The following is a 54,551-nucleotide window of genomic DNA, read 5'->3' as shown; positions in this document are numbered from 1 at the left end:
AGGATTGAGCATCAGCGCCTCTGCCGCGCAACCGCTTGCCGTGACACGAGCCGAGGCGGAAAAAGAGCGCGACATCGCGCAGGCCCAGATCGACCGCGCCAGCCAGCTGCCGGGGATCAGCGCGCAGGGCGCGTTGGGTGAGAACAGTGGTGCCGGGATTACCGCAGGGGGCACGGCCCTAGGTGTTGGTACACCGGCGCGCCTGCGTGCCATCGAGGCCGCGCGCGAGGCTGCCGGCCGCCGTGTGGCCCAAGCCAATGAAGATGCCAACCGCACCTTGCGCAAGCTCGAAGGACAGGTTGCCGCCAAAGCCCGCCAAGCCGGTGAGGCCCGCGGACTGACCGCGCAGGCCAAGGCCAACCTTGATCTGTTCCGCGCCCAATACGAGGCCGGACGCCGCCCGGTGATGGATGTGGTTGGCGTTTACGAGACCTTTGCCGCCCGCCAAACCAGTGAGGTGGCCCTCAAATACGAGGCCCTGCGCCTGCAAATCGAACTGGCGCGCGTACAGGGCGTGCTTGTGGACGGAGATCAGATTTGACCGCCAAGCGCCCCTTTACCCTCACGATCAAGAACGGCAATGGCGCGACGATCAGTGCCGGCCCGGTGACGGCGCCCGAGACCAAGCCAGCCGACAATGCCAACCACTTTGACGACCGCCTGCGCGCGCGCGCGGATGTTTCGGTCGCCTATGCGGGGTTGCTTGGGGTCTCGACTGCGCAGCGGGACGTCTTTGATACCCTGCGCGCCCAGACCCGTCCCGGGGCCAGCGACAACGTCGAGGCCCAGGCCCTTGTCGCCGGATTGCAGGCCGCTGGGCTGGTGGCGCAGGTGCAGCAAGTCACCCGGCTGCGCACGGATCAATGGCCTGCGCTCGCCTATATGACCAGCGGGCAGGTGGTGCTGGTGCTGGGTCTCACGCGCGGCGAGCTGACCATCTACGACAAGACTTGCACCGACAACCGCGCCCATGTGCCGGTCAAGGAATTCCTCCCCTTCTTTGCCGGGTTGCTGGTGCGGGCCGAGGCGCCGCTGTCGCGCGTGGCCGAAACCCATCAGGCCAAGGGGGCCGCGCCGCACTGGTTCTGGGGTGAATTCCACCGCTTTCGCAAAGCCTTGGGCGAGATTGCTCTGGGGTCCTTTGTCGCCAACCTGCTGGCCGTGTCCGTGGCGCTGTTTTCGCTGCAGGTCTATGACCGTGTAATCCCGCACCAGTCCGAGGCGACGCTTTGGGTGCTGGCCGTCGGCGCATGCCTTGCCCTGTTGCTTGAGGCGTTTTTGAAAATCGCACGTGCGCGGTTGATGGATGGCGCAGGGCGTCAGATCGAGTTGAGCGTGCTGACCCTGCTGATGCAGAGGGTGATGGGCATGCGCTCGGATCTGCGCGGGCAATCGCCGTCGATGACATTCTCGGCGATGCGCGAGTTCGGCTCGGTACGCGAATTCTTTACCGCCTCGACCATCGGCACCATCGCTGACATCCCGTTTATCTTTGTCTTTCTTCTGCTTGTCGCGTCCATCGCAGGTCCGGTCGTCTGGGTGCTGATCCTTGGTGGGGCACTCATGGTTATCCCCGGCTTCTTCCTGCAAAAACGGATGCTGCAATTGACGCAGGACACTCAAGGGGCCTCGGCCAAGTCCTCTCGCCTGCTGCACGAGGCGATATTTGAGCGCGACACGGTCAAGACCCAGCGCGCCGAGGACCGTGTGATGCGTCTTTGGCAGGAGCTGACGACGCTGAGCGCAATGAAATCGTCCGAGCAGCGGCGTCTTGCCTCGGTCCTGACCTTCTGGTCGCAAGGTGTGCAGCAAATGACCTATGTGGCGGCCGTGATTGCGGGCACATATCTGGTCTTTGCCGGGCAGTTCACGGTCGGATCGATCATCGCGGTGGGCATTCTCACCTCGCGCACTCTTGCGCCGCTCACCCAACTGGCAGGCACCATGGCGCGCTGGGGCAACGTTAAGGCGGCACTTGATGGGCTTGAGGCCATCGCAGAGGCTCCACAAGACGCACTGCCGGGCCGCACCTACCTGCGCCGCGACGCGCTTGAGGGGCATTTTGAGCTGCGCGATGTGCAGTTCCAATACGAAGACGACGGCGCACCGACGCTGGATATTGGGGCCGTCCAAATCAGGCCGGGCCAGAAGATCGCCGTGATGGGTGCAAACGGGGCGGGCAAATCCTCGCTTCTCAAGCTGCTGTCGGGTGTGTATGCGCCCACCAAGGGCCGCGTGCTGATCGACGGGACCGACATGGCCCAGATCGAGCCGCGCGACCTGCGCCGCCTGATTGGCTATCTGGGACAGGACGTGCGGCTGTTTTCGGGCACGCTGCGCGACAACCTGAACCTCACCCTGCTGGAACGGGACGACAACCGTTTGATGGCCGCACTCGATTTCGCGGGGCTTGGGCCCTTCGTCAAGGAGCACCACAAGGGCCTCGATCTGGAAATTCTCGACGGCGGGCAGGGCCTGTCCATCGGCCAGCGCCAGTCCATCGGCTGGGCGCGGCTGTGGCTGCAGGACCCCAGGATTTGCCTGCTGGATGAACCGACGGCGGCACTGGATCAGACGCTTGAGGCGACATTGGTCAGCCGACTGGAAACCTGGATGGCTGGGCGCACCGCCATCATCGCCACCCACCGTGTGCCGATCCTGCGCCTGACCAACCGCACGCTGATCCTGCAAAACGGACGGATGACCATTGACGGACCCCAGGACAAGGTGCTGGCCCATCTGGGCACGCCCGTCCCGCTGAAGGGCAAGATCGCATGACCATGGCCCCGACCAGTCTGGGTGCGCAGCTTGAGGCCGACATGCATGGCCCGGCCCGCATCATTTACCTGTGCGGCGTGGCTGTGGTGGTGTTTGTCCTCTGGGCCGCCTTTGCCCATGTGGACGAGATCGTGCGCGGGCAGGGCGAAATGATTTCCTCGTCGCGTCCGCAGATCATCCAGAACCTCGAAGGCGGCATTCTGGCCGAGCTGTCCGTGGGTGAGGGCGACATCGTCAACCGCGGCGACGTGCTGGCGCGGCTGCAAAGCACTCAGTTCCAAAGCCAAGCGGATGATCTGAATAACCAGATCACCGCGCTGACCGTGCGCCAACTGCGGCTTGAGGCGGAACTGGCCGGGCAATTCGATTTCAACGTTCCCGAAGGGTTGGGCGCGAATATGCAAGGCCTGCTCGCCAGCGAACGCGCGCTGCTCAATGCCCGTCAGACCGATTTCCTGTCCCGCCGCGAGGGCGCGCAGCGGGTGCTGGATCAGGCGGCCAAGGAACGTGCCCTGCTTGAGGACCTGCTGGAGCGCAACATCGTGGCGCTGATCGAAGTGACCCGCGCCCGCAAGGCCCACGCCGATGCACGCATCAAGCTGGACGAGATCATGACCCAGACCGAGCTTGAACGCGCGCAGGCCTATTCCGATACGCTCAAAGAGTTGAACACACTGCGCCAGAACCAGAAGGCGGCGCAGGACCAGTTGAACCGCACCGTGCTGGTCAGCCCGATGCGCGGCGTGGTGAACAACCTGTCGGTGACCACCATCGGCGGCGTCGTGCGTCCGGGTGAAGAAATCCTGCAAATCATACCGCTGGACGAAGAATTGTTCGTCGAAGCCCGCGTGTCCCCCAAGGACATCGCAGGTGTCCGGGCAGGGCAGGAGGCGACGATCAAGCTGAGCGCCTATGACTATACGATCTACGGCTCACTCAAGGGTGAGGTCCGACTGATCTCGGCAGACACGTTCAAGGACGAACGCAAGGCGGATGGCGATCCGCATTACAAGGTGACACTGCGCGTGGATACGTCTGATTTGTCCGAGCGCCAACGCAGCATCGCGATTCGTCCGGGCATGCAGGCAGAGGTGGAACTGCATACCGGGTCGAAGACGGTGCTGCAGTACCTGTTGAAGCCGCTTTACAAGTCGCGCGAGGCGTTTCGCGAACCCTGAGCAAGCCACCGCTTTGCCAGAGCTCATCGCTGAGGTGACATGCTGTCCAACAGGGGTCAGCCGACGCTCACAGCCATTCAGAATAGCTTTTGATCCAGTCCTGGCGCAGTCGATCTCCGTCGCCCAGGAACGTTTCCGGCAATACGCTATAGGATGAAATCCGGTCGGGCCGAAAATGCCGGAAATCGTTTCTCAACTCGCACCACCCGGCAAGGACGATAGCGTCCGAGTGGTAGGCGATGGCAATTGGCAGAATTGTGCGCTCGCTTTCGGTCTCGTCGGCCCTGCGATAGGTGATCCGCAGCTTTTGCTCCTCGCGGATCGCTCTGCGCACATCGGACAGATCGATGGATTTGGGCTCTTCCGCCCCATAGCTTGACGCGAACAACGTGCTGCTGAGCGGTGTCGCATCCGCCAGTTTTTGCGCAGCACTGCGGGCCGCGCGTTTCAGCCCCTTGTCCCCGGTTCTGGTGATCATGGCCAAACCGACGGTGATCGCCTCGGCCTCTTCCACATCAAAGTTGATTGGCGGAAGGTCAAAGCCGGAGCGCATGATGTACCCGACACCGGCCTCGCCTTCGATTGGGACCCTGAGCGCCTGAAGAGAGGCAATATCGCGGTAAACGGTGCGCTTGGTGACTTCCAAATCCTCGGCGATCTTCTGTGCCGTGCAGGGCCGGTCAGAATTGCGAAGCAACTGGATTATTTCGAACATCCGGACTGAACGACCCATCGAATTCTTCCTTCCCGCTTTCGTGTTTTTGGCACCCTGCTGAAGACTGCTGACACATACATGTCAGCATAGAGATGCTAGTGGTGAGTTGCACTCATCCAGTCAAGTCAGGACAATTCCAGATGTCACAGAGCTTTCGAGAACTACACGCGCGCGGAAATCCATTCGTTTTGGCAAATGCCTGGGACATAGGGACGGCCCGCCTGTTTGCCGGTCTGGGCGCACAGGCCCTTGCTACGTCATCTGGTGCGCATGCGTTTACATTGGGTCGTTCTGACCTTGGGACCGTCACGCGAGACGAGGCGCTTGCCCATGCAGAGGTGATCGTGTCGGCCACCTCGCTTCCGGTATCCGGTGACTTTGAAAACGGCTTTGGCGATGCGCCTGACATTATGGAAGAAACGGTCAGGTTGTCTGCAGAAATTGGACTGGCGGGTATCTCGATCGAGGACATGTCGCTGCCCGACTCTCAGCCTTACGGGTTTGACCTAGCGGTCGAGCGTATCCGGGCGGCCAGCGCTACGGCCAAGGCGCTGCCAAAGGATTTTGTGCTTGTCGCTCGGGCGGATGGGTTCATGCACGGCGCATATGACCTTGATGAGGCGATCAGGCGCATTCAGGCCTTTGAGGCGGCGGGCGCGGATTGCGTCTATGTCCCCTATTTGAAGGATCTGGAGACGGTCACAAAGGTCTGCAACAGCGTTTCGGTCCCGGTGAATGTCGGGATCAGCACGGTGGAACATGTCAGCCTGCAGGATTTCGCAGGTGCGGGTGTTGCGCGGATTTCGCTTGGGATGGCGATGGCAACCGCGGCAAACACTGCTGTCTACAACATATCAACCAGCATCTTCGGGCATGGGGATTTTTCCGGATTGGGCAGCAACCTGTCTTACGAGATAATCGACATCTGTGTGACAAGAGGAGGAGCGAAATAGTGGGCATCCGGACACATAAACTGACCAGCGCGTTCACCGCCTTCATCGAGAAACAAGTCATGTTTTTCGTGGCGACTGCGGCGGCGGATGGGCGCGTCAATCTCTCTCCGAAAGGCATGGATTCGCTGCGGGTTGTCTCGGATCAGAAAATCGTCTGGCTCAGCCTGACAGGAAGCGGAAACGAGACAGCCGCGCACCTGTTGCAGGACCCGCGCATGACGCTGATGTTCTGCGCATTTGAAGGGGATGCTCTGATCCTGCGCACCTATGGCACGGCTTCGGTCGTCCATCCGCGTGACGCCGAATGGAACGACCTCTATGCGTTGTTTCCGGACTTTGCCGGTGCACGCAACATCTTCGTCCTCGATGTCGATCTTGTCACGACATCCTGCGGCACGGGCGTTCCAGAGATGTCATTGGTGCGCAGTAGAGGAGAAGAGGAACTGGAGCCGTGGTACGCGGATTTGGGTCCGGCGAAGGTGGAAGAGTTCTGGGGACGGAAAAACCTTGTCAGTCTGGACGATCGACCGACGGGAATTTTCGAAACCTGAAATGGACGGGGTTATGAGGGCTGATCCTGCGAATATCATAAATGACCGGCTTGCCCCGGCGGACCGCTCGATTTTCTGACGATCAGTTCGGGCGCGCAATGCAGGCTCACGTTCGGGGCCGAGGCCGGGTCAATGATGGCTGTTGCCAGCGCTTGGCCCGTTTCATAGCCGATGCGCCGGGCTGGAAGCCGGACCGTCGACAAGGATGGCTCGATTTCGGAGGAGCCTTTGAAATCACCGATCCCCACAACGCTCACATCATCCGGCACGACAAGCCCGCTGGCCGCCGCCCCAAAAAGCGCGCCGGTTGCCAGAATATCATTGCCACAGATTAACGCGGTAGGACGTTCAAATTGGGAAAACAGCCGCTGGGCATCCTGCTTTGAGTCCGAGATGCTGTAGAGTGTAGTGAGCATCCACTCATCCGGCACGGTGACGCCAGCGGATCGAAGCGTGGCGAGAACAATCTCGCGTCTGGCCAATGCGCGGTCATTTCCGTGGGTGGGCGGGAACATGCAGGCAATGCGGCGGTGACCCAAGGACAAGACATGCTCGGCGATCAATTTGCCTGCCTGTTCGTTGTCGGCACCAATAGACGGGTAGCGCGAGGCCGTCGCGTAATTCCACATCAGGATGCAGGGTATTTCCTGGCTGTCCAGCAGTTGGAAGACCGCTTCGTCATGATCGAGCCCGGTCAGCACAACGCCGTCAACGCGGTGTTCCAGAAACTTGCGCAGAATGGCGTATTCACGCTGCAGGTCGTATCCGTGAGAGGCGAGCAGGATCGTAAAGCCTTGTGCCGCGACGGTATCCGAGAACGCCTGCACAACTTCGGCGAAGATGGCGTGATCCAATGTCGGGATCAGAACGCCGATGGTGCCAGACCGGATTCCGTGGATCGTCTGTGCGGCGCGATTGCGAATATAGCCGGTGCGGCGGACCGCGGAATCAATACGTTTGCGTGTTGCGGATTTGAGCAATTCGGGATGATTGAAATAGCGTGACACGGTCGATGGCGAGACGCGCGCGGCCTTTGCCACGGCGAAAATATCTGCCTTTTTAGATTTGTTATCAGGCATTTAATCAACCAGTTCAGCGAATTTATGAAAACATTTGCAAAACTATTTTCATCGCTTAGCGTAGTTGGTCAAGCCTAAGTTTGGGAGGAGTTGGGCCAGATGGAGTTCCTGTTTTACATGGGCGACGTGTTCACCCCGATCAATTTCGGGTTGCTGTTGCTCGGGACCATCGGCGGCCTGATTTTGGGGGCGACGCCGGGGCTTTCGCCGACGATGGCGGTCGCGTTGCTGATCCCATTCACCTTCAAGCTGGAGCCGCAGCAGGGTCTGATCCTGTTGGGTGCGGCCTATACGTCCACTGTTGCGGGTGGGGCGGTCAGTGCGATCTTGCTGAAGATCCCCGGCGCTCCGGCCAATATCGCCACCACGCTGGATGGGCACACGATGGCGACCAAGGGGGAGGGCGCGAAGGCGCTGCAACTGTCCTTTATCGCCTCGGCCATCGGCGGGCTGTTCGGCGTGTTTCTTTTGATCTTTCTCACGCCGGTTCTGGCGCAATGGGCGCTGGCCTTTGGGCCGTCGCACCTGTTCTGGCTGGCGATCCTTGGTGTGACGGTGATTGGCACGCTGGATTCCAGCTCGGTCGTCAAGGGACTGCTGTCGGGCTGTATCGGTCTGTGGCTTGCGACCATCGGGTTTGACGACATCATGGGCGCACAGCGCTTTATCTTTCATTCTTCCGTGAGCGGCGGCATCAACGTCATCCCGGCGCTGATCGGGTTGTTTGCGATCCCGCAGGTGATCACGATGTTCACCAAGGGCCGGCGCAGCGACGATGCCGAAATCATCACGGTCCAGAAACACCCTATCCGTCTTGCTTTTGTCGAGGTGTTTAAACGCAAAACCGCCCTCGCGATTGGTACGACCACCGGGTCGATCATCGGTTTGATCCCGGGTGTCGGGGGGCAAATCGCGGGCCTTGTTGCCTATGACCAGTCAAAGAAGTTCAGCCGCGAAAGTGAAAAGTTCGGGACCGGCCACAGCGAAGGCGTGATTGCCGCAGAAAGTGCGAACAACGCGATGGTCGGGCCGTCGCTTGTGCCGCTTCTGACCCTGTCCATTCCCGGTTCTCCGACCGCGGCCGTGTTGCTGGGTGGTCTGCTGATCCACGGTATCTTTCCGGGGCCTGATCTGTTCATGAATTATCCGCAGGTGGCCTGGACGTTCATCGACTCGATGCTGATCGGGCAGCTTTTGATGTGCATCTTTGGCCTCTACATTGCCGGGTTGGCGGCGAGCGTGGCGCGGGTTCCTCATGCCGTTATGGCTGCTGTTGTTTTGGGGCTGGCCGTCTTCGGCAGCTATTCGGTGCAGAACTCGATGGGTGACGTCTATGTCATGGCGACACTTGGGCTTGCGATGTACTTCCTCGAACGGTTCGGGTTTTCGGCGGCACCGCTGGTCCTTGGCCTGATCCTTGGACCCATCGCCGAGGCGAACTTTATCCAAGGGTCGATGATCGCGAATGCGACGGTCGGCACCGGCACCTATTTCTTCACTGGCTGGTTGAACTGGTTGCTGATCCTCATCGTACTGGCCTCGATCAGCTATTCGGTCTGGATGGAGGTGATGGCGCGCCGCTACACCACCAAAGACGACGCCGTCGCAAAAGAGGAGGCGTTGTCATGACCGATCTGCCACGCAGCCAGCATATCATCGCATCCGGGCTGATCGCCGCCGTTGGCGTCAGCATCGCCTATATCAGTTTCACGCAGGAACCTGCGGATGCGTTCATCTTTCCGCGCCTGATCTCGTCCGTCTTTGCGGTTCTCGCCATTTGGACCTTTGCAAAGGCGGTCATGGGACGCACCAAGGTGGGCAACGGCATCAGCGGCGATGCGATGCGCAAAATGCTGCCCGGCTTGGTTGTCGCCATCTTCTACATCTACTGGGCCGCCAAGGGGCTTGGCTTTTACACGGCAACCACGGTGGCGTTCTTCGTGTTGCTTTCGCTTTACGACCCGGCTCCGCATTCGGACGTCAAAAGCTGGGTCAAACGCATCTTGATAACCGCTGGCTTCATGGCGGTCATGTACGGTCTTTTCGCGCTACTGCTGAACGTCTTCACACCGCGAGAGATCTTGTTCTGAACCGCAAGGGCGGCAGACTTAACCCAAGGGAGGATACTATGAAAAAATGGATTGCAGGGGCCGCGCTGGCCTTGGCCTCAACGACAGGGTTGGCATTTGCCGACGGTCACGGGGACTATCCTGAACGGCCCATCATGATGATGGTCAGCTACGGCGCCGGTGGGGCGACCGATTTCCAGGCGCGCATCGTCACAATGACGGCCGGGAACGAAGATGCGCTGGGCATGCCCATCGCCATCGTCAACCGCCCCGGTGCAGGGGGGCGCGTCGGCTGGAACTGGTTTGCGACCGAGGCCGAGGCCGATGGTTACACGCTGGGGGCCTACAACATCCCGCATTTCGTGGCCCAATCGATCGAAGGAGGCGTGTCCTACTCGACCGACAGCTTTGAACCCATCGCCAACTGGGGCGCTGATCCGGCTGTGTTCGTCGTCGGTGCCGACAGCGACTTTGACTCCATGGAAGACGTTGTGAACTACGCCAAGGAAAACCCCGGTGGTCTGACATTCTCGGGCGCGGGCCTGTTTGTCGGACACCACATTGCGGCCCTTCAGCTTGAAAAGGCCGCCGGCGTGAAACTGGCCTACATTCCCAACAACGCAGGTGGGGCCGGTGCCATGCGCGCCGTGATCGCGGGCGAAGTGCTGGGCGGCGTCAACAACCTGTCTGATGCGTTCCGCGCGCAGGCGGCGGGCAACGTCAAAATCCTCGGTGTGTTCGATCTGGAGCGCAATGCAGAGTTTCTGCCAGACGTGCCAACGATGATAGAGCAGGGCTTTGACATCGACAACGCTTCGGTGAACTTTCGCGGTGTGATGGTGCCCAAAGGGACACCGCAGGTCATCATCGACAAGCTGGCCGCGACCGTGCCTGCCATGTTCGAAAACAAGCGCGTCCAAAGCCGGATGGCAGCCGGTGGTTCGCCCATGCAGATCATGACACGTGACGAAGTGCTCGAAATGTGGGCCGCACGTCAGGAAACGCTCGAAGAGCTTCTGGCAGGTCTCTAAACCCATCGCGTGGCACCCCATATGGGGTGCTGCGCATCCCCAAACCGGAGTGGTCTGATGAACACCGTTGATCCCATCGCAGAGGTCGAAGCCATCGTTGCGCGCGCGCGCACCGCGCAAAGCGCCTTTGAGCGTGACGGATCACAAAAGGCCTATGACCGCGCCGCACAGGCCGCAGCCTGGGCCATCATGGAACCCGCGCGCAATCGCCATCTGGCGGAACTTGCGGTCGAGACAACCGGGCTGGGCAACGTGCCCGACAAGATCACCAAGAACCATCGCAAGACGCTCGGGTTGATGCGCGACATTCGCGATGCACAAACCTACGGCATTATCAGCGATGATCCTGCCACCGGTATCACTGAAATCGCCCGCCCCATCGGGGTGATCGGCGCCGTTGTTCCGTCGACCAATCCCGGCGCGACCCCGGCAAACAACATCATCAACGCCCTCAAATGCGGCAACGCGATTGTCGTCTCCCCTTCGCCAAAGGGCGTGCCGACCTGCGAGGCGCTGCTGGGCTATATCCACGCCGAATTCGACAAGCTCGGGATTGATCACGATCTGGTCCAGATGATTCCTGGTCGTGGATCCAAGGAAAAGACCCAGCGCCTTCTCGAGATTGCCGATCTGATCGTGGTCACCGGCAGTCAGAACAACGTCAAACGCGCCTATACGTCCGGCACCCCGGCCTTGGCCGTTGGTGCCGGAAACGTTGCCGTCATCGTTGACGAAACCGCCGATCTGGCCGCAGCCGCAGAAAAGATCAAGGCCTCCAAGACGTTCGACAATGCAACGTCCTGTTCATCCGAGAATGCTGTCGTGATTGTCGACGCGGTCTATGACGATTTCGCCGCCGAGATGGCGCGCACCGGGGGCGCATTGATCAGGGATGAGACGAAAGTCACCTCGTCGCTGTGGGTGAAGGGGCATTTGAACCCCCAAGCCATCGCGCAGGATGCCGACAAGATGATCGCCGCCCTTGGACTGACAGACGAGGTGCCTGCCGACACGTCCTATCTGGCCGTCGAGAGTACGGGCATCGGGCCGGATCATCCGCTTTCGGGTGAAAAGCTCAGCCGGGTGCTGACGGTCTATCGCGCGAAGGATTTCGAGGATGCCGTGCGCATCACCCATCAGATCGAAATGCATCAGGGGGCAGGGCACTCCGTTGGTCTGCATACGCAGACCGAAGACCGGCCACTCATCCTTGCCAAGGCGATCCCGACCAGCCGGGTCATTGTGAACCAGGCCCACACATTTGCGACCGGCGGGTCGTTTACCAACGGCATGCCGTTCTCGCTGTCGATGGGGTGCGGGTCGTGGGGCGGCAACTCGATCGATACCAACCTGCATTGGCGCCACTTCATGCAGACCACCAAGATCGTCCGTGAAATACCGGCAAATGAACCGGCGGTCGAAGACATTTTTGGCGATTATTGGAGAGAGGCCGGTCAATGATCTTTGACAAGGCCGCACCGCCAAAAGGCACGATAAGGGACTGGCTGGATGCGCGCGCCGACAGCGCGGATGTCGCCATCGTCTTTCCCGAAACGGGCGAGGACCTGACATGGCGCGCGCTGCGTGACAGCGCGCGTGACATGGCGCGGGGCTTGGTGGGTCTGGGCATCGCGCCGGGTGAAAGTGTCGCCATTGTGCACCCCAATGGCCGCGAAGGCGTGCTGTCGCTTTATGCCGCACTCTATGGCGGTTTCCGTGCGACGATGATCAACCTCGCTGCCGGACCGGACGCCATCGCCTATGCTCTTGATCACTGCGGTGCGCGCTATGCCTTTGTGCATGACAGCCAGATCGATGCGATCCAAAACGTCGCGCCCGAGGGGTTGCGCATCATCGATACGGACGCGTTGCATGACGTGGACGATATTCCCGAGTTCGGGCCGGATCAACACGCGCTGCTTATGTACACCTCCGGCACCACCGGGCAGCCCAAAGGGGTTGTGCACAGCCATGCGAGCTTGCTTGCCGGGGGGTGGACGACGGCCATCGCGCATGACCTGTCCCCGGCGGATCGGGGGTTTTGCGTGCTGCCGATCTATCACATCAACGGGCTGTGTGTGACGATGATGGGGGCGCTGGTTTCGGGTGGGTCGCTTGCGATGACGACCCGTTTCTCGGCCAGCAAGTTCTGGGATCAGGCCGCGGCCACACAGGTCACATGGTTCTCGGTGGTGCCAACCATCATCAGCCATCTGCTACACAGCGATACCAACCCTGACGCAGATGTGCGCGACCGCCTGCGCTTTGGGCGTTCTGCGTCATCCGCCCTCGCGGTCGAGACGCAATCGGCCTTTGAACAACGTTTCAACGTGCCGATCATCGAGACGATGGGACTGACCGAAACCGCCGCGCAAATCTTGTCAAACCCATTGCCCCCCGGCGTCCGCAAGATCGGCTCACCCGGAAAAGGGTATGGCAACGAGGTCTGCATTCTGACCCCCGACCTGACCCCTGCACCTGCCAATCAGGAAGGCGAAATCGCGATCCGCGGCCCCAATGTCATGGTCGAATACCTGCACAATCCCGAAGCCACGGCGAAAACCTTTGCGGGCGATTGGCTGCGCACTGGCGATCTGGGCCATGTTGACGAGGACGGCTATGTGTTTGTCACCGGGCGGCTGAAAGAGTTGATCATCAAGGGGGGCGAGAATATTGCGCCGCGCGAAATTGATGAGGTGCTCTATTCCGAACCGGACATCATCGAGGCCGCCGCCTTTGCGCGTCCTTGCCAAAGCTATGGTGAAACGGTCGAGGCTGCGGTCAGCGTCAGACCAGGATCGCAAGTGTCAGAGGCGGCACTGATTGACCTGTGCCAGCAACGTCTGGGCAAGTTCAAATCGCCCGATTGTATTCATTTTCTGGATGAACTGCCCAAAGGGCCGTCGGGCAAGATTCAACGGCTGAAGCTCGCTGCATTGGTCTGAAACCGAAGCGCAATACCCGTGCCGGTTGCGACGCCCTCAGCAGCACGCACGCAATCCCTAGCTTGTGTCCGTATCCAGCCAGATCGTGACCGGCCCGTCATTCACCAGCGACACCGCCATGTCTGCGCCGAATTGGCCTGTCTCTGTCGCTACCCCAAGATCGCGCAGGCATTGCGCAAAGTGCAAATACAGTGCCTCTGCCTCATCCGGGCGCGCAGCACCCGAAAACCCGGGTCGGTTGCCGCGTGAAGTATCGGCGGCGAGCGTGAACTGGCTGACGACCAGCGCGGACCCCTCTGATTGCAGGATAGACAGGTTCATCTTGCCGCCTTCGTCCTTGAACAGGCGCAGTTTTGATACCTTCGCCGCGAGGTTCGCCGCCGTCGCCGCATCATCTCCCGGCATCGCGCAGACAAGGATCAGCAGGCCCGGCCCGCATTGCCCGACGACCGCGCCATCCACCTCGACGCGGGCCTCGGCCACCCGTTGCAGCAGCGCCCTCATGTGCGCCAATCCACAATGTCGTCCACCTCGGCCCGAGTGGTGCGAAAGCTGTTGGCTGGATGGTCGGGATCGGCGTAGCCAAAGGAAATCGCGCACAGGATCATGGCGTCTTCGGGTATGTCGAAATGGGCACGTATAAAGGGGCCTTGGGCTGCGACGGAAGCCTGCGCGATGGTGGCCACACCCAGTGCCTGTGCGGCAAGGCAAAAGGCGGTGACAAACCCGCCGGTGTCCATCGCGCCATAGGGTCCCAGCGCGCGCGGGGCCGTTACGATGGCGACGTGGGGTGCGCCGAACAGGGAGAAGTTCTCCATCATCTGCTTGGTCGAGGCGGCGCGGTCGCCTTTTTCGATACCCACCGTGTCATAAAGCTGAAAGCCGCAGGCGCGACGGCGATCACCGTAAATTCCGGGATAGCTTTCTGGCCATGGCAGGTCGGGGGCGGGGGCCGTGGTCGATGCGGCCTCGAACAGCGCGGTGCGAAAGCGGCCCGTGGCCGCGCCATCTGTGATGATCAATTGCCATGGCTGCGCGTTGCACCAGCTTGGGACATGGCGCGCGGCGGCGATGATGCGCGTGATGTCGTCCTTTGGCACGGGGCGATCCAGAAAGGCGCGACAGGAATAGCGGGCGCGCAGCAAATCGGCCAGTGTCTCGTAGCCGCTCATCCCTGCAAGGCCACCACGAAGCCGACCGCACCCGCCAGCAGCAATCCTGCCAGCACGGCCAGCGCGATCTTGCCGGTCGAGTAGGGGCGTTCGCCCTGTACGCGGCCCGTGCGTCCGTTCACGACAAAGCGGTAAGTCTCACCCCGGTATTTGTAAGCCGCAAGCCACACCGGCAGCAGCACGTGTTTGAAGGTGACCGCCCCCAGTTTCGTGTCGATGGAATGGATGCGTTGCCGGTCGCCACCGATGTCGAACCGCACATCGCGCGCGATCACGCGGTCCATGCGGGTGCGCGCCTCGACAAATCCCTGTTCAAGCTCGAGCGAATACCCCTCGGCCCGGAATCCGGCGAGGAACTCGGGCGTGTAAGGTTGCATCGCGCTCAGATCCCACGGCTCGAGCGCGTCGGTGAACCGCTTGGGCAGTGAGGTCGAGGCCAGCACCAGCACGTCGTCAAAGAAGCGCGCAACCTTGCCCCGCGTGCGCCGCCAGCGCACCTTGGCCACCCGCACCTGCGTGCGTTTTCCGTCGCGCATGACGGTTTGGGTTTCGTAGTAGACTGTGCCGCGTTCGCCCGTATAGGCGCTGCGGGTGTCTGCATCAAAGGTCCAGTAAGGCACATAAATGCCCTGCAGGCTGCGGCCCTTGCGGGCATAATCCTGCAGGCCGCCCGGCGCGAACCACAGGCTGCCCAGCCAGTCGGTCATGGCACGGCGCGCCTCGCTTTCGCTCATGGCAAAGGGCAGTACGCCGCGCGGTTTGATATGGCGGTGCGCGCCTGTGTCCGTCACGACTGGTGTGGCGCAGAACGGGCATTCGGCGGCGTGGACATTGGCGTCGAATTCGACGGCGGCCGCGCAATTGGAGCATTTGGAAACGCGGGTTTCCTCGATCTCTGCCTCGGGCAGGGTGGCGTTCAGAGCGGCGCGGTAATCGAGTTCGGTGATCGAGGTGGGTGCCGCCTCGCGCGTGCCTTCGATGCTGGATGTGTTGCCGCAGTGATCGCAGGTCAGCGTGCCAGCTTGCGGATCAAACCGATAGTCAGCCCCGCAATTGTCGCAGGGAAAGCGGTGATCGGCGGGCGCGGCCTCGCGCGACAGGTTAGGCAAGTCAGTCATAATATCCCATGCACCACATTTGGGGTGATGCGCCGCAAGGCACCATCACCAAGGGATGTGTGCCGCCAGAGGTGGAAGATCGCGTGCAGGGCCGAGGCCGACATCAGGTAGAAATAGATCGCGCCGAGTTTGGATACTGGTGCTGTCTCGGCGATCTGCGACCACAGGCTGACGGCGGCCACCAACCCCAGACCGGCGTACATGCCCCGGCTCATCCATGGATGAGCAAGGCGCAGCGTGCCTTCCAGTTTCGGGCCCGGCCCGTTCATCAACCCGCGTACCAGCGCCACAGCGCACATCGCCAGCCCGCTGAGGCCAAAGGCCCAGGTCAGGCCCGGCAACGGCCCGGCGGCCACCAGCAGGATCAGCAGCACAAAGCTGAGCCAGTGGAGGAGGATCGTGGCGCTTCGGCGCATCTGTCGCGGTTCCTTTTCCTGCCTGTATCGTGGTCTGGCCACGTGCAGTGCGGCGGTTCCCCTGATTTGTAGTCTTGCCCGCCCGGTATTGCCATATGGATTGCGCATCGGGCGATGTGCCGGCCAACAGAGCGCGTTACAGATACTTGTGCAGCCGTTTTGGCACCATAATCCGCAGCGCATTATCGCGCAGGCGATAGTGCCGCCAAATGTGAAACAGCGCGTGCCCGCCTGCGACAACTCCGAGGGCATAGAATTCGATGATGTGGACCTGACCGACGATATCATTGGCCTCGCGCCATCCCATGGGCGGCGCGATGGGCAGGAACCCTCCGGCCTTGAGCAATACGGCCGAGGTCAGACCAAGCAGAAAACCAGTCACAGCAACAAAGAACAGCCCCCAGATCAACGTCAGGTGCATCGCGCGGTGCAGGTTGCGCAAACGCCCGGTCAGCTTGGGGCCCGGGCGGCTGGCAAGGCCGCGCCGCATGAGGTCGGCAAACCAGGCCAGTGACAGCGACACAAAGATCAGCGCGAGGATCGAATGGGCCTGAAAAGCGGCCGGCCCAAAGGGGGTGACGTCCTTGGGCTGAACCAGAAGGAACCAGATGAACAGGGGCACCATGACCCAGTGCAGCCACTTGAGGGCCGTGCGGCGCGCGGGCAGGCGCGCAAGGAGAGGGTGCAGCAAACTCACCCTTTAGAGTTTGGAACGGGCGGGCGCCGTGTCAAGGCGGAGCCGGTGTGATGCAAGGTCTCGGCGTCCGCCGTAAGCGCAAGAGAATGGCCATCCATGCCGCGCAATTGGAGCGCAAGGCCGACATTTTGGCGCACCTATTCCTGACGCCGATCACTGCACTGGATTTCTCCGGAACCTCGGCCCTGCCAAGCACATATGACTGGATGGCGGCGATGGTGACCGTTCTCAGAACACCTTCCGGGCGTTTTCCTGTTCTATGGAACTCACGCGCGCGCTCTTTCTCTCGTTGGGTCAAAGAAGGGCAGGGTTGCGACCGTCGCATCCAGTCGTTTCATGCGACCGTCGAGCAGACCTACTTCAACTTCGGTGCCTGAGTCGGCGTGCTCGACTGACAGGCGAGCCATGGCGATGGCGTGGCCCAGCATCGGGGACAGGGTGGCCGAGGTGACCTCGCCGATCTGGCGCTCCCCTTTGAACACGGGCGCGCCCGCCAGCGGCACGTCGTTGCTCTGAAAATGAAGACCCACCAGTTTGCGCCGTTGTGCTTCGGCATTGCGCCTCAGGGCCGCGTGGCCCACAAATTCGGCCTTCTTGAGGTCAACGGCAAAGCCGAGCCCGGCCTCAAACGCATCCGCTCCGGCGACAAATTCTGCGCCCGCCGCGGCCAACCCCGCCTCGATCCGGATGATGTCGAGCGCGGCAGAACCCATGGGCTTGAGGCCAAGTTCGGCGCCCGCGTCCATCAGTGCATCCCAAATGGGCAGCGCCCCGTCGCGCGCGCAGAACAGCTCGTATCCCAATTCGCCGGTATAGCCGCTGCGGGTGAGCATGAAGGGCACGCCGTCTCGGTCCCCAAGCCGCCCTACGGTCGCGCCAAACCACTTGAGTTGATCCAGATTGGGCACATGGGGTTGCGTGAACAGAACCTTGCTCAGGATGTCGCGTGATTTCGGCCCCTGCAGTGCGAGGTTCGGTAAGGCCCCCTGCAGATCGTGGATGCGCACCTGCAACCCGTGCATTGCGGCCAGTTCGGTCAGCCAGGTGCCGCTTTCTTCGGAGCCGCAACACCAGCGGAACAGGTGATCGGACAGTCGGAACAGGGTGCCATCGTCGATCACCTCGCCGCTTTCGTCGCACATCAGCGCATAGGTGCCGCGCCACACGGCCAGCTTGGCGATGTCGCGGGTCATGGCCAGTTGCAGCAGGCGTTGGGCATCCGGACCGATCACGTCGAATTTGCGCAGCCCGCTCATGTCTTGCAGGGTCGCGGCCTCGCGGCAGGCCCAGTATTCGCCCTGGGTGCCAAAGCTGGGAAAGGACACCGGAGCCCAAAGATCACGTGCAGGCGCAAAATGGTCTGTGAGCGGCGCCAGACGCGGATGAAATGCCGAAGGTTGCGAGATTTGCATCGGTGCGTTTTCTTTCTTGCGGTAGGCAATCGCCCGCGTGATTTTGGTCTCTGGTCGATAGATGCGCACATGCACGTCCGTCGGGTTCCAGCCGTTGATCGGGTCGATGTCATCGGGACAGGCCGTTGTGACGCAGACCAGATCATCCAGCGCTTTCATCGCGATGTAATCCCCGGGACGCGACCAGGATTCTGCTGTTTGCAGGTGATGATGCCCGTCGATCCACGTGTTCCAGAAAAAGTTGATCGCAGGCCATCCCGCTCGCGCCACCACGCCGTAGGGCGCAAGCGCGCGAGAGATGTTGTCCGAACAGTTCACATGACCCGGATACCCGCGTTCCTCATAGCCGCGCGCGGTGCAGGCCAGACCAAAGGTGTCATGCCGCCCGCACGTGTCCTGCATGACCTGCAACAGGGGTGCCATCGCCCCGTCAAAGAACTTGTCAAACAGTCCAGGCCCCGGAAACGCCCGGCGCACCATCGACCGGGTTGTGGTGCCGTCGATCATCGACTCGACCCCGGCGTCCAGCCCCGCCATGCGGAAGGCCTGAAAATCCGAACACTGCTGCCCCATCACGTCGATGATCTGCAGTGTCTCGCCCTTGCGCAGCTCGTAGGCCTGCGCCGTTGCCCGATCAACAGTGAACTCGTCGCGCACATCCCCCAAAGGGTCGGGCAAAGTGTGCCCGGGCCCTGCGCGTTTGACGCTGACTTCGACGGCATCAACGGTTTTCCCGCTGACGAGGTGGTCATGTGACAGGGGCAGCACCAGAACAAGGTCGCAGGCTTGCGGGGCGCGCAGGATCAGCGGCTCGGCAAGCGCCTCGATCCACGTAACGGGCAGGGCGGTTCCGATCGTCGCGCCATTGCCCTGCAACCAGCCTGTCAGCTCTGCATGATCGAAATCCGCAAATGCCAGCAGGCGGACCGGCGGCAAGCCCAGTTGCGCCTCGATCCGCACGCCGCCCTTTCCAAACACCGCAAGGGCGATGGGATCGGGCAAGGCGCCGCTGCCAACCTGCAGGACATCGCCTTCGCGCAATGCGATCCGAAGGCATCCCCGGGGCTGCAACACATAGCGCGCAGGCGCGTCATTGTTCTGAAATCCCGCGAAATTGCGCCCGAGAGTCCGGTGCCCCATGTTCGAAAACTCACGGATGATCGTCTGTTTCAACACCGGGTCTGGTTGTCCAAGAATCTCTTATGAAACTGATTTTTCAGCATGTGTAACTGGTTTCATAAGTCAAGAATTACTCCTTTGTCTCTTCGCACTTAGCCGTGAAAGTGGCGTCATGCCGCATCGTTGCCCAAAACCGAGAAGCCATATGCGAGATGTCGCGCGTCATGCGGGTGTGTCAGTTGCGACGGTCTCGCGGGTGCTGATCGGGACCAGTCCGGTGTCGGTTGAGACCCGGCAGCAGGTCGAAGCGTTGCAGATTGTGCCAACCCCGTAGGCGCATGCGATCAACTGCAGGCGGAACTTGTGGTGCGCCACTCGACCCGCCTGATCTGCGAGGTTTGCGCCCTCAGGCGCCGGGGGGCGGGGGCGGCAGGATAGTGAACAACTGCGCCAGTTCCGTGACATCCTCGGCCCGCAGCCAGCCGTCCTGGCCGGCGGTCCAGACATAGCTCTCGCGCGTGAGGTCCCCGTCTGCGGCCATGCGGGCCATGCGCGCCTTGGAAAATGGACCCGTTGTCTTGCCGCCTTCGGCTATGTGCCAGACATGCTCGACGGGCGGTGGGGGCGGGGCCATGGGGGCTGTGGCTTGCGCAGGGCGTGCGCCCCATGGGCCGGTGGCGGCCAAGTTGCCCATCTGCAGACCCATCGCGGCCCCAAGGCCCGCCTGCATCGCATCACCGGCACCGCCGCCCTCGCGTCCCAGCGCCTCGGCGGCCTGGAACTGCATGTATTCGTTGAGGTTTCCGATCACACCCATGGATGAACGCTTGTCCATCACCGCCTCGACCGCAGGCGGCAACGAGATGTTTTCGATGTAGAGTTCGGGGATCATCAGCCCGTATTCGGCAATCTGCGCGCTGATCTCCTTGGCAACGATCTGGCCCAGCTCGCGCGTGTTGGCGGCCATATCAAGCACGGGAATGCCGGATTTCGCCAGTGAGCGGGACATTTCCTGCACGATGATGTTGCGGATCTGGAAACTGATTTCGTCCATGGTGAATTCGCCGTCCGTGCCGACGATTTCGACGAGGAACCTGGCCGGATCGGCGACCTTGACGCTGTAGGTGCCAAAGGCGCGCAGGCGCACGGGGCCGAATTCGGGATCGCGACAGATGATCGGGTTCTTGGTGCCCCATTTCAGATCATTAAAGCGCGTCGTGTTGACGTAGTATATCTCGGATTTGAACGGGCTTTTGAACCCGTGATCCCAGTGCTGCAGCGTCGTCATGATCGGCATGTTGTTGGTCTCGAGCATGTAGAGACCCGGGGTGAACACATCGGCCAATTGCCCTTCGTGCACAAACACCGCCGCCTGGCCTTCGCGCACGGTCAGCTTGGCGCCGTACTTGATCTCGTGCCCCTCACGCTCGAACCGCCAGACCATGGTATCGCGGGTGTCATCCACCCAGTGGATGACGTCGATGAATTCACCGGAGAGGAAGTCGAAAATACCCATGTGGGGTCTCCTTTGGTCGTGTCAGAGCGGGCCTTGGACGGCCTCGCGGGCAAGAATGCGCACGATGGGGCGCGCGGTTTCAACGGTCATGCCGGGCGTAAGACGCGCGTCATAAAGCATGCCCAGCAGCGCTTCGTCATGATCGGTCAGCAGGGCGAATTCGTCGTCATCGTTAAAGATCGACGGGCGCGCATCGGGGCTGTCATTGGCAAGACCAAGGCCTTGCGCCAGTTCCTCATGGATGCAGGACAGGCGCAGCAGATCGGGGTTTTCGGCCCGGATCACGGCGACGGCGGCGGTGTAGGTATTGGCCTCGGCGCCGCTCGCATAGGCGGCTACGGCGCAATAGGCGTCCTGCGGCAGGTCGCGCAGGGCGGCAAGGTTGCGTTCGGTCACGCCGGGCAGGCGCGGGGCCAATGCGTTCAGCGTGGCGGCGCGATCATCTTCGCTGACGAAAAACACCATGAAATTGGGGGTGCCCGCGGTCGACACCGGGTGGCCTGTGCTGCGCGCCAACCGGGTGGCGTAGGCGCGTACATCGGCGCGGTCCCGCATCCGCTGGCTGGGGGGCACCGAGGGGCCGAATTCCACCGAAATGCGCACCGGACCCGACCAGCGGCGCAGGTCGCTTGCCCCGCCGCGCGTGGCCCCGGTGGCCGAATACTCGTTGTAAAACACGATCCGTTCAAAATTGCGCGCCAGCATTTCTGCCGAGAACGGCGTGTCCGGCCCGCCGCCGTCCTGACGCAACAGGCCCGAGGTCAATTGGCTGGACTGGACCTGAGTGAGATAGCGGCGCAGGGCAGCACTACGTTCGGAAGTCGGAGCGGCCGGGGCAGGTACGGGCAGGGCCACGGCTGCGGGGCGGGCCTGCGGGGTCAGAACAGGATCGACCTGCGTGGCCGGATCGCAGGCCGCAAGCAGGGCGAGGGCAGCAAGGCTGCCCCACATTCCAGCTTTGATTTTGGCCCGCGCGGCACTCATGCCCTGTCGATCAGCCCGGCACGGCGGTGCCGGCGTTGTCGCCGACCCCGTCCTTGCGCGCCTTGGCCGAAGCCAGCGTGTCGCGCAGATCGGCCTCCATTTTCTTGAGGTCCTCTTCGGCGGCGGCGCGCTTGGCCTTGCCCTCGTCGGCAATCTTGAGCGAATCCTCGATGGTGCCGATCAGGTCGGCATTGGCCTTCTTGACCGCTTCGATGTCGAACACGCCGCGCTCCATTTCGGTGCGGATCGCCTTGTTGCTTTCGCGCAGGTTGGCCGCGTTCGAGGTCAAAAGCTCGTTCGTCAGATCGTTGGCATCACGCACGGCAGCTGCCGCTTCGGCGCTGCGCTGGATGGTGACGGCCTGGGCCAGCTGGGTTTCCCAAAGGGGCACAGTGTTGACGAGGGTCGAGTTGATCTTGGTCACGAGGCTCTTGTCGTTTTCCTGTACCAGACGGATCGAAGGCAGGGATTGCATGGTCACCTGACGGGTCAGTTTCAGGTCGTGCACCCGGCGTTCCAGATCGTCGCGCGCTGCGCGCAGGTCGCGCAATTCCTGAGCGACCATGACCTTGTCGTTCTCTGCTGCGGCTTCGACATCCTTTTCCTTGGCCGGAATGACGGTGTCGTCCAGGTCCTTGATCTTTTCCTCGCCGGCAGCGATGTACAGCGCCAGTTCGTCGTAGAATTGCAGCGTTTTTTCATACAGCAGGTCGAGGGATTTGATGTCCTTCAAGAGCGTATGCTCATGCGCCAGCAGGTTGTCGGTGATCTTGTCGATCTGGCCCTGAACGGTTTCGAATTTGGCGGTGAACTTGGCAAAAGGTGCGGCACGGCCCAGCAGCTTTTCCCACCACGACCGGTCGCGGCGCACATCGAGTTCCGAGATCGAAAAGCCACGGATCGTCGTCACGATGGAGCGCAGGGAATCCCCTGCAGGCCCGACATCCTTGTTGCGCACGTCCTGCAGCATCGCCTGACTGATTTCCTGCAACTCGGATTGCGCGGCGGACCCAAAGGACACGATCGAGTTCGTATCACTCATGTCGATCTCGTCCATGCGCGCGCGGATTTCCGCCCCCACGGGCGCATCAGCGTCGGCAAGCGGGACAATGGCGTTGGCGTCCTTGGGTTCGGGCAGCACAACGGCGGTCACTTCTTCGACGGCGGCGAGGGCGTTTTCGGCCTTTTGGCGGATGGTTTCTGACATGATTGGGATACCTTGTTGCTTATTTTGTCTCTTCGGGCGCGGTGCGCACCCCTTCGCGCTGCAAACGGTCGCGCAGCACGTCGATTTCGATGTTGAGGTCAGAGCGGTCTTCGACCAGCAGTTTGCGGGTGCGGGCGGCAAAGTTGTTGCTGAGGTCGTCCAGCAGGTCGCTGTAGTCGGACCGCGCCTGCGTGTCACGGGTACGGGAATAGATGTCGGCGAACTTGATCGTCGCATCGCGCGCGCCGATCAGGTAGACGCCCAGATATTTGCGCGCGGCGGTCAGATCACGCGGGTCTTCCTCGACCGTGCGGATCAGATCGCGGGCGGTGGCCTGAAACTTTTCCAGCTTGAGCGCCATCTGCCGGTCTTCGGCGCGCGCCATGGCATCGGTCATGGCTGTCAGGTGTGTTTCTGCCTCATCGACCACCCGCGCAACACGGTCCTGCTGGAAGGTGTCGATCCCCTCCATCCCCTTGTCTTTCAGCGGATCAGGGCCGAAGGCGGCCAGATGCAGACCGCCGGCGGCGATGCCGAACAGGATCGGTGCAACCAGTCCAGGTTCAGAGCGGTAGGCGGCCAGGGCGATGCCGATGCCGGTCAGAAGTGACGCAAACAGTTTGCGCGGGATGGCAGGGCGGCGCGCGACCTTGCGCGCGACATAGGCTGCCTCGGCCTGCAAACCGCCGCGCAGCAGCCATGCCGCCAGCGTCAGAATACCTGCGGCCACCAGTGCAATGGCGAGATTTACCGCACCATCATTGAGCGCCAGAAACACCATCGGGACAGCGGGCAGAAACAGCAGGTTCGCCCGTGCGCCAACCGGATCCACACGCGCGCCCTGAAAGGCGCCGCGCTCGGTCAGCTCGTCCCCATCTGCACTTCCATCGGGGCTGTATTTTCCGCCAAAGCGTTGTGCCATCTCGCCTAAAGCCCCCCGATCAGGCCGGTGGTCACGCCGAACATCAGCGAAATCAGCACCACATAAGCGATCTTTTGAAACACAGTTGGTTGCATACAGGGTTCCCCATCCAGTGGCGCAACTATATGCACTTTGCGCCCGCAGCACTAGGGTCAAGCGCGCGGCACGCACATGTCGCATTCGTCTGGTCCAGAGATAGGAATACGCCCCGACCCGGCAAGGGGAATTTGTGGCCCCTTGCACCAGAAAAGGGGGTTAGCCGCGGGCGGCTTCGCGCGCGAGGCTTTCGCTCAGAACATCGATCTGGACGTTCATTTTGTCGCGCCCCTGAGCGGCATATTCTGTGGCCTTGCGGTCGAAGGCACCACCAAGATCGCGGATCAGCGTGCCAAATCGGGCATGGGCGTCAACGTCGCCGGTGCTGCGATAGACAGCGACAAAGCGGGTCGCAGCCTCGGCGGCGCCATCGAGATAAACGCCGAGGTATTTTTGCAAACTGCGCGCGCGTTCGGGGTCATCCTCGACCGCTTGCAACATGCGCTGCACTGCGTCTTCAAACCGGCGCAGGTCGGGCAGCAACTCGGCGTCACCCAGCGGTTTGACGACCTTGCCGATCACGGCAACCTGTGCCTCTGCGCGGCGACGCAGTTTCGAGGTTTTGTAGACCTGGCGATCCTTCACCGTCTCAAGGCCCTTGTCTTTGAGCGGGTCGATCCCGAAGGCGAGAAGCGACAGGACAGTGGCGATGACAGCAAGCACAGCGATCTGGCCAAGATCGCTGCCACGCAAACCTGCGGTCAGTGCGCAGCCAATGCCCATTCCAACCGATCCGAGGATACGTCCGGGAAACCGTGCTTTGCGCGCAATGTCCTGACTGTTGTACCGCTCGGCGCCTTTCAGACCCAGCGAGATGCCAAACAGCGATATGCCAAAAACGGCCAGCAGACCGCCGCAGATCGCCAGATTGGCGGCACTTGGATCGCCAAGCATGCTGAAGGCCAGCGGCAGGATTGCAAAAAACAGGATGCCGACCGCCTGCTGGTTGCGCGGGTCTTTGGGCGCAGACTTCGCTGGTTTGCTGGCGGGGGTTTTCCCCAGAGAAAACGCTTCAGAAATCATATCGTTAGAACCACGTCAGTTTGACAAGCAACAGGAACAGCCCAAGAAAGGCGAGATTGGGCAGGAGGCGCGTTGTTGGTCCGTCATCGACCAGATTGTCCCTCAGCAGGGACCCGACGCTGCGCACGAACTGCTTGTAGTGCAGAATCAGCAGCACGATGCCGGCGACAATGCCCAAGGTGATCAGCGGGAACATGAACAAGTAGTAATAAACCATTGCCCCAATTGCCCGCCACATGCGGGCCGAATTTGGGCAGTGGTTTGGTTTTATTTGGGTTTGCGCGGACCGCGATAGGGGATCTTGCGTTTGGGCTTGGCCGTGCCGGTGGTTTCGACCGTTTCGATCCCCAACTGGTCACGCACGATCTTGCGACGGATTTCCTCGACCGCGCCGGGTTTCAGATCACCCAGTTGGAAGGGGCCATAGCTGATCCGGATCAGCCGGTTCACCACCAGACCGATGCTTTCCATGGCGCGGCGGATTTCGCGGTTCTTACCTTCGCGCAGGCCCACCGTCAGCCATGCATTCGCCCCTTGCTGGCGGTCCAGTGTGACCTGCATCGGCTGGAATCGCTCGCCCTCGACGGTGATCCCCTTGCGCAAGGGCTCAAGACTGACATCCGTGGGCCGCCCGTTGATCCGGACCCGATAGCGGCGCATCCAGCCCGTGCTGGGCAGTTCCAGCTTGCGCTTGATCCCGCCGTCATTGGTCAACAGCAGTAACCCTTCGGAGTTGATGTCGAGCCGCCCGATGGACATCACGCGCGGCATATCGTCGGGCAGGGCGTCATATATGGTGCGCCGTCCCTTTTCATCCGCATCCGACGTCACAAGGCCCGCAGGCTTGTGATACAGCCACATCCGCTCGGGCTCGGGCTCTTTCAGCGGCTTGCCATCGACGGTGATCTGGTCGGCCTCGGTCACGTTCAGCGCGGGGCTGTCGATCTGCTTGCCGTTCACGCTGACGCGCCCTGCGGCGATGATGGCTTCCGCGCCGCGACGGCTGGCGATGCCTGCGCGGGCCAGAACCTTGGCGATGCGATCGCCCTTGGGGGTGTCTTGGGTCATGGGGTGGCAATAGCTGTGGCTTGCAGTCGGGGCAAGGGACGTGGCAACCAGAGGCCATGGAGTTTCGATCATTCATGGATGTCGCGCTGGAAGAGGCCCGTGCGGCGGGTGCGCGCGACGAGGTGCCGGTGGGGGCAGTTGTCGTCTCGCCCGGTGGCGAGGTGATCGCACGCGCAGGCAACCGGACACGCGAATTGCAGGACCCGACCGCCCATGCCGAGATGCTGGCCATCCGCGTGGCCTGCGCGGCCATCGCCTCCGAACGGCTCGGCGGGCATTCGCTATATGTCACACTCGAACCTTGCGCGATGTGTGCTGCGGCCATCGCGGCGGCGCGGATCGAGCGGCTGTATTACGGCGCATCAGATCCCAAATCCGGCGGCGTGGCGCAGGGCGCGCGGGTGTTTGCCCATGCCCAAAGCCACCATGTCCCGCAAATCTATGACGGGATCGCCGCAACCGAGGCCGAAACGCTGCTGCGCGATTTCTTTGCGGCCAAACGGTAGTTTCGTAGCCTTTGATCGGCCGCGCCGCCTCTACCAGTCCAGCCTGTGGATCACATGCTCGCCCTCGAACCCCTTGAGGGGCACACGCGCTGTGTCCTCAAAGACAAAATCCGGCGTCGCACCCACCATGATCCGGGTCGCGTCCGAGACGCGAATTTCGTTCTGCTTGGCCACCGCAGCAACGCGCGCGGCCTTGTTCACCACGGTGCCGAAAAAGTCGTCGCCCGCCTGCACCACATCGCCGGTATGAATGCCGATGCGCAGCGACAGGCGCGGTTCGGTGGTGTCGTCGGCCATGCGCCGCTGAATGCACTGCGCGGCCGTCATCGCCGCGCGTGCCGAGGGAAAGATCGACATGGTGCCATCCCCGAGTGTCTTGACCAGATTGCCCTCCGCCTCTTCGATTTGTGATCTCAACACGCCCATGTGCCGGCTGACCCGTTTGGTCCACGCCGTGTCCCCGACAATGGCGGCGAGTTCAGAACTGTCGGCGATATCGGTGAACATGACGGCCGCAATGCCGGTCTTGCCTACATTCGGTTCGATTGCTGCGGCGGCGTCCAGCAGTTCGTCCAGCGCATTGTGCTCGTAGCCCCAGGCCTCGACATTGGCGACAGGAAACGAGTTGTGGATGTGCTGGATTTTCCAAAGCCCCTGATCGAGTTGAAAGATCAGGGTGATGCGGGCCATGCCGCCGCTGTTGGAATTGGGGAACTGGATATGACCATGCCAGAACGCCCAGCCCATCTGCCCGTTTTCATAGGCCTCGATTTCAACATTGCTCAATTGCCCGATGGGGATTTCCTCGATGTGGCGGGCATAGTTGGCGCGAAAGAAATCGTTGCGATAGACCTCTTTTTCGGCGGTGCCGCAGAACAGGACCGGGTCTGACGTGGACAACATGTTGGACAGGGTCGCGCCTTCCTGACTGACCATCGATTTGACCCAGCGGGCAGTGATGGCGGCAAGTTCGGGCGAGGGCGTGATCATGAAATGGCCTTGTGCTTAATCCCCGACAGCGTGCGCTGCCTGTTTTTGCGGGTCAATAGGCGAGGCAATAGACCAGTTGCGGGTCCTTGATCCCCTTGAGCGTTTCAGTGACCGGATCAGCAAAGGTAAACATATCGCCCGTGTCGACCATCAGTTTTGTCGCCTCGGACACGCGCACCTCGCCGGGGCGGGCGGTGTCGGCGATGCGCGCGGCCTTGTTCACGACATTGCCGAAAAAGTCGTCCTGCGCGCGGATCACCTCGCCGGTGTGGATGCCGATGCGCACGGACAGTGGCGGCTCGGACAGGGCGGCGGTCACATCGGCTTGAATCTGGCGGGCCGCCGACAGTGCCGCGTGCGCCGAGGTAAAGGCCGACATGGTGCCATCGCCCAGCGATTTGACCAGCGTGCCGCAATGATCGGAAATGCCGCGGCGCACCAGTTCCATATGCGCGCCAAGCGCCCTGATCCAGACCCGGTCCCCCACCGCCTGCGCCAGTTCGGTCGAATTGGCAATGTCGGTGAACATGATCGAGGCCAGCCCTTCGGTGCCGAAATCATGCTCTTCAGCCTGCGCCGCTTCGATCAGGGACCGAAAGGCGCTATGTTCCACGCCCATCTTGTCGAAATTGGAATCCGGTTGGCTGATGTGATGCTGGATCATCTTCCAACTACCCCGTTCCAGCACAAAAACAAAGGTGGCCCGGTGCACGCCCTGCGATCCGGTGCCGGGAAAGGTGAAGGTGCTTTTGTAATTGGCCCAGCCGGTATCGCCGTTTTCCCATGCGTCGATTTCAACGCCGTCTTCGGTGAAATCGGGCACTTCGGCCATGTGATCGGAAATGCCGTCGCGCACCAGTTGTCCGCGCCAGCTTTCGCCGTCGGCGGTGCCGATATAGATCAGCGCCTCTGAGCTCGACAGGTAGTGCGGCAGGTCGGCGACCTGATGGGTGCGGATCAGCGTCGTCCAGCGGCGCACAATGCTTTCTATTTCAGGCGAGGGGCGGATCATGGCTGCCAGCCGAGGCGGAACACCTTGTGCGCGCCCTCGAACCCTCTGAGAGCAATGTCGCGGCCCGCGTCAAAGGTGAAATCGCCGCCCAAACCCACCATCACCTTGGTCACATCCGACACACAGATGTCACCGGCCCCCGCGCTGGCGGTGATCCGGGCCGCCTTGTTCACGACCGAACCGAAAAAGTCGTCATCGGATTGAACCACATCGCCCGTGTGCAACCCGATGCGCAGATCAAGGCGCGGCTCATGGTCCTGTTCTGCCATGTGGCGCTGAATGGCCTGCGCTGCTGCCAGCGCACGGCGCGCCGAGGCAAAGGACGACATCGTCCCATCCCCCAGCGATTTGACGAACTGTCCGCCGTGATCTTCGATGATCTCGCGCAGCGCCGCAAAATGATCCCCCACAAGCGCGGACCAGACCCGATCGCCCAGCGCCGCCCCCAGCGTCGAGGACCCCACGATGTCGGTGAACATGACCGAGGCCAGCCCCTCGCGCTGGCCCAGCGAGAACCCTTTTTGCGCCGCCTCGACCAGCGCCTGAATGGCGGAATGCTCGTGGCCGGTGCTGTCCATGTTGGATGTGGGCACCGAAGTGTGGCGGAACACGATCTTCCACGCCCCTTCCTCAAGCACAAAGACCAGTGTGCTGTGAAACAGGATCGGCTCGGGTCGTGTTTCGAACTTGAATTCCATGGCGAAAAAGGTCCAGCCGGTCTGCCCGTTTTCAAACGCCTGCGCAAAGACTTCACGCTTTTCCTCGACCTTGGGGATTTCGTTGAAATGGGCACCGATGGCCTGCCGCACGGCCGGGCCAAACCACATCTCGCCATGGGCCGACCCCACAAAGCCGACGGCGTCATCCTTGGACATGAAATTCGCGAGTTCGGACGGACGGCGTGACGTGACCGCCTCATACCAGCGCCGCGCCACGGCCAGCAATTCGGGGGAGGTTTTGATCATGTCTGCCATGTGCGGTTGTATATCACGTGACGGCTCTCAAGTCCTTTCAACTGCACCTCCGCGCTGCGCCCGCTCATGTCTGCCAGTCCAGTCGGAAGAGGATGTGTTCGCCGTCGAGACCTTTCAGGGGCACGGACACGGCGTCGGCAAAGCTGAAGTCGGCGCTGCTGCCGATCATGGCGCGGGTTGCGTCCGAGACACGGATTTCGTCCGGCGCTGCGGCGGCGGCGACGCGGGCGGCCTTGTTCACGACCGAGCCGAGGAAGTCGCCCTGTGCCTCGACCACATCACCGGTATGGATGCCGACGCGCAGGCGCAGGCGGGGTTCGGCAGTGCTGTCTGCCGTGGCCTGCATGATCGCGCGGGCCGCCGTCATTGCAGTCGCAGCCGAGCCAAACGTCGACAAGGTCCCGTCGCCCAGCGATTTGACCAGCGTACCGCCACCCGCCGTGACCTGGGCCGTGATCGCGGCCACATGGTCCGTGACAATCCGGCTCCACCTCGCATCGCCCGTTGCGGCCGCCAATGCGGTGCTGTCCACGATGTCGGTGAACATGACCGAGGCGATGCCGGTATGGCCCAGCGTGATCTCGTTGCTTTGCGCAGCGGCGGCAAGCGCTTCGAGGTTGGGGGACTGGTAGCCCATCGATTCCATGTTGGGCTTGGGGTTGGAGTTGTGAACATGCACCACCCGCCACACCGCGTCTTCCAGCGACAGGACCATTGTGGTGCGGAAGCGTACTCGCATGCCAGCCTCGGGCGAGTGGACGGTGGTGTGGACATAGGCCCAGGCGACCGACCCGGATTCGAACCCTTTGGCCTGCATGTCCTCAAGCTCCAGCACCACCTGATGGTTGGTGAAGGCACCGAACATGCGCCTTGTCTCGGCCCCTTCAAAGAATTCGCCGTCATCCGAGCCGATGTAGCTTACCGCGCCCGAACATGAGAACAGCTTGACCACCGCGTCCGCGTTGCGCCCGGCATATGTGATCAACCAGCGCCGCGCGATGGCAGCGATTTCGGGCGAGGGGGTGAAGGGATCGCCTGCCGTGCTCACAGGGCAATCGCCTGCATCATTTGTGGTTCGATCACATCGACCCCGGGCAGGCCTGCGACCAGCGCCGCAGCGCTTTGTTCCAGCAGCGGGAAGGTGCGGTAGTGGCAGGGGATCACGGTGGAGAAGTTGAAATAGCGCTTGGCCGCATAGGCCGCGCCCGCCATATCCATGGTGAAATAACCCCCCGCCGACAGAATGCCGATATCCGGTTTGAAATAGTCCCCGATCCAGTCCATGTCGGCCATGATGTCGGTGTCGCCCGAGATGTAGACCGTCTTGCCCTCACCGCGCAGGATGAACCCGCATTCGGCCCCCATGTAGACTCCGCGCCCGTCCACTTCGATCGACGAGGAATGCGAGGCGGGCACCAGCGTGGCGCTGACATCTCCGAGGCTGATGGTGCCGCCCTTGCCATAGGCGTGCCCTTCGACCGCGCCCAGCCCATGCAGGTGCTTGCCCAGCTCATAGACCGCAGAGACCGGCGCGCCGGTTGTCTTGCTGATCGCGACAACGTCTGCAGTGTGATCGAAATGGCCGTGGGTGATCAGAATGTGGGTCGCACCCTCGACCGCTGCGTCGTGCTGGTCTTCGGACAGCATCGGGTTGCCGGTCAACCAGGGGTCAATCAGCAGCACCTGATCGCCGATTTCGATGCGAAAGCTGCCATGGCCGAGCCAGATGATATTCATGTCGAAGTCCCCCGCTTTTGATCTCACCTTAACGCGGGTTTGAGATTTCGGGAGTCCCCCTTTTCGGTGGCAAGGCCACCTGTCAGGCAGTGGGCGGAGGTTTTTTTAAAACATAGACGGAACGGGGGTTTGATTGGACGGATGCGCGGATCACCTGCGGTCTGGACGGTTTTCGGATGAACATAGCGAGGTGCCGTGGACGGGTTGTGGCGCCAGATTGATGGCTATTGCGAGCGACTGGGCCCGCACTATTGGGCTGAACCGATCAACGCGGTCACCAATGCGGCCTTTGTGCTGGCAGCACTCATCATGTGGCGGCGCAGCGCGGGCTTGCCGCTGGGCCGCGCACTTGCGGCGGTGCTGGGCGTCATCGGGGTGGGCAGTTACCTGTTTCACACCCATGCGCAGGTTTGGGCGGCTATTGTCGATGTGCTGCCGATCCGGCGGCTATTGTCGATGTGCTGCCGATCCTCGGCTACATCCTGCTTTATATCTTTGCGGTGAACCGGGATGTCTGGGGCATGCCATTGTGGATGGCCGGGTTGGGCACCGCGCTGTTTGTTCCCTACGCCGCGCTGACCGTACCGATCTGGCAGGGGCTGCCGGTGTTAGGGGTGTCGGCGGGCTATGTCCCCGTGCCCGTGCTGATCGCGATCTATGCGGTGCTCTTGTGGCCACGCTATCCGGAATTTGCGAAGGGTCTCATGATCGGGGTCGCCATCCTGATGCTGTCGCTGACGCTGCGCTCGGTTGACGAGACCCTTTGCGCCCGCCTGCCATCGGGCACACATTTTGCCTGGCATCTGCTCAATGCACTGATGCTGGGCTGGATGATCGAGGTCTACGTCCGCCATATCGCCGCGCATCCTCTTGAAGGCCTGTCGCGCGCGCGCTAAAGCCTGCGCAACTGGTATTTCGAAGGGTTGCACATGTCCATCGACGAAAGCACTGCCAAGCGCGTGGCGAAACTGGCCCGCATTCAGGTCGCGCCCGAGCGCCTGCCTGCACTGGCGGCGGAGTTCAACACGATCCTCGGCTTTATCGAACAGTTGAGTGAAGTGGACGTGGACGGCGTCGAGCCGATGACATCCGTCACGCCACAGCGTCTGAAACGGCGCGTGGACGAGGTCACCGATGGCAGCCAGCAAGAGGCGGTGCTGACCAACGCACCAGACGCGCGCGAGGGGTTCTTTGCGGTGCCGAAGGTGGTTGAGTGAGCGGCGTCTTGGAAACGCTCCGGGGGAGCGTTTCAGCCGTGAACAGGCGGAGCCCGAAGTTGAATGCAGGGAAGAACCCATGAGCGAATTGAATAAATTGACTTTGGCCGAGGCGCGCGATGCGCTGCGCAAGGGCGATGTGACAAGTGTCGAACTGACAGATGCCTGCCTGAGCGAAATCGATGCTGCGGGCGCACTGAACGCCTTTGTCCACCACACGCCCGAGATCGCCCGCGATCAGGCCGCCGCCGCCGATGCGCGCATCAAGGCCGGTGACGCGCCCGCCATGTGTGGCCTGCCCATCGGGATCAAGGATCTGTTCTGCACCAAGGGCGTGCCGTCCCAGGCCGGATCGCGCATCCTCGAAGGATTTTTGCCGCAATACGAAAGCACGATCACCCAGAACCTGTTCGATGCAGGGGCGGTGATGCTGGGCAAGCTGAACATGGACGAATTCGCCATGGGCTCGTCCAACGAAACCTCTGTCTACGGCAACGCGGTCAACCCATGGAGGCGTGGCAATGACGACACGGCACTGACACCCGGTGGGTCGTCGGGCGGGTCGGCCTCGGCTGTGGCGGCTGACCTCTGCCTGGCCGCGACCGGCACAGACACGGGCGGCTCGATCCGCCAGCCTGCTGCCTTTGTTGGCATCACGGGGATCAAGCCGACCTATGGGCGCTGCTCGCGCTGGGGCGTGGTGGCCTTTGCTTCGTCGTTGGATCAGGCCGGGCCGATGACCAAATCGGTGCGCGATGGCGCAATCATGCTTGAGGCCATGTGCAGCCACGATCCCAAGGATTCCACGTCCGCCGACCTGCCCGTGCCGAATTTCGAGGCGATGCTGACTGGCGACATCAAGGGCAAAAAGATCGGGATTCCAAAGGAATACCGCATGGACGGCATGCCCGACGAGATCGAGACGCTGTGGGCCGAAGGCACCGCCATGCTGCGCGATGCAGGTGCCGAGATCGTCGATATCTCGCTGCCGCACACAAAATACGCGCTGCCTGCTTATTACGTGATTGCTCCGGCTGAAGCCTCAAGCAACCTCGCGCGCTATGACGGAGTGCGCTATGGCCACCGCGCCAAGCTTGATCAGGGCGACGGCATCACAGAAATGTATGAAAAGACCCGTGCCGAAGGGTTCGGGGCCGAGGTGCAGCGCCGCGTGATGATCGGCACCTACGTGCTGTCTGCAGGGTTCTATGACGCCTACTACAACCGCGCCCGCAAGGTCCGTACGCTGATCAAAAGGGACTTTGAGGATGTGTTTGCGCAAGGGGTCGATGCGATCCTGACGCCTGCGACACCCTCTGCGGCCTTTGGTCTGGGCGAGGCCTCGGATGACCCGGTCGAGATGTATCTCAACGACGTCTTTACGGTGACGGTCAACATGGCGGGCCTGCCCGGCATCGCCGTACCTGCCGGTCAGGACGCGCAAGGTCTGCCCTTGGGTCTTCAGCTGATCGGGCGGCCCTGGGAAGAGGGCGATTTGCTGAACACCGCTTATGCGCTGGAGGCACGGGCCGGGTTTGTGGCCAAGCCTTCGAAATGGTGGTAGAAACCGCCAAACAGCACCCAAAAAGGGTTGAGCAGATATGACGATCCGACACGTTCTTTTCCTGATGGCAGGCGCCGCACTGGCCGCCTGTCAGCCTGCCATTCCAGACAGCGGGGCCGGGGCAGTGAACCCCGGACGCGGAGTGGGCTTTGACAACCCAAGCACACTGGCAGCGCGTGATGCGCGCGCCGCACAACTGGCCAACGGGACCGTTCCGGCGGCCCCGGCCGTCGGAACGTCGACCTTGCCCCTGCCCGGCACACCGCAACCTGCCTCATCGGCGCGGGCTGTCACGGATCCGCAGGGGCTGGATGCAGAACTGGCACAGATCGCGTTGGCCAACGATGCTGCCGCCGCGCGGGCCAATTCAGGGCAGACCGTGGTCAACGCCAGCCCCGCCAACGCAGCACCACCGGTGCTGAACAATCCCGGCATTTCGGACGAAAACAATTTTGACGCGGTCGCCTCGCGCCAATCCATCGAAAGCGATGCGGCACGGATCGCCGCCAACCGGCAGCAATATGAGGTGATCCAGCCCACCGCCCTGCCATCGCGCAGCGGCAACGCTCAGCCCAATGTCGTGCAATATGCGCTGCAGACCAGCCATCCGCGCGGCACGCAGGTGCACCGCCGTGTCAGCATTGCCTCTGCGGCCCGCACGCAGCGCAATTGCGCGCAGTACAACTCTTCGGATGAGGCGCAGATCGATTTTCTGGCCTTTGGCGGGCCCGAACGCGACCGCAAGGGTCTGGACCCGGATGGGGACGGCTATGCCTGCGGTTGGGATCCGGCCCCGTTCCGGCGCGCCTCTGGCGGCTGAACCGGCGGTGGAGATCCACCAGCACCCGTCCCCGAATTGCGGCCCCCGACGGGATGGGCTTATCCCGCGCTTTGTCGTGCTGCACTACACCGCCATGCAGAGCGCCGACGCGGCCATCGCGCGCCTGTGTGACCCGGCCCATGAGGTGTCGGCCCATTACGTGATCTGCAAGACAGGCCGTGTGAGCCAACTGGTGGGTGAAGGCCTGCGCGCCTGGCATGCCGGGGTGGGCGAATGGCAGGGGTTTTCGGATATCAATTCTCGCTCCATCGGGATCGAGCTCGACAATGACGGACAGGGGCCGTTTGCAGAGCCGTTGATGCAAAGCCTTGAAGCGCTGCTGGGCCGCATCCTCGTAGGCTGGGACATGCCCGCACAGAACGTGATTGGGCACTCGGATATGGCACCGGGGCGCAAGTTTGATCCGGGTCCGTGGTTTGACTGGGCGCGGCTTGAAGCACAGGGGTTTGCGGGCAAGCGAGATGTCGAAGCCGGACAGGACGATCCGACCATGGACAATTTTTCGCGTATTGCGCGGCGGGCGGGTTACACGGCCGAGGCCGATCCTGACACGCTTCTTGCCACCGTGCGCCTGCGCCATCGCCCCTTCAAGACCGGCCCGCTTGAGCCCGAAGACTTCGCGCCTTTCAAGCGATCAACGCTCCGAACGTGAAAGCACCAAGTGTTTCTTCTGACCAAAAATACCACCGCCGGAGGCTCCCGCAGGCGCAACCCGCACCACGGCCCCCATTGACGCGCCCCCATCGCCACACGTAAGGCGATCCTTGCGCGGAGGGGCGGATGGCCGCTTACGGGCATTGGCTGATGCCAATACCCTGAGAGGAAAGTCCGGACTCCCAGAAGATACGGTGCCGGGTAACACCCGGGCGGGGCAACCCGACGGACAGCGCCACAGAAAACAAACCACCGGCCCACGGGTCGGCCAGGGTGAAACGGTGGGGTAAGAGCCCACCGGGGGGCTGGCAACAGCCCCCGCATGGCAAGCCCCACCGGGAGCAATGCCAAATAGGGACCGCGTGGGCCGCAAGGCCCGGGGCCGCTTCTGCCCCAGCAGGTCCGGGTTGGCAGCTAGAGGGGTGTTGGCAACAGCACCTCGAGAGGAATGGTCATCTCGGGGCGGGCAACCGTCCTAGACAGAATCCGGCTTACAGCCCCTCCGCGCATTTTTATCTCAAGGTATATTCAAACCCGCCGCCCTTGCCGAATTCGCGTTTGACACGGAATGTCCTGCCGTCGGTTTCCCATGTCTGGCAGTCGGTGTTCTTGGAATGGGTGGTCAGGGTGCGGCACCAGTACCGCTCGCGCCAGGCCCACCCACCTTTCAGGCGCTTGCCGCCAAAATTGCCAGCCAACTGACCGTTGGCGCGGAACGTCATATGGTCCTCACCGTGCAACAGCCGCTTGCCCACGACCTGCGTGCGAAAGGCGTCCTCGGTCAGGATGGGTTTGAATCCGTCCGCTAGGGCCGGAGTGCCTGAGGCAAGCGCGACCGCCAATGCGGTTGCTTTGAAAATGCATGTCTTCATCTATGAAATCTCGCTGAACAATACCTTCGGCCATCAGTGAATCCTGTTCGGGCGTTCAAACTCAAGAGATTTGTGGCAATTTTCGCCACCTGCCGCTCCCAATCTGCAAAAAGCGCGTTGACTCCGAAAGCAGAGCGGATAGAAGCCGGGTCTGACAGTTTTGTACGCCGACCAAGCGCGTGCCCCGAGGAGATATCACATGGCCAAGCCAACCACGATCAAGATCCGCCTGAACTCGACCGCAGGCACGGGCCACTTCTATGTGACCAAAAAGAACGCGCGCACCATGACCGAAAAGATGGTCGTCAAGAAATATGACCCCGTGGTGCGCAAACACGTGGAATACAAGGAAGGCAAGATCAAGTAAGATCGCCTCTCTATTTGTTTCAAAGGGCCGCGCCGCAAGGACGCGGCCTTTTTCGTTTTGAAGGAACAGACGCATGCAACGGGTGATGATCGTCGGCGGATCCGGATCGGGCAAAAGCACGCTGGCCCGCGCCCTTGGCGCGCGCACCGGCCTGCCTGTGCATCACATGGACCACATCCACTGGCAGCCCGGCTGGCAGGCCCGCCCGCGCGATTTGCGCCGCGACATGGCGCTGGAGGTCGAGAACGGCGCGGCCTGGGTCTTTGAGGGCGGGTTTTCGACCACCTATGCTCACCGGCTGTCGCGCGCGGACACACTGATCTGGCTGGACCTGCCCGTGAGCTTGCGCCTGTGGCGGGTCACCAAGCGGTTGCTGCGCCATTGGGGACAAAACCGGCCCGACATGGCACCCGGCTGCGTCGAAGGCATCCACGGCGAAACCTGGGCCTTTTACCGCTGGATCTGGGATACACGACACAGCGGGCGCGCGCGGATTGTCGAGCTGCTGGACACGGCCCCGCCCGAGCTGCGCGTGCATCATTTGACATCCACGTCCGCCGTGCGCCGTTTTCTGGAGGCAAGCCCATGCTGATCCGCCCGACGACCAAGGCTGATTTGGCGGCCGTGGACGCGTTGCTGGCGCGCACCTATCCCAAGCTGCTCAAGGCGGATTACCCGCCATCGGTGCTGATCACGGCCTTGCCGATCATTTCGCGGGCGCGCCCCGAGTTGTTGGTGTGCGGGACCTATTACGTGGCCGAGCAAGAGGGTCGCATCCTTGGTGCGGGCGGTTGGACGCGGGATCGCAAACGCGCTGATCTGGGTCACATCCGCCATGTGGTGACGGATAACCGCGCCCTGCGGCGCGGGGTGGGGCGTTCGTTGATGCAGCGCTGCTTTGACGAGGCTCGCAGTGCCGGGGTGGTCGAGATGGAGTGCTGGGCCACGCGCACGGCGGTGCCGTTTTACAAGGCGGTCGGATTTGTTCAGGTCGGGTTGATCGATGTGCCGCTCGCGGAAGGGATCGTGTTTCCCTCGGTTCGGATGATGCGCGAATTGTGATCGGCTGGTCTGATCCAAAGGCGCGCGCATCCGCGCGCACGACATTTTTGATTTGGGACAGCGGCACGCGCAGCACGCAGGATCACGGTCTTCGAATGCGCCTATTCCGGCTTTGTCGCCGGTTGTCCGTCGAGCGTTTCATAGATCCGTGTGTCCGTGGTGCGATCATAGATCAGCACGCGGTGGAGCTTGGGGTAGGTCACCCGATCCGCAGGGGCGCGGGTGCCGATCACCATGTAGCGCGCTGGTGCGTTGCTGCGGTTGTGCATGCTGTGGCCCACCGGGTCGCCCGCGCGCCAGCAGGCGGCGTCGCCGGGATGCAGCTCGGTTTCGACGTCACCTTCGATTAGGGTGATGCTGCCGGACAGGATCAGCACCATTTCATCTTCGGTCTCATGCCAATGGGTGTGCGAGCTGCGCGAACCGGGGGGCAATTCCTCGACAAAGGCGCCAAACTGGCTGAGCCCCGCGCTGTCGCTGATCAACTCGGCGCGGTAGGGGCCAAGACTGTCGCCCTCACCGGCAGCCTCGATACGCGCAGTTCCGGCTTTGATCACGGTCATGGGGACCTCCTGTCACGAAAAAGGGCCGGTCGCGATGACCGGCCCCGGATAATTGCACATCAGGTGATGCGTTATTCCTGTTGGCCCATGAACATCAGCAGGAACTGGAACATGTTCAGGAACGAAATGTAGAGGCTCAGCGCGCCGTCAGAGGCGGCCTTATCCAGCCATTCCTGATCACCGTGTGCGGCGTGCGCCACATAGGTGTTCTTGATGTCCTGCGTGTAATAGGCGGTGAGGCCGGCAAAGATCAGGATGCCGATCATCGAAATCGCATACATCATAGCAGGGGACTGCAGGAACAGGTTGATGACCATGGCAACGATCAGGCCGATCACACCCATCATCAGGAACGTGCCCATGCCGCTCAGGTTCTTCTTGGTGGTGTAGCCCCAAAGGCTGAGGCCCGCGAAGGCGATCGCGGTGACCAGGAAGGTCTGCGTGATCGAGAAGGCGGTGAACACCAAAAAGATAGAGCTCATCGAAACGCCCATGACGGCGGCGAAGATGAAGAAACCCAGTTGCACAGCCGCAGCCGAGCCACGGCGCATCAGCGATCCCCAGCCAAACAGGATGAAGGCAAGCGGGGCGAACATCACAACCCAGCGCAGCGGCGTGGTGTAAAGCACCTCACCCAGACCGGTCAGGTATTGCCCTTCGCGCAGCGCGACGGTTGCATTTGTCGGATCGGATGTGACCGCGAGACCTGCGATGGCCCACGCCGCCGCAGCCGTGATCAGCATGCCTACGGACATTGTGCCGTAGACTTTGTTCATGTGGGCGCGAAGCCCTGCGTCGATCTGGGCGGCCTGTGTGCCGGCCGCGGACCGGATCGTATTCAACTCAGCCATAGTGACCTCCAATTGATACCAGTTGCCGGCGCATTTGCACCGGAGCGCGGATTTCCGCCCGCATTGGCTCAAATATCGGGGTGTTGGCGTAGTGTTTCAAGGCTTTTTCGACGGGAAAAGCGGGGCAGGCGGCGACATTCCGACTGTTTTTGTCATAAATCGGGTCAATCTGCCGCAGCCTGCCTGTTTGTGTATCATTTTCGCCATGTTGCAGGCACGTCCCAAATGGGTTTGCTGGCTTCGGTCTGGGCGCGTTTGGCGCTGATCCCGATGTCATCCAGCGCGCGGCTGTCCAGTTGCGCCAGGGCGCGACGCGACCGCCAGACCGACAGCATGGTCAGTAGGGAAAAACGTGGAGCGGCAGAGCGGGCGTCGATGCGGGCGTGCCGGGTGGAAAAATCTGTCAGTGCCATTTTGGTTTCTCCTTGGTAAAGATGATGGTTGGTCGGGTTTGTATCAATTCTGTTGATGTATATGGCGGACTGTGGCACATATTGAAAACGAATGTTTGTGAGCGGATACATCAAAGATGCTGATATGAGAAATCTGGACGTCACCACATTGCGCTCTTTCGTGGCGGTCGCGGAAAGCGGCGGGGTCACGCGGGCGGCAGGGTTCCTGCATTTGACGCAGTCTGCCGTATCGATGCAGCTCAAACGCCTTGAGGAATTGCTGGGCCTTGCGCTGTTTGACCGCTCCGGACGTACCATCGCGCTGACGGCCTCGGGCGAGCAGTTGCTGGTCTATGCCCGCCGCATGGTGGCGCTGAATGACGAGGTGATCACGCGCCTGACCGATCAGGCCTATGAGGGCGAGATCAGGCTGGGCGTGCCCCATGACATCGTCTATCCGGCGATCCCGCAGGTTCTAAAACAGTTCCACGCAGCCTTTCCACGGGTCAAGGTGCAGCTGGACAGTTCGTTCACGCTGCGCCTCAAGTCCGAATTCGCCAAAGGGGCGTTCGACATCATCCTGACGACCGAAACCGGGCTGGACTCAGGCGGAGAAGAGCTGGCCGTGCGGCCCTTGTGCTGGGTTGGCGCCCCGAGCGGGTCGGCGTGGCGGCAGCGCCCGCTCAAGCTGGCCTTTGGGCGGCAATGTACCTTCCGCCCGCGTGTCGTTGAGCATCTGGACGAGGCCGGTATCCCCTGGGACGTCGTGGTCGAGACCGAAAGCGACCGCACAATCGAGGCCACGGTCAGCGCCGATCTGGCGGTACATACGATGATCGAGGGCACCGAGCCGCCGCATCTGGACCGGATTGATCATGGCGGCGCGCTGCCCAATCTGCCCGCCCATCGGATCAATCTATATGGTGCGTCACGTGGCGGCGGAGAGGTGCAGGAAGCCCTGGTGTCGATGCTGCGCCGCGCCTTCAAGGCACCCGAAGCTGTGCACTTGCGCAGCGTCTCAAATGTCTGAGGCAGGTGATTCGCATGAATGTGCGGCGTATTAACGCTTCTATGAGCGGTATTTCGCCCGTCTGCCGCTGCATCGCGGCGTGGGTATCAATGGTGGAGCACTTAACCGCAAACCGCCGCGCGTTCGCCTTTGGGTTGTGTGCAGCAAAGCGCAACCTAAGGCATTGATAGCGCCCGCACAAACATGTGATCACAGCGACGCCAGAATCCCGATGTGGCGGCAACTTGCTGAAAACGTTAACAACATATCCCAAAAGGTTAACGACCGTTAACACTCCCTCCCGCTGGGTAATGCGCGCATGACGGGTGGAAAGCGTTGAATTATAAATGCGTGCGGGGTACTGTCTTACACAACCTGAAAGCTTCTGCACGATATTGCATCTTCGGGGAAGCGGCCGCTGTGACTAGAGCAGCATGAAAATAGAAAAAAGCAGGGTGGAACTTCGAATGGCACACAGCGTGGACGTCCATGTCGGCAAGCGTATTCGCCAAAGACGCTGGCTGATCGGCATGACCCAGCAAACGCTGGCGGATCTGGTGGGCATCAAGTTCCAGCAAATTCAGAAGTATGAAACCGGCTCCAACCGCGTCAGCGCCTCCCGCCTCTGGGATATCGGCGAAGCGATGGGCGTGCCGGTCGCCTTCTTTTTCGAAGGCATCAAGGATGAAAACGGTCATCCCGCTGCCGGGCAGGCCGATGCCGCACCCGACATGCTGAGCGACAAGGAAGCGATGGACCTTGTGCGCACCTACTACGCAATCCCGGAAAACCAGCGTCGCCGCCTGTTTGAACTGGCACGGGTCCTCAGCGACGTCGCCTGACCCCAATTGCATGGCCTTCGGCCCATCTGGGCCTTGCGTCCGGGCGGTCTGTCTGGCACCCGAAGGTCATGGCTTACGACCTTCATGATCTGACAGAGGTGGCACATGCGCTGGCCGATGCGGCCCGTGCAGCGATCCTGCCCTATTTCCGCGCAACCGATCTTCAGACCGACAACAAGCTGGCGGGGGGCTATGACCCCGTCACCGCTGCTGACCGCGCCGCCGAAGAGGCGATGCGCGCTGTGTTGGCACAGCGACGTCCGGATGACGCGGTCCTGGGTGAAGAGTTCGGCGACACGCCCGGCACCTCGGGCCTGACCTGGGTGCTTGACCCGATCGACGGCACCCGCGGCTTTGTTTCCGGGACGCCCACCTGGGGTGTGCTGATCGCCGTTGGCCCTGAAAGCGGCCCAATCCTTGGCCTGATCGACCAGCCCTATATCGGGGAGCGGTTCATTGGTGCGGCAGGCCGCGCCGAATTGATTGGACCGCACGGGCGTGGTCCCATCACCACACGCCCGCCCCGTGATCTGTCTGAGGCGACCCTGTTCACCACCTTTCCGGAAGTGGGCACACCCGCCGACCGCGCCGGGTTCGAGGCTGTGGCGCGCCAGGTACAACTGGTCCGCTACGGCATGGATTGCTACGCCTATGCGCTGGTCGCCGCGGGGCAGGCCGATCTGGTGATCGAGGCGGGGCTCAATGCCTACGACATTCAGGCCCCCATCGCGCTGATCGAGGCCGCAGGGGGCGTTGTCACCAATTGGGAAGGTGGCCCGGCCCATGCAGGCGGACGCGCCCTCGCAGCGGCCAATCCCGAAATCCACCGCGCCGCCCTCGACATTTTGCAGGCGGCCAGATGAGCGAAGTTCTGATCCGGGGCGCAGACCACCTCGTCACGATGGATGATGCGCGCCGGGTTTTGAACGGGGCCGATATCCTGATCCGCGACGGGGCCATTGTGTCCGTGGGCACTGGGCTGTCGACGCTTGGTGAAACGGTCAACGCCACGGGATGCGTCGTCACGCCGGGGCTCGTGAACACCCATCACCACCTCTATCAGACGCTGACCCGCGCGGTGCCCGCCGCGCAGGACGCGCTGCTGTTTGGCTGGCTGACCACACTTTATCCGATCTGGGCCCGGTTTGGGCCTGAACATATGTTTGTCTCGGCGCAGGTGGGGCTGGCGGAACTGGCGCTGTCGGGCTGCACGCTCAGTTCCGACCATCTTTATCTGTTTCCAAACGGCGCGCGGCTTGATGACACGATCGATGCAGCACGCGAGGTTGGTTTGCGCTTTCATCCCACACGCGGCGCGATGAGCATCGGGGTGAGCGACGGTGGTCTGCCGCCGGACGCGCTGGTTGAAGGGGAGGGGGCGATCCTTGAGGATTCCCTGCGCGTGATCGACGCCTTTCACGACCCCGCGCCGGGGTCGATGTGCCGGGTGGGCGTGGCGCCCTGTTCGCCCTTTTCTGTCAGCCGCGATCTGATGCGCGAGGCGGCCCTGTTGGCGCGCGACAAGGGTGTGATGATGCACACCCATCTGGCCGAAAACGAAGAAGATATCGCCTATTCCCTGTCCAGTTTCGGCTGCCGGCCCGGGCAATATGCCCAAGATCTCGGCTGGGTCGGTCCGGATGTGTGGCACGCCCATTGCGTCAAGCTGGATGTGTCGGAGATTGATCTCTTTGCCCAGACCCGCACGGGCGTGGCGCATTGCCCCTGTTCGAATTGCCGCCTTGGCTCGGGCATCGCCCCGGTGCGCGCGATGCGTGATGCGGGCGTGCCGGTGGGTCTGGGGGTTGATGGTTCGGCCAGCAATGATGCGGGCAATCTGGTGGCGGAGGCGCGTCAGGCGATGCTCTTGCAGCGGGTGATGCGCGGGGCGGACGCGATGTCGCCGATGGAGGCACTCGAGATCGCAACGCGCGGCGGGGCGGACGTGCTGGGTCGCCCGGATTGCGGGCGCATTGACGTCGGCGCACGCGGTGACATCGCGATCTGGGATGTCTCCGGCGTGGCCTCGGCGGGCAGTTGGGACCCGGCGGCCTTGCTGCTGGCGGGGCCGACGACGGTGCGCGATCTGTTTGTCGAAGGGCGACAGATCGTGCGGGACGGGCATATGGTGACCTTCGATCTTGGCAAGGCGGTGGCGCGGCAGAACACGTTAGCGCGGCACCTGAGCGAGGAGGCATGATGCGATATCTGATTTTTGCATGGGTTTTGATGGCTGCCGCTGTGCAGGCGGACCCCGCCATTCTGGCAGCGGTCAATGCCGAACGGGCAAGCCAGGGACGGGCGGCGCTTGTCTATGACACGCGCCTTGAGGCGGCGGCGCGCGCGCACGGGCAGGACATGGCCGCGCGCGGGTTTTTCAGCCACACTGGCTCGGACGGCTCTGACATTGGCGACCGGCTGCGCCGCGCAGGCTATGCGTTCTGTTTCGGGGCGGAAAACATTGCCGCCGGACAACGGAACTTGTCCGACGTGATGGCGTCATGGATGGGCTCGCGCGGGCATCGCAAGAACATCCTGCACCGCAAGGCGCGCGCGGTTGGTGTGGCGCGGGCAAAAGGGAACCGCTGGGTGATGGTGTTGGCCGCACCCTGCTAGGGAGTATTTTTTGAAACTCGGGAATCGGGTCGGAAACAGTCTCAGTTTCCGCCGCGCAGGGGCAAGCCGTTGACCCAGGTGGCAGAGACCGCGCGATCATCGCCCATCATGATGGTGGGAAAGACAGCCTCCCAGATATCCTCTGCCTCGGCAGCGCGTTGGGCGATGGCCGGGGTCGAGGCCAGATCAAGCACGCAGATATCGGCAGCCATTCCGGGAGCAAGGCTGCCGATCTCGTTCCCGCGATGTAGAACTGCCGCCGACCCGGCGGTGGCCAGCCACAGCAATTGCGCAGCATGCACCGCCTCTCCGCGCAGTTGCGCCACCTCGTAGGCCGCCGCCATCGTGCGCAGCATGGAAAAGGATGACCCGCCGCCGGTATCCGTGGCCAGACCCACGCCCTGACCTGCGCGCGCCAGGCCCATCAGATCAAACAGGCCCGAGCCGATGAAGGTGTTCGATGTCGGGCAATGCACGACGCCTGCGCCCACCTCGCGCAGACGGTCGATCTCGCGCGGTTCCAGATGGATCGAATGCCCGTAAAGCCCGCGTGCGCCCAGCAACCCTGTCGCCTCGTAAGTGTCGAGATAGTCGCGGGCCTGTGGGAAGAGGTCGCGCACCCATGCGATCTCGTCCACCTGCTCGCTCAGATGGGTCTGCATCAGTGCCTCGGGATGTTCGGCCCAGAGCGCGCCAAGTGCATGCAGCTGTTCGGGTGTCGAGGTGGGCGAAAAGCGCGGGGTGATCGCATAGACTGCGCGGCCTTTGCCGTGCCAGCGGGTCAGCAGCGCCTTGCTGTCGTCATACGCACTTTGGGCGGTATCGCAGAGTGCATCGGGCGCGTTGCGGTCCATGCAGGTCTTGCCCGCCACAATGGCCATGCCGCGTGCGGCCCCGGCCTCGAACAGGGCCTCGGCGCTGTGGGGGTGGATGGTGCAAAAGCTGGCCACGGATGTCGTGCCGTGATCCAGAACCAGATCGAGATAGCGGGATGCGATCCGGGTCGCGTAGTCCGGATCGCTCAGGCGGATTTCTTCGGGAAAGGTGTAGGTGTTGAGCCAGTCGATCAGCCGCTTGCCCCAGCTCGCGATCATCGCGGTCTGCGGGTAATGGGCATGGGCGTCGATAAAGCCGGGCAAGATCAGATGACCGCCATAGTCGTGATGGACCGCCTCGGGCCCGGCGGCTGTGCGCGCATCCTCGCCGATGGCCGCAATCTGACCGTTTTCGATCAGAAGGGCGCTGTTTTCCGCAATGCGAACGGCGTCCTGCCACGGCCCGGTGAACGGATTGCCCGCAAAGTGCAGCACGTGGCCGGTGAGAAGGTGGCGTGTCATCCCTGTCTTATGTCCCAATCTTGGGGGGCTGCGCAAAGCCAAAACGCGCGCCCATTGTCAGTTTGCGGGGTGCACCCTATGGTCGGCCTCACACCAAGCGCAGCCAGTGGGGGACACCATGTCAGAGGACACCGATGTGATGGAGCCCGGCGGCGAAGACAAGGGCTATGTCCTTGAGCGCAAAGACGTATCGGCGATCCTATATGCCGTGGATATCGACGATCGCGCGCAGCTGACCGCGCTGATGGAGCCGCTGCACGCGGCCGATATCGCCGACCTTCTGGAGCAGATCAACGCCTTTGACCGGGCGCGCCTGATCCGCCTCTATGACCGTGAATTTGACGGTGACATCCTGTCAGAACTCGACGAGTCGATCCGCGAAGAGGTGATTGGCGTTCTCAAACCGACCGTTCTGGCGGACGCGGTGCGCGAGCTCGACAGTGACGACGTGGTTGATCTGATCGAGGATCTGGACGACGCCCAGCAGGAAGCGATCCTTGATGCGCTTGAAGAGTCCGATCGCGCGATGGTCGAACAGTCGCTGGCCTTTCCGGAGTATTCCGCGGGCCGCCTCATGCAGCGCGAGGTGGTCATGGCCCCCGAACACTGGACCGTGGGCGAGGCGATTGATCGCATGCGCAGTGCGGATGAGCGCGACTTGCCGGACCAGTTCTATCATCTGGTGCTGGTCGATCCGCGCCTGCATCCCATTGGCAATGTGACGCTGGGCAAGGTGATGCGCTCGCGCCGCGAGGTGCGTCTGGCCGATCTGGTGGAGGAGACATTTCGCATCATTCCCGCCACACAGGCCGAAAGTGACGTGGCCTATGCGTTCAACCAGTATCACCTGATTTCGGCCCCGGTGGTCGATGAAGAGGGTCGCCTGATTGGTCAGATCACAATCGATGACGCCATGGCCGTGCTGGATGACGAGCATGAGGAAGACATCCTGCGTCTGGCCGGGGTGGGGGACGAATCCGCGCTGTCTGACAACGTCGTGGAAACCACCCGCCAGCGCCTGCCCTGGTTGGCGGTGAACCTTGTGACCTCGATCCTCGCCTCTCTGGTCATTGCCCAGTTCGAGATGGCAATTGCGCAGATCGTGGCGCTGGCCGTGTTGATGCCCATCGTCGCCTCGATGGGGGGCAATGCGGGCACGCAGTCGCTCACAGTGGCTGTGCGCGCGCTGGCCACCAAAGACCTTACGGGCGCCAATGTCTGGCGCGTGATCCGCCGCGAAGTGATTGTCGGGCTGATCAACGGGCTCGTTTTTGCCGTGGTGATGGGCATCGTCGGTGTGATCTGGTTCGGCTCGCCCGCACTGGGCTATGTGATTGCGGCCGCCATGGTGGTGAACCTTGTGGTGGCCGGATTTGCCGGTACGGTCATTCCGGTGGTGCTGGACCGGATGGGGATCGACCCGGCACTGGCCTCTGGCGCCTTTGTGACCACGGTGACGGATGTGGTTGGTTTCTTTGCCTTTTTGGGGCTGGCTGCGGCGGTGTTGTTGTGACGCTTACGGATCGCTCTTTGGCTGCGCCAAAATCGCCCCGCCCGCCGTCCCATGGGGTCTGTGCATGGATGTGAGCGATCAAAAGGCTGCGGCGCGCAAGGCGGCATTTGCCCGTCGCAAGGCGGCGTTTGATCTGGATCGGGGCGGGGCGTCGGGTCTGTTGTCTTCGGTTCTGGCAGGGTATCGCGGCGTGCCGCTGGCCGGTTACATGCCGATCCGTTCGGAGATTGACCCACTGGCTGCCATGGCCGAGGCCGCGGCCCACGGCCCTGTTGGCGTTCCGGTGATCATGGGCGCTGACATGGCCCTGCGCTTTTCGCGCTGGAGCCCGGACGGGGCGCTGCGTGCCGGACCTTTTGGGGCGCAGGTGCCTGAGGTGGATGACTTTTTCGACCCCGAGATCGTGATTGTGCCGCTGGTCGCCTTTACCCGCGCAGGCGGGCGACTGGGCTATGGGGGCGGGTTTTATGATCGCACGCTAGCGGGGCTGCGTACGGCCCGTCCGACGTTGGCCATTGGGTTCGCCTATGGCGCGCAGGAGGCTGATGGACTGCCGCTGGAGGCTACGGATCAGCCGCTCGACATGATCGTCACCGACTCCGAGGTGATCGAGATCTGAGGGGGCCCTGCCCCCGCGGCTGCGCCGCTCCCCCGTGGTATTTTTGGTCAGAAGAAACATGAACTGCTTGCCGTTCCCGGGCCATGGGGCATATGGGGCGGTATGAACATTCTCTTTCTGGGTGATGTGATGGGCCGCTCGGGCCGTCAGGCAATCACCGAACATCTGCCCCGTCTGCGTGACGACTGGAATCTGGATTTCGTCGTGGTGAATGGCGAAAACGCCACCTCTGGCATGGGCCTGTCCGGGGCACATGCCCGCGCACTGCTGGATGCGGGGGCGGATTGCGTGACGCTGGGCGATCATGCCTTTGATCAGAAGGACATGCTGCAGTTCATCGAGAGTGAGCCGCGCATTGTCCGCCCGCTCAATTTTTCCAAGGCGGCGCCGGGCAAGGGCGCGCGGCTGTTTACCGCGCGGGGCGGCAAGAAGGTGTTGGTGGCGCAAGCCCTGGGTCAGGTGTTTATGAAGCGCCCCTTTGATGATCCGTTTTCGGCCCTTGAGACCGTGTTTCGCACCCATCCGATGGGCGGTGAAGCAGATGCGATCATCGTGGATTTCCATTGCGAGGCGACGTCCGAGAAAATGGCGATGGGGCATTGGTGTGATGGCCGGGCCAGCCTGATGGTCGGCACCCACACCCATGTGCCGACGGCGGATGCGATGATTCTGTCCAAAGGGTGCGCGTACCTTACCGATGCGGGCATGTGCGGCGACTACAATTCGGTCATTGGCATGCAGCGCGACGAGCCTTTGCGCCGCTTCATTACCGGTATGCCGAAAGAGCGCTTTGCCCCGGCGCTGGGTCCCGCCACACTGTCAGGTGTCTATATCGAGACCGATGCGAGCGGTCGCGCCACCCGCATCGAGATGGTGCGTCAGGGCGGGGCCTTGCCAAATAGCGGGCCATGAGCCGCTCTGAAAGACTGACCTGCGTGGCTGCACTGATTGTGCTGGGCGCGGGCTGGGGCATGACGATGCCGCTGACCAAAATCGCGGTCAGCACCGGGTACAAGCATTTCGGGCTTTTGTTCTGGCAGATGGGTATTGGTGTGATGGTGATGTCGGCCATTGCGCTGCTGCGCGGCACACGTCTGCCCTTGGGGGCGGCCCAGTTGCGGGTCTATCTGCTGATTGCGCTGATTGGTTCGGTCCTGCCGAACACGGCCAGCTATCAGGCGGCTGTGCATTTGCCCTCGGGGGTGATGTCGATCCTGTTGTCGATGATCCCGATCTGGGCCTTTCCCATTGCGCTGCTGCTGGCGCTTGACCGGTTCGAGCTGCGCCGGTTGTTCGGGTTGATTGCGGGCCTGTGTGCCGTTCTGCTGATCGTTCTGCCCGGGGCCGATATGTCGGGGACCATCCCGATGTTCTGGGTGCTGATCGGGCTGATCTCGGGGCTGTTTTACGCGTTTGAGGGCAATTATGTGGCGCGCTGGGGCACTGCGGCGCTTGACCCCATTCAAGTGCTTTGGGGGGCGTCGATTGTCGGCAGCCTGATTGCCTTGCCGCTGGCGCTGAGCACGGGGCAGTGGATCGATCCGCGCCCGCCTTATGGACCTGCCGATCTGGCGCAAATGCTCAGCGCGGTTCTGCATGTGCTGACCTATACGGGCTATGTCTGGCTGGTCGGGCGGGCGGGGCCGGTCTTTGCCGTGCAGATCAGCTATCTGGTGACATTGTTCGGGATTCTCTGGGCCAAACTGGTGCTGGATGAGGCCTATCCGCCTGTCATCTGGGGCGCGCTGGCGCTGATGATGTTGGGCATGTACCTCGTGCAGCCGCGCGGCAAAGCGGCGCTTGATGAGGGGCGGGCAATGCGCGACACTTGAGCCCAAGGTTCGTGCACCGTCTTTTGGGTGCCTTCAAAAGGCTGTCGCACATGTCGCTGTTGAATGCCTCGCCCCTGATCAGCCCGCTTCTGGCGCTGTTTCTGGTCGTGGTCATGTTTGTGCTGTTCGTGCGCGAGACCTATTCGACCGAAGTCGTGGCCATTGCGGGCACGGCCTGCATGCTGGCGCTGGGCATCCTGCCCTATGATGCGGCCCTTTCGGTGCTGTCCAACCCGGCCCCCTGGACCATTGCGGCGATGTTCATCGTGATGGGGGCGCTGGTGCGCACAGGCGCGCTGGATGTGTTGACCCGACAAGCCGAACGGCTGGCCAAGACGCGGCCCAAAACGGCTGTTGTCGGCGTCATCCTCGCCGTCATGGCGGGGTCAGCCATCATGAACAACACACCCGTGGTGGTCGTGATGATCCCGGTCATGGTGCAGTTGAGCAAGACGCTGGGGGTCAAAGCCTCCAAACTGCTGATCCCGCTCAGTTATGCGGCGATCATGGGCGGTTCGCTGACGCTGATCGGGACTTCGACCAACCTGCTGGTGGACGGGGTGGCGCGCAATCAGGGGCTGGCGCCCTTTGGCATCTTTGAAATCCTGCCCATTGGTCTGGTCGTCTGCGTCTGGGGGTTGATCTACATGTCGATCTTTGCCCCCCGACTGTTGCCGGATCGGGACAGCATGGCGAGTATGCTGTCGGACCGCTCCAAGATGAAATTCTTTACCGAAGCCGTGATCCCCCCCGACAGCAACCTTGTTGGCCGCGAAGTGACTGGCGTGCAACTGTTCAAACGCGAGGGCGTGCGTCTGATCGACGTGGTGCGCGGGGATGTGTCGCTGCGCCGCGAGTTGGCGGATGTGGTGTTGCAGGTGGGCGACCGGGTGGTGTTGCGCACGCAGATGACCGAGTTGCTGAGCCTGCAGGCAAACAAGGAGTTACGCCGTGTCGATCAGGTGTCTGCGGTGGAAACTACAACTGTCGAGGCGTTGATCACGCCAGGGTGCAAGATGGTGGGCCGTTCGTTGGGCTCGTTGCGGCTGCGGCGGCGGTACGGGGTCTATCCGCTCGCAGTGCATCGCCGGAACCAGAACATCGGGCGGCAATTGGATGCGCTGGTGGTCAAGGTGGGCGACACGCTGCTGCTGGAAGGCGCGCCTGCCGACATCCAGCGTCTGGCCGCCGATCAGGAGATGGTCGATGTTTCGCATCCTTCCGCGCGGGCCTATCGGCGTGCCCATGCGCCCATCGCCATTGTTGCGCTGGCCGGGATCGTGATCCTCGCGGCATTGAACATCGCGCCCATCCTGCTCTTGGCCGTGTTGGCCGTGGCACTGGTACTGGTCACCGGCTGCATCGACGCGGATGAGGCGTTTTCCTTTGTCGACGGGCAGTTGCTCGCGCTGATCTTTGGCATGCTTGCCGTGGGGGCGGGCTTGCAGAATTCGGGGGCGATCATGCTGATCGTCGACGGGGCCTCGCCCGCGCTGGCCACGCTGCCGCCAGCACTGATCGTTTTCGTGGTGTTCGTGATGACCTCGACCCTGACCGAGATCGTGTCCAACAACGCGGTGGCCGTCATCATGACGCCGATTGCGATCAGCCTTGGGGCCGCACTGGGCCTTGACCCGCGCCCCTTGGTGGTGGCGGTGATGATCGCGGCCTCGTGCGCCTTTGCCACGCCCATCGGTTACCAGACCAACACGCTGGTATACGGCCCCGGTGGCTACAAGTTCAGCGACTTCATGCGGGTGGGAATCCCGCTGAACCTGAGCATTGCGGTCGTGGCCTCGCTGGTCATTCCGTTTATCTGGCCGTTGTGAGTAGAGTGAGGCGGGCAGCCGGACCTGCCCCAGCACGCAAAGACGTCATCTGGCCCGCATTTCTGGCGCTTGCACATCGCCCGACACAAGGCCAAGACTGCGCTTCGGGGACAACAGGGCGATGAATCCATGAAAAGAAACCAATTTCTGCTGAAAGGCATCGACAAATCCATGCTGGGTCTGGAAGTGGCCCCCTGGTTCAATCCGATCGTTGCCAAGGCCGACGGCTACAATGTGCGCACGCTTGACGTGTTTGATTTCGACACCTTGATGGAGCGCGCGAAAGGCGACCCGGAAATCGACGCACGCGGCTATGACAAGCTGGAAGCGGTCGACTATGTCGGCAGCGCAACCGAAGTACTGTCGCTGGTGCCCGCCGAACAACATGGGACCTTTGATTATGTGGTCAGCTCACACAATTTCGAACACCTGCCCAACCCGATCAAGTTTCTGCAAGGTTGCGAGGCGCTCTTGTCCGAGGGTGGCAGCCTTGTCATGGCCCTGCCGGACGGACGCGCCTGTTTTGATTATTTCCGGCCCCACACAGTAACGGCCGATTGGCTCGAAGCCTTTGTGGAGGATCGCAAGCAACCTTCAGAGCGTCAGTTGTTTGCCGGACATACGGACCTTGCATATGCCAAAGGCAAGCCCGACCGGGGTGCGGCGGCCGTTAGCTTTTCGACGCTCAGGACCGAGATTGAAAACCGAAATAGCCTGGCTGAAAAATGGTCCGAATGGCAAGAGCGTAAGGGCAAGGGCGACTACATCGATTCCCACTGCACAGTGATGACGCCTGCCTCTTTTCAATTGCTGATCGAGGATTGCGTGGCTTTGGGGCTTATTTCATTCAATATTGACGAGGTGTCGCCCACCAATGGTGTGGAATTCCTTGTGCGCTTGACCAAACGCAAGGACCACAAGAGTGCAGATGCGGACGACTACCCGGCCCGTCGCACACGTTTGCTGCATGCCGTCTGGGACGAGCAGGCGGTCAGGCAGGGTGCCAAACGGTACGGGAATGCGGCAACGGCCGAATTTTATCTGAACTTCGCCGCAGGGCTGTCGGTGGTGCAGCGTTTGAAAATGGCGATCCGTTTGGCCAACAAAAAACGTATCGCACGCCGCCGTTCTCGCGCCGACTGAACTGTCGGGCGGCGCGCGTCACCCGATCGCCTTAGACCGCCCCGCATTGCGCCCCGAAAAGATGCAGCCGCCCAGGAATGTGCCCTCAAGCGCGTTGTAGCCGTGGTAACCGCCGCCTCCGAACCCGGCAACCTCTCCGGCGGCGAACAGGCCCGGCACCGTGTTGCCATCCGCGCCGATCATCTGGCTGTCCAGATTGGTGTGCAGCCCGCCCAGCGTCTTGCGCGTCAGCACGTGCAGCTTGACCGCGATCAGGGGCCCATTGGCGGGGTCGAGGAACTTGTGTGGCTTGGCCGTGCGCAGCAGCCGGTCGCCACGATAGTTCCGCGCGGCGTGGATCGCCATCATTTGCGCATCCTTGGAAAACGGGTTGTCGATCTGGGCGTCGCGCGCCTCGATCTGGGCACGCAGGCGGGCGGCGTCGATCAGGTTGTCGCCACCGATCTGGTTCATGCCTTTCACCAATGTGTCGAGATCATTGGCAACGACGAAATCCTCGCCCTTTTCCTTGAAGGCCTCGACGGGTCCTGTGGCATTGCCGCCGGACAGAACGCGCTGTTTGATCACTTCGGCCCATTTCTTTGACGTCAGATCGGGATTCTGTTCCGATCCGGATAGCGCGAATTCCTTCTTGATCACCTTCTGGGTCAGTACGAACCAGCTGTATTCGTATCCCGTTTCAAGGATCATCTTCAGCGTCGACATGCTGTCAAAGCCGGGCAGGGCGGGCGGGGCAAAGCGGTTGCCACGCGCATCAAACCACATCGAGGACGGTCCCGGCAGGATGCGGATGCCATGGGCGGGCCAGATCGGATCCCAGTTCCTGACCCCTTCGGTGTAGTGCCACATCCGGTCGCCATTGATCACATGGCCGCCCGCGTTTTCGGAAATGGCGATCATGCGTCCATCCACATGAGCAGGCACGCCCGCAACCATGTCCCTGGGCGCGGGGCCAAGGCGCTCGGTCGGCCAGACTTTGCGCACCATGTCGAAATTGCCGCCGATGCCGCCGGAGGTCACGATGACCGAGGGCGCACGCAGTTCAAAATCGCCCACTGCATCGCGGTTAGTCTTTTGCCCGCGCGCGGCGGGATCTTCGGCCAGAATTGTGCCGCTGACACCTTTGGCGGCCCCGTTTTCCATGTCGATGCGGTCGACCTGATGGCGAAAGTGGAACTGGATCAGCCCGGCCTTTTCATGCTCCAGACAGCGGCGCACAAAATGTTCGATGATGCCGGGGCCTGTGCCCCAAGTGAGATGAAAGCGCGGCACCGAGTTGCCATGCCCATCGGCAAAGCTGCCGCCGCGCTCGGCCCAGCCGACGATGGGAAACCAACGCAGACCCATGGCGTGCAGCCAGGGTCGCATCTCGCCTGCGGCAAAATCGATATAGGCCTCGGCCCATTTCCGCGGCATCGCGTCCTCGTCCCGGTCGAACTGTGCACTGCCCATCCAGTCGTTTAGGGCGAGATCGCGGCTGTCCTTGATGCCCATGCGGCGCTGCTCGGGTGTGTCGATCATGAACAGCCCACCCAGCGACCAGAAGGCCTGACCACCGAGAAAACTGCGCGGTTCCTGATCGACGATCAGCACATGTTTGCCTCGGTCCCCGAGTTCGGCGGCAGCGGCAAGACCTGCAAGGCCTGCACCCACGATGATGGCATCAGCGCGGTCCATCAACTGTCTCCTCTGGGGCGGCGAAACCACAGCACAAACGGGGTCACCACGAGGTACATGGTGACGCCGTAGATGGCCGAGGGCAGGGTGAGCGGGCTCAGGAAGCCGTCGGGCTGGTTGGCGATCAGCGTGCCAAGTGCAATGCCCAGCGTGCCGTTCTGGATGCCGGTTTCGACGGCGACAGTCTTGGTCTGCGACCAGTCAAGCGCGAGGCCGCGCGCAATGGCGAGGCCGATGCCGATCAGCACGAGGTTCAGCGTGACAAGGCTGGGTCCGAGGGTGGACAGGTTCTCGGTAAACAGCGCCCAGTTGCTGGCGATGGCCGCGATCACTATGATGACGAACAGAACCGACGACATTAGGCTGAGGACAGGGTCGATCCGGATGGCGAAACCTGTCGCGACATGGCGGATGAAGACGCCAAGGCAGACCGGGACGGTGGTGATGGCAAAAACGGCAAGGGTAAGCGAGGCGATGGAGATG

At 62.1% G+C, this 54,551-nt stretch carries 59 protein-coding genes and 1 other RNA gene (2 of these 60 only partly in view); 33 read left to right on the top strand and 27 right to left on the bottom strand.

The window, feature by feature from the left end; all coding sequences use genetic code 11:
• The 3 genes in view from Q1A89_RS15725 to Q1A89_RS15715 are tightly spaced (each overlapping or abutting the next) and all read left to right on the top strand, a layout consistent with a single transcriptional unit that may run on beyond the window.
• Positions 1–541 carry the end of a TolC family protein gene (locus tag Q1A89_RS15725; RefSeq protein WP_299730277.1) on the top strand. It extends 695 nt beyond the left edge of the window, so the window shows 541 of its 1,236 coding nt (coding positions 696–1,236); its start codon lies off the left edge, out of view; it ends in the stop codon at positions 539–541.
• Positions 538–2,778 (top strand): ATP-binding cassette domain-containing protein, encoded by a 2,241-nt coding sequence (locus Q1A89_RS15720; RefSeq protein ID WP_299730274.1) that lies wholly within the window; start codon positions 538–540, stop codon positions 2,776–2,778. Before Q1A89_RS15725 ends, Q1A89_RS15720 begins: the two co-directional genes overlap by 4 nt.
• Positions 2,775–3,956: an HlyD family type I secretion periplasmic adaptor subunit gene (locus Q1A89_RS15715; protein WP_299730271.1), complete on the top strand. Its 1,182-nt coding sequence runs from the start codon at positions 2,775–2,777 to the stop codon at positions 3,954–3,956. Before Q1A89_RS15720 ends, Q1A89_RS15715 begins: the two co-directional genes overlap by 4 nt.
• A 67-nt stretch (positions 3,957–4,023) precedes the next feature.
• Here the strand turns inward: Q1A89_RS15715 and Q1A89_RS15710 are convergent, their stop codons facing one another.
• Complete coding sequence (locus tag Q1A89_RS15710; RefSeq protein ID WP_299730268.1) at positions 4,024–4,689, bottom strand: YafY family protein; 666 nt, start codon at positions 4,687–4,689, stop codon at positions 4,024–4,026.
• A gap of 74 nt (positions 4,690–4,763) precedes the next feature.
• Between Q1A89_RS15710 and Q1A89_RS15705 the strand changes: the two genes are divergently transcribed.
• Complete coding sequence (locus Q1A89_RS15705; RefSeq protein ID WP_366524501.1) at positions 4,764–5,624, top strand: isocitrate lyase/phosphoenolpyruvate mutase family protein; 861 nt, start codon at positions 4,764–4,766, stop codon at positions 5,622–5,624.
• Positions 5,624–6,175: a pyridoxamine 5'-phosphate oxidase family protein gene (locus Q1A89_RS15700; protein ID WP_299730262.1), complete on the top strand. Its 552-nt coding sequence runs from the start codon at positions 5,624–5,626 to the stop codon at positions 6,173–6,175. Before Q1A89_RS15705 ends, Q1A89_RS15700 begins: the two co-directional genes overlap by 1 nt.
• A gap of 35 nt (positions 6,176–6,210) precedes the next feature.
• On the opposite strand, the gene Q1A89_RS15695 is transcribed toward Q1A89_RS15700, so the two are convergent.
• Positions 6,211–7,254 carry a substrate-binding domain-containing protein gene (locus Q1A89_RS15695; RefSeq protein WP_299730259.1) on the bottom strand — a complete coding sequence of 348 codons (1,044 nt, stop codon included), beginning with the start codon at positions 7,252–7,254 and terminating at the stop codon, positions 6,211–6,213.
• A 99-nt stretch (positions 7,255–7,353) separates the two neighbouring features.
• Between Q1A89_RS15695 and Q1A89_RS15690 the strand changes: the two genes are divergently transcribed.
• Genes Q1A89_RS15690 through Q1A89_RS15670 form a run of 5 tightly spaced genes read left to right on the top strand, consistent with a single transcriptional unit; the run spans position 7,354 to position 13,299 of the window.
• Entirely contained in the window at positions 7,354–8,883 is a 1,530-nt protein-coding gene (locus Q1A89_RS15690; protein WP_299730256.1) for a tripartite tricarboxylate transporter permease, read from the top strand.
• Positions 8,880–9,344, top strand: a complete 465-nt coding sequence (locus Q1A89_RS15685) for a tripartite tricarboxylate transporter TctB family protein (RefSeq protein ID WP_299730253.1) — start codon at positions 8,880–8,882, stop codon at positions 9,342–9,344. The genes Q1A89_RS15690 and Q1A89_RS15685 overlap by 4 nt, the downstream gene beginning before the upstream one ends.
• 38 nt (positions 9,345–9,382) lie before the next feature.
• Positions 9,383–10,354, top strand: a complete 972-nt coding sequence (locus Q1A89_RS15680; RefSeq protein ID WP_299730250.1) for a tripartite tricarboxylate transporter substrate binding protein — start codon at positions 9,383–9,385, stop codon at positions 10,352–10,354.
• Between the two features lie 57 nt (positions 10,355–10,411).
• Positions 10,412–11,815, top strand: coding sequence for an aldehyde dehydrogenase family protein (locus Q1A89_RS15675; RefSeq protein ID WP_299730248.1), 1,404 nt, complete (start codon positions 10,412–10,414; stop codon positions 11,813–11,815).
• On the top strand, positions 11,812–13,299 hold the full coding sequence (locus Q1A89_RS15670; RefSeq protein ID WP_299730245.1) for an AMP-binding protein: 1,488 nt from the start codon (positions 11,812–11,814) through the stop codon (positions 13,297–13,299). The genes Q1A89_RS15675 and Q1A89_RS15670 overlap by 4 nt, the downstream gene beginning before the upstream one ends.
• A 57-nt stretch (positions 13,300–13,356) precedes the next feature.
• On the opposite strand, the gene dtd is transcribed toward Q1A89_RS15670, so the two are convergent.
• From dtd to Q1A89_RS15640, 6 genes are all read right to left on the bottom strand, one after another.
• Positions 13,357–13,803: a D-aminoacyl-tRNA deacylase gene (gene dtd, locus Q1A89_RS15665; protein ID WP_299730242.1), complete on the bottom strand. Its 447-nt coding sequence runs from the start codon at positions 13,801–13,803 to the stop codon at positions 13,357–13,359.
• Entirely contained in the window at positions 13,800–14,471 is a 672-nt protein-coding gene (locus Q1A89_RS15660) for a nitroreductase (RefSeq protein ID WP_299730239.1), read from the bottom strand. Before Q1A89_RS15660 ends, dtd begins: the two co-directional genes overlap by 4 nt.
• On the bottom strand, positions 14,468–15,589 hold the full coding sequence (locus tag Q1A89_RS15655; protein ID WP_299730236.1) for a TFIIB-type zinc finger domain-containing protein: 1,122 nt from the start codon (positions 15,587–15,589) through the stop codon (positions 14,468–14,470). Before Q1A89_RS15655 ends, Q1A89_RS15660 begins: the two co-directional genes overlap by 4 nt.
• A complete protein-coding gene (locus Q1A89_RS15650; RefSeq protein ID WP_299730233.1) occupies positions 15,586–16,005 on the bottom strand; it encodes a hypothetical protein in 420 nt (139 codons plus the stop codon). Before Q1A89_RS15650 ends, Q1A89_RS15655 begins: the two co-directional genes overlap by 4 nt.
• A 136-nt stretch (positions 16,006–16,141) precedes the next feature.
• Complete coding sequence (locus tag Q1A89_RS15645; protein ID WP_299730230.1) at positions 16,142–16,702, bottom strand: cytochrome b/b6 domain-containing protein; 561 nt, start codon at positions 16,700–16,702, stop codon at positions 16,142–16,144.
• Between the two features lie 266 nt (positions 16,703–16,968).
• Positions 16,969–19,290, bottom strand: a complete 2,322-nt coding sequence (locus Q1A89_RS15640) for an aminomethyltransferase family protein (protein ID WP_299730227.1) — start codon at positions 19,288–19,290, stop codon at positions 16,969–16,971.
• A 148-nt stretch (positions 19,291–19,438) separates the two neighbouring features.
• Between Q1A89_RS15640 and Q1A89_RS15635 the strand changes: the two genes are divergently transcribed.
• Positions 19,439–19,567, top strand: a complete 129-nt coding sequence (locus Q1A89_RS15635; protein WP_299730224.1) for a LacI family DNA-binding transcriptional regulator — start codon at positions 19,439–19,441, stop codon at positions 19,565–19,567.
• A gap of 72 nt (positions 19,568–19,639) precedes the next feature.
• Here the strand turns inward: Q1A89_RS15635 and Q1A89_RS15630 are convergent, their stop codons facing one another.
• From Q1A89_RS15630 to Q1A89_RS15600, 7 genes are all read right to left on the bottom strand, one after another.
• The gene (locus tag Q1A89_RS15630) at positions 19,640–20,749 is read right to left on the bottom strand and encodes an SPFH domain-containing protein (protein WP_299730221.1); all 1,110 of its coding nucleotides are present in this window, start codon (positions 20,747–20,749) and stop codon (positions 19,640–19,642) included.
• Between the two features lie 21 nt (positions 20,750–20,770).
• Complete coding sequence (locus Q1A89_RS15625) at positions 20,771–21,733, bottom strand: DUF2927 domain-containing protein (RefSeq protein ID WP_299730218.1); 963 nt, start codon at positions 21,731–21,733, stop codon at positions 20,771–20,773.
• A gap of 10 nt (positions 21,734–21,743) precedes the next feature.
• Entirely contained in the window at positions 21,744–22,940 is a 1,197-nt protein-coding gene (locus Q1A89_RS15620) for a toxic anion resistance protein (RefSeq protein WP_299730215.1), read from the bottom strand.
• A gap of 19 nt (positions 22,941–22,959) precedes the next feature.
• Positions 22,960–23,862 carry a 5-bromo-4-chloroindolyl phosphate hydrolysis family protein gene (locus tag Q1A89_RS15615; protein ID WP_299730213.1) on the bottom strand — a complete coding sequence of 301 codons (903 nt, stop codon included), beginning with the start codon at positions 23,860–23,862 and terminating at the stop codon, positions 22,960–22,962.
• A gap of 255 nt (positions 23,863–24,117) precedes the next feature.
• Positions 24,118–24,981: a 5-bromo-4-chloroindolyl phosphate hydrolysis family protein gene (locus Q1A89_RS15610; RefSeq protein ID WP_299730211.1), complete on the bottom strand. Its 864-nt coding sequence runs from the start codon at positions 24,979–24,981 to the stop codon at positions 24,118–24,120.
• Positions 24,982–24,985: 4 nt separating this feature from the next.
• A complete protein-coding gene (locus Q1A89_RS15605) occupies positions 24,986–25,177 on the bottom strand; it encodes a hypothetical protein (protein WP_299730209.1) in 192 nt (63 codons plus the stop codon).
• Positions 25,178–25,248: 71 nt separating this feature from the next.
• Positions 25,249–26,049, bottom strand: coding sequence for a pseudouridine synthase (locus tag Q1A89_RS15600; RefSeq protein ID WP_299730206.1), 801 nt, complete (start codon positions 26,047–26,049; stop codon positions 25,249–25,251).
• Between the two features lie 56 nt (positions 26,050–26,105).
• Here Q1A89_RS15600 and Q1A89_RS15595 point away from each other — a divergent pair, with 56 nt between their 5' ends.
• Positions 26,106–26,555 (top strand): nucleoside deaminase, encoded by a 450-nt coding sequence (locus Q1A89_RS15595; RefSeq protein ID WP_299730204.1) that lies wholly within the window; start codon positions 26,106–26,108, stop codon positions 26,553–26,555.
• Positions 26,556–26,585: 30 nt separating this feature from the next.
• Here Q1A89_RS15595 and Q1A89_RS15590 read toward each other — a convergent pair whose 3' ends face one another.
• The 5 genes from Q1A89_RS15590 to Q1A89_RS15570 form a co-directional block, all read right to left on the bottom strand.
• Positions 26,586–27,545 carry an adenylate/guanylate cyclase domain-containing protein gene (locus Q1A89_RS15590; protein WP_299730201.1) on the bottom strand — a complete coding sequence of 320 codons (960 nt, stop codon included), beginning with the start codon at positions 27,543–27,545 and terminating at the stop codon, positions 26,586–26,588.
• A 52-nt stretch (positions 27,546–27,597) separates the two neighbouring features.
• Entirely contained in the window at positions 27,598–28,557 is a 960-nt protein-coding gene (locus tag Q1A89_RS15585; protein ID WP_299730198.1) for a nuclear transport factor 2 family protein, read from the bottom strand.
• A complete protein-coding gene (locus Q1A89_RS15580; protein ID WP_299730195.1) occupies positions 28,554–29,522 on the bottom strand; it encodes an adenylate/guanylate cyclase domain-containing protein in 969 nt (322 codons plus the stop codon). Before Q1A89_RS15580 ends, Q1A89_RS15585 begins: the two co-directional genes overlap by 4 nt.
• A gap of 73 nt (positions 29,523–29,595) precedes the next feature.
• A complete protein-coding gene (locus Q1A89_RS15575) occupies positions 29,596–30,579 on the bottom strand; it encodes an adenylate/guanylate cyclase domain-containing protein (protein ID WP_299730192.1) in 984 nt (327 codons plus the stop codon).
• A complete protein-coding gene (locus tag Q1A89_RS15570; RefSeq protein ID WP_299730189.1) occupies positions 30,576–31,268 on the bottom strand; it encodes a metal-dependent hydrolase in 693 nt (230 codons plus the stop codon). The genes Q1A89_RS15575 and Q1A89_RS15570 overlap by 4 nt, the downstream gene beginning before the upstream one ends.
• Positions 31,269–31,463: 195 nt before the next feature.
• Here Q1A89_RS15570 and Q1A89_RS23515 point away from each other — a divergent pair, with 195 nt between their 5' ends.
• From Q1A89_RS23515 to rnpB, 7 genes are all read left to right on the top strand, one after another.
• Positions 31,464–31,772 carry a ceramidase domain-containing protein gene (locus tag Q1A89_RS23515; RefSeq protein ID WP_366524500.1) on the top strand — a complete coding sequence of 103 codons (309 nt, stop codon included), beginning with the start codon at positions 31,464–31,466 and terminating at the stop codon, positions 31,770–31,772.
• Positions 31,727–32,164, top strand: coding sequence for a hypothetical protein (locus tag Q1A89_RS23510; RefSeq protein ID WP_366524499.1), 438 nt, complete (start codon positions 31,727–31,729; stop codon positions 32,162–32,164). The genes Q1A89_RS23515 and Q1A89_RS23510 overlap by 46 nt, the downstream gene beginning before the upstream one ends.
• A 33-nt stretch (positions 32,165–32,197) precedes the next feature.
• Positions 32,198–32,485 carry an Asp-tRNA(Asn)/Glu-tRNA(Gln) amidotransferase subunit GatC gene (gene gatC / locus Q1A89_RS15560; protein ID WP_299730187.1) on the top strand — a complete coding sequence of 96 codons (288 nt, stop codon included), beginning with the start codon at positions 32,198–32,200 and terminating at the stop codon, positions 32,483–32,485.
• 79 nt (positions 32,486–32,564) lie between these two features.
• Positions 32,565–34,049 (top strand): Asp-tRNA(Asn)/Glu-tRNA(Gln) amidotransferase subunit GatA, encoded by a 1,485-nt coding sequence (gene gatA, locus Q1A89_RS15555; protein WP_299730185.1) that lies wholly within the window; start codon positions 32,565–32,567, stop codon positions 34,047–34,049.
• Positions 34,050–34,086: 37 nt separating this feature from the next.
• On the top strand, positions 34,087–34,869 hold the full coding sequence (locus Q1A89_RS15550) for a hypothetical protein (RefSeq protein WP_299730181.1): 783 nt from the start codon (positions 34,087–34,089) through the stop codon (positions 34,867–34,869).
• Positions 34,820–35,542 (top strand): N-acetylmuramoyl-L-alanine amidase, encoded by a 723-nt coding sequence (locus tag Q1A89_RS15545; protein WP_299730178.1) that lies wholly within the window; start codon positions 34,820–34,822, stop codon positions 35,540–35,542. The genes Q1A89_RS15550 and Q1A89_RS15545 overlap by 50 nt, the downstream gene beginning before the upstream one ends.
• Positions 35,543–35,658: 116 nt before the next feature.
• Positions 35,659–36,054: RNase P RNA component class A (rnpB, locus tag Q1A89_RS15540), an RNA gene on the top strand.
• A gap of 2 nt (positions 36,055–36,056) precedes the next feature.
• Here the strand turns inward: rnpB and Q1A89_RS15535 are convergent.
• Complete coding sequence (locus tag Q1A89_RS15535) at positions 36,057–36,416, bottom strand: hypothetical protein (RefSeq protein ID WP_299730175.1); 360 nt, start codon at positions 36,414–36,416, stop codon at positions 36,057–36,059.
• 199 nt (positions 36,417–36,615) lie between these two features.
• Here Q1A89_RS15535 and rpmG point away from each other — a divergent pair, with 199 nt between their 5' ends.
• The 3 genes from rpmG to Q1A89_RS15520 all read left to right on the top strand — a co-directional run bounded on the left by rpmG (position 36,616) and on the right by Q1A89_RS15520 (position 37,845).
• Entirely contained in the window at positions 36,616–36,783 is a 168-nt protein-coding gene (rpmG, locus tag Q1A89_RS15530; protein ID WP_058315632.1) for a 50S ribosomal protein L33, read from the top strand.
• Between the two features lie 73 nt (positions 36,784–36,856).
• The gene (locus Q1A89_RS15525; RefSeq protein WP_299730172.1) at positions 36,857–37,375 is read left to right on the top strand and encodes an AAA family ATPase; all 519 of its coding nucleotides are present in this window, start codon (positions 36,857–36,859) and stop codon (positions 37,373–37,375) included.
• On the top strand, positions 37,369–37,845 hold the full coding sequence (locus Q1A89_RS15520; RefSeq protein WP_299730169.1) for a GNAT family N-acetyltransferase: 477 nt from the start codon (positions 37,369–37,371) through the stop codon (positions 37,843–37,845). Before Q1A89_RS15525 ends, Q1A89_RS15520 begins: the two co-directional genes overlap by 7 nt.
• A 101-nt stretch (positions 37,846–37,946) precedes the next feature.
• On the opposite strand, the gene Q1A89_RS15515 is transcribed toward Q1A89_RS15520, so the two are convergent.
• From Q1A89_RS15515 to Q1A89_RS15505, 3 genes are all read right to left on the bottom strand, one after another.
• Positions 37,947–38,408 carry a cupin domain-containing protein gene (locus tag Q1A89_RS15515; RefSeq protein ID WP_299730166.1) on the bottom strand — a complete coding sequence of 154 codons (462 nt, stop codon included), beginning with the start codon at positions 38,406–38,408 and terminating at the stop codon, positions 37,947–37,949.
• A gap of 71 nt (positions 38,409–38,479) precedes the next feature.
• Positions 38,480–39,259 carry a Bax inhibitor-1/YccA family protein gene (locus Q1A89_RS15510; protein WP_299730163.1) on the bottom strand — a complete coding sequence of 260 codons (780 nt, stop codon included), beginning with the start codon at positions 39,257–39,259 and terminating at the stop codon, positions 38,480–38,482.
• A gap of 194 nt (positions 39,260–39,453) precedes the next feature.
• Entirely contained in the window at positions 39,454–39,672 is a 219-nt protein-coding gene (locus Q1A89_RS15505) for a DUF1127 domain-containing protein (RefSeq protein WP_299730159.1), read from the bottom strand.
• A 124-nt stretch (positions 39,673–39,796) separates the two neighbouring features.
• On the opposite strand from Q1A89_RS15505, the gene Q1A89_RS15500 reads away from it, so the two are divergent.
• The 5 genes from Q1A89_RS15500 (at position 39,797) to Q1A89_RS15480 (ending at position 44,118) form a co-directional block, all read left to right on the top strand.
• Complete coding sequence (locus tag Q1A89_RS15500; RefSeq protein ID WP_299730157.1) at positions 39,797–40,681, top strand: LysR family transcriptional regulator; 885 nt, start codon at positions 39,797–39,799, stop codon at positions 40,679–40,681.
• A gap of 446 nt (positions 40,682–41,127) precedes the next feature.
• On the top strand, positions 41,128–41,502 hold the full coding sequence (locus tag Q1A89_RS15495) for a helix-turn-helix transcriptional regulator (RefSeq protein WP_299730155.1): 375 nt from the start codon (positions 41,128–41,130) through the stop codon (positions 41,500–41,502).
• Between the two features lie 68 nt (positions 41,503–41,570).
• Entirely contained in the window at positions 41,571–42,365 is a 795-nt protein-coding gene (hisN, locus tag Q1A89_RS15490; protein ID WP_299730152.1) for a histidinol-phosphatase, read from the top strand.
• Positions 42,362–43,702 carry an 8-oxoguanine deaminase gene (locus Q1A89_RS15485; protein WP_299730149.1) on the top strand — a complete coding sequence of 447 codons (1,341 nt, stop codon included), beginning with the start codon at positions 42,362–42,364 and terminating at the stop codon, positions 43,700–43,702. The genes hisN and Q1A89_RS15485 overlap by 4 nt, the downstream gene beginning before the upstream one ends.
• Positions 43,702–44,118 (top strand): CAP domain-containing protein, encoded by a 417-nt coding sequence (locus tag Q1A89_RS15480; RefSeq protein ID WP_299730147.1) that lies wholly within the window; start codon positions 43,702–43,704, stop codon positions 44,116–44,118. The genes Q1A89_RS15485 and Q1A89_RS15480 overlap by 1 nt, the downstream gene beginning before the upstream one ends.
• A gap of 41 nt (positions 44,119–44,159) precedes the next feature.
• On the opposite strand, the gene guaD is transcribed toward Q1A89_RS15480, so the two are convergent.
• Positions 44,160–45,455: a guanine deaminase gene (gene guaD / locus Q1A89_RS15475; protein WP_299730144.1), complete on the bottom strand. Its 1,296-nt coding sequence runs from the start codon at positions 45,453–45,455 to the stop codon at positions 44,160–44,162.
• A 118-nt stretch (positions 45,456–45,573) separates the two neighbouring features.
• Here guaD and mgtE point away from each other — a divergent pair, with 118 nt between their 5' ends.
• The 6 genes from mgtE (at position 45,574) to Q1A89_RS15445 (ending at position 52,391) form a co-directional block, all read left to right on the top strand.
• Positions 45,574–46,968 (top strand): magnesium transporter, encoded by a 1,395-nt coding sequence (mgtE, locus tag Q1A89_RS15470; RefSeq protein ID WP_299730141.1) that lies wholly within the window; start codon positions 45,574–45,576, stop codon positions 46,966–46,968.
• A gap of 64 nt (positions 46,969–47,032) precedes the next feature.
• Entirely contained in the window at positions 47,033–47,587 is a 555-nt protein-coding gene (locus Q1A89_RS15465) for a 5-formyltetrahydrofolate cyclo-ligase (protein ID WP_299730138.1), read from the top strand.
• A 102-nt stretch (positions 47,588–47,689) separates the two neighbouring features.
• On the top strand, positions 47,690–48,499 hold the full coding sequence (locus Q1A89_RS15460; protein WP_299730134.1) for a TIGR00282 family metallophosphoesterase: 810 nt from the start codon (positions 47,690–47,692) through the stop codon (positions 48,497–48,499).
• Positions 48,496–49,419, top strand: a complete 924-nt coding sequence (locus Q1A89_RS15455; RefSeq protein ID WP_299730131.1) for a DMT family transporter — start codon at positions 48,496–48,498, stop codon at positions 49,417–49,419. Before Q1A89_RS15460 ends, Q1A89_RS15455 begins: the two co-directional genes overlap by 4 nt.
• 50 nt (positions 49,420–49,469) lie before the next feature.
• Complete coding sequence (locus Q1A89_RS15450; RefSeq protein ID WP_299730128.1) at positions 49,470–51,248, top strand: SLC13 family permease; 1,779 nt, start codon at positions 49,470–49,472, stop codon at positions 51,246–51,248.
• A gap of 129 nt (positions 51,249–51,377) precedes the next feature.
• On the top strand, positions 51,378–52,391 hold the full coding sequence (locus Q1A89_RS15445; RefSeq protein WP_299730125.1) for a methyltransferase domain-containing protein: 1,014 nt from the start codon (positions 51,378–51,380) through the stop codon (positions 52,389–52,391).
• A gap of 18 nt (positions 52,392–52,409) precedes the next feature.
• On the opposite strand, the gene Q1A89_RS15440 is transcribed toward Q1A89_RS15445, so the two are convergent.
• Together Q1A89_RS15440 and Q1A89_RS15435 are read right to left on the bottom strand one after the other, a co-directional pair.
• Positions 52,410–54,068, bottom strand: a complete 1,659-nt coding sequence (locus Q1A89_RS15440) for an FAD-binding dehydrogenase (RefSeq protein ID WP_299730122.1) — start codon at positions 54,066–54,068, stop codon at positions 52,410–52,412.
• A protein-coding gene (locus Q1A89_RS15435; protein ID WP_299730119.1) for a bile acid:sodium symporter family protein crosses the window boundary here: on the bottom strand, positions 54,068–54,551 show its 3' portion. It continues 389 nt past the right edge of the window; the window shows 484 of its 873 coding nt (coding positions 390–873); the start codon falls outside the window, past its right edge; its stop codon occupies positions 54,068–54,070. Before Q1A89_RS15435 ends, Q1A89_RS15440 begins: the two co-directional genes overlap by 1 nt.

This window comes from uncultured Tateyamaria sp. (assembly GCF_947503045.1).
Classification (GTDB): domain Bacteria; phylum Pseudomonadota; class Alphaproteobacteria; order Rhodobacterales; family Rhodobacteraceae; genus Tateyamaria.
This window is presented reverse-complemented; position numbering and strand designations above follow the sequence as displayed.

Bases quoted from the DNA above. Each gene is read 5' to 3' on its own strand.
- Q1A89_RS15580 (WP_299730195.1), bottom strand. From the start codon at position 29,522: ATGATCAAAACCTCCCCCGAATTGCTGGCCGTGGCGCGGCGCTGGTAT.
- Q1A89_RS15610 (WP_299730211.1), bottom strand. From the start codon at position 24,981: ATGATTTCTGAAGCGTTTTCTCTGGGGAAAACCCCCGCCAGCAAACCA.
- Q1A89_RS15595 (WP_299730204.1), top strand. From the start codon at position 26,106: ATGGAGTTTCGATCATTCATGGATGTCGCGCTGGAAGAGGCCCGTGCG.
- gatA (WP_299730185.1), top strand. From the start codon at position 32,565: ATGAGCGAATTGAATAAATTGACTTTGGCCGAGGCGCGCGATGCGCTG.
- Q1A89_RS15670 (WP_299730245.1), top strand. From the start codon at position 11,812: ATGATCTTTGACAAGGCCGCACCGCCAAAAGGCACGATAAGGGACTGG.
- Q1A89_RS15650 (WP_299730233.1), bottom strand. From the start codon at position 16,005: ATGCGCCGAAGCGCCACGATCCTCCTCCACTGGCTCAGCTTTGTGCTG.
- Q1A89_RS15550 (WP_299730181.1), top strand. From the start codon at position 34,087: ATGACGATCCGACACGTTCTTTTCCTGATGGCAGGCGCCGCACTGGCC.
- Q1A89_RS15505 (WP_299730159.1), bottom strand. From the start codon at position 39,672: ATGGCACTGACAGATTTTTCCACCCGGCACGCCCGCATCGACGCCCGC.
- Q1A89_RS15605 (WP_299730209.1), bottom strand. From the start codon at position 25,177: ATGTTCCCGCTGATCACCTTGGGCATTGTCGCCGGCATCGTGCTGCTG.
- Q1A89_RS15590 (WP_299730201.1), bottom strand. From the start codon at position 27,545: ATGATCACGCCCTCGCCCGAACTTGCCGCCATCACTGCCCGCTGGGTC.
- Q1A89_RS15510 (WP_299730163.1), bottom strand. From the start codon at position 39,259: ATGGCTGAGTTGAATACGATCCGGTCCGCGGCCGGCACACAGGCCGCC.
- hisN (WP_299730152.1), top strand. From the start codon at position 41,571: ATGGCTTACGACCTTCATGATCTGACAGAGGTGGCACATGCGCTGGCC.
- gatC (WP_299730187.1), top strand. From the start codon at position 32,198: ATGTCCATCGACGAAAGCACTGCCAAGCGCGTGGCGAAACTGGCCCGC.
- Q1A89_RS15455 (WP_299730131.1), top strand. From the start codon at position 48,496: ATGAGCCGCTCTGAAAGACTGACCTGCGTGGCTGCACTGATTGTGCTG.
- Q1A89_RS15690 (WP_299730256.1), top strand. From the start codon at position 7,354: ATGGAGTTCCTGTTTTACATGGGCGACGTGTTCACCCCGATCAATTTC.
- Q1A89_RS15655 (WP_299730236.1), bottom strand. From the start codon at position 15,589: ATGACTGACTTGCCTAACCTGTCGCGCGAGGCCGCGCCCGCCGATCAC.
- Q1A89_RS15480 (WP_299730147.1), top strand. From the start codon at position 43,702: ATGCGATATCTGATTTTTGCATGGGTTTTGATGGCTGCCGCTGTGCAG.
- rpmG (WP_058315632.1), top strand. From the start codon at position 36,616: ATGGCCAAGCCAACCACGATCAAGATCCGCCTGAACTCGACCGCAGGC.
- Q1A89_RS15570 (WP_299730189.1), bottom strand. From the start codon at position 31,268: ATGAATATCATCTGGCTCGGCCATGGCAGCTTTCGCATCGAAATCGGC.
- Q1A89_RS15625 (WP_299730218.1), bottom strand. From the start codon at position 21,733: ATGAGTGCCGCGCGGGCCAAAATCAAAGCTGGAATGTGGGGCAGCCTT.
- Q1A89_RS15620 (WP_299730215.1), bottom strand. From the start codon at position 22,940: ATGTCAGAAACCATCCGCCAAAAGGCCGAAAACGCCCTCGCCGCCGTC.
- mgtE (WP_299730141.1), top strand. From the start codon at position 45,574: ATGTCAGAGGACACCGATGTGATGGAGCCCGGCGGCGAAGACAAGGGC.
- Q1A89_RS15495 (WP_299730155.1), top strand. From the start codon at position 41,128: ATGGCACACAGCGTGGACGTCCATGTCGGCAAGCGTATTCGCCAAAGA.
- Q1A89_RS15450 (WP_299730128.1), top strand. From the start codon at position 49,470: ATGTCGCTGTTGAATGCCTCGCCCCTGATCAGCCCGCTTCTGGCGCTG.
- Q1A89_RS15705 (WP_366524501.1), top strand. From the start codon at position 4,764: ATGCTAGTGGTGAGTTGCACTCATCCAGTCAAGTCAGGACAATTCCAG.
- Q1A89_RS15600 (WP_299730206.1), bottom strand. From the start codon at position 26,049: ATGACCCAAGACACCCCCAAGGGCGATCGCATCGCCAAGGTTCTGGCC.
- Q1A89_RS15630 (WP_299730221.1), bottom strand. From the start codon at position 20,749: ATGGGTATTTTCGACTTCCTCTCCGGTGAATTCATCGACGTCATCCAC.
- Q1A89_RS15485 (WP_299730149.1), top strand. From the start codon at position 42,362: ATGAGCGAAGTTCTGATCCGGGGCGCAGACCACCTCGTCACGATGGAT.
- Q1A89_RS15500 (WP_299730157.1), top strand. From the start codon at position 39,797: ATGAGAAATCTGGACGTCACCACATTGCGCTCTTTCGTGGCGGTCGCG.
- Q1A89_RS15615 (WP_299730213.1), bottom strand. From the start codon at position 23,862: ATGGCACAACGCTTTGGCGGAAAATACAGCCCCGATGGAAGTGCAGAT.
- Q1A89_RS15685 (WP_299730253.1), top strand. From the start codon at position 8,880: ATGACCGATCTGCCACGCAGCCAGCATATCATCGCATCCGGGCTGATC.
- Q1A89_RS15515 (WP_299730166.1), bottom strand. From the start codon at position 38,408: ATGACCGTGATCAAAGCCGGAACTGCGCGTATCGAGGCTGCCGGTGAG.
- Q1A89_RS15635 (WP_299730224.1), top strand. From the start codon at position 19,439: ATGCGAGATGTCGCGCGTCATGCGGGTGTGTCAGTTGCGACGGTCTCG.
- Q1A89_RS15520 (WP_299730169.1), top strand. From the start codon at position 37,369: ATGCTGATCCGCCCGACGACCAAGGCTGATTTGGCGGCCGTGGACGCG.
- Q1A89_RS15710 (WP_299730268.1), bottom strand. From the start codon at position 4,689: ATGGGTCGTTCAGTCCGGATGTTCGAAATAATCCAGTTGCTTCGCAAT.
- Q1A89_RS15465 (WP_299730138.1), top strand. From the start codon at position 47,033: ATGGATGTGAGCGATCAAAAGGCTGCGGCGCGCAAGGCGGCATTTGCC.
- Q1A89_RS15445 (WP_299730125.1), top strand. From the start codon at position 51,378: ATGAAAAGAAACCAATTTCTGCTGAAAGGCATCGACAAATCCATGCTG.
- Q1A89_RS15535 (WP_299730175.1), bottom strand. From the start codon at position 36,416: ATGAAGACATGCATTTTCAAAGCAACCGCATTGGCGGTCGCGCTTGCC.
- Q1A89_RS15695 (WP_299730259.1), bottom strand. From the start codon at position 7,254: ATGCCTGATAACAAATCTAAAAAGGCAGATATTTTCGCCGTGGCAAAG.
- Q1A89_RS15585 (WP_299730198.1), bottom strand. From the start codon at position 28,557: ATGATCCGCCCCTCGCCTGAAATAGAAAGCATTGTGCGCCGCTGGACG.
- Q1A89_RS15525 (WP_299730172.1), top strand. From the start codon at position 36,857: ATGCAACGGGTGATGATCGTCGGCGGATCCGGATCGGGCAAAAGCACG.
- guaD (WP_299730144.1), bottom strand. From the start codon at position 45,455: ATGACACGCCACCTTCTCACCGGCCACGTGCTGCACTTTGCGGGCAAT.
- Q1A89_RS15460 (WP_299730134.1), top strand. From the start codon at position 47,690: ATGAACATTCTCTTTCTGGGTGATGTGATGGGCCGCTCGGGCCGTCAG.
- Q1A89_RS15675 (WP_299730248.1), top strand. From the start codon at position 10,412: ATGAACACCGTTGATCCCATCGCAGAGGTCGAAGCCATCGTTGCGCGC.
- Q1A89_RS15680 (WP_299730250.1), top strand. From the start codon at position 9,383: ATGAAAAAATGGATTGCAGGGGCCGCGCTGGCCTTGGCCTCAACGACA.
- Q1A89_RS15440 (WP_299730122.1), bottom strand. From the start codon at position 54,068: ATGGACCGCGCTGATGCCATCATCGTGGGTGCAGGCCTTGCAGGTCTT.
- Q1A89_RS15715 (WP_299730271.1), top strand. From the start codon at position 2,775: ATGACCATGGCCCCGACCAGTCTGGGTGCGCAGCTTGAGGCCGACATG.
- Q1A89_RS15660 (WP_299730239.1), bottom strand. From the start codon at position 14,471: ATGAGCGGCTACGAGACACTGGCCGATTTGCTGCGCGCCCGCTATTCC.
- dtd (WP_299730242.1), bottom strand. From the start codon at position 13,803: ATGAGGGCGCTGCTGCAACGGGTGGCCGAGGCCCGCGTCGAGGTGGAT.
- Q1A89_RS15545 (WP_299730178.1), top strand. From the start codon at position 34,820: ATGCCTGCGGTTGGGATCCGGCCCCGTTCCGGCGCGCCTCTGGCGGCT.